Genomic DNA, 56519 nt, shown 5'->3' with positions numbered 1-56519 from the left:
CATCAAATCCTGGACGTCCGGCTGCGTGACGAAGTCGTCCGTCAGCTCCATCAGGCTGACGCGACCGCGGATCGCGGCGCTTGCCATCGCGAACTCCATGCTGAATTTCGCTTCCAGGCCCGTCTGCGGCTGGTGGTTGCGCAGGATCGTCGCGAACCTATCACTGATTGACACGGTGATGCGGTCGACCTTTTCCGGCTCGATCCCCTTCTCCGCACGAAGGTCGATCAGGGCGTCGATGGCACGGTGAGTGCAGTAGCAGGCCGGGAACTTCTTGATGTTCAGGCCCCGCTCCACGATCTGCCAGACCTGCCCGATCGTGCTGTCTCGCTCCTTGTCCGCCTCGCCGCGCGGCGACACCGCCGAGAGGAGACCTTGGGGATGCTCGATCGCGTCGGGCGACGAGCTGAATCCGGCCTCGGCAAGGCGTGCCGCCATGACGCCCGCATGAGCGGCACGGCCGGCATGGTACGGCTTCGTCATCGTACCGAAGTTCGCCATGATCCCTGCGGACATGGAGGCGCCGAGAGCGACCGCCATCGTTGCCCGCCGTTCGTCGAGGCCGCGCAGTCGGGCGCAGGCGGCGGAGGCGGCGATGGCGCCCCAGATCCCGGTGGGATGCCAGCCCTTGCCGTGCAGCGAGCCCGGCTCGCGCAGGGAGAGCTCCGCCCAGGCCTCGTAGCCCACGACGTACGCGCGCAGCATCTCGGACCCCGAAAGGTCAAGATGCTCGGCTTCGGCCAGGATCGCCGGAACGATCACTGTGCTGGGATGGCCGCCGACCCCCACGTCGTCGAAGTCGAGCGCATGCGCCGCGACCCCGTTGATCCAAGCGGCTTCGGGCGCGGCTGCCGTGCGCCCGTGTCCAAGCACCAGCGATGCGCTCCCCGGGTTCGGCGCCAGCACGCCGGCCAGGAGGTTCGGGGCCTCCTCGTTCCGGCCCGCGTACATCACGCCGATGCAGTCGGAGAATCCGAGGCGTGCGGTCTCGAGCGCTCGGTCGGGCATCTCGTTTTCGGCGGCGGTGGCGACGAAGCGTCCGAGCGCTTGCGTGATCTGAAAGACCATTGGAATCAGGCCGCCGTCTTAGTGGTCTGGCGAAGCGTCTGGAGGCTTCCGCCGGTCTTCACGTGCCCGGGCAAAGGATGCCCTACGATGTTCTCGGCCAGCCGCGCCACGTCTAGCAGCTTCTCGAGGTCGATGCCGGTCTCGATGCCCATCTCGTGCAGCATGAACACCAGATCCTCGGTGCAGATGTTGCCGGCCGCGCCACCGTGCGCCGCGAACGGGCAACCGCCAAGGCCACCCACCGCCGCGTCGTAGATCCCGACGCCCATCTGCAGGCCCGCGAAGGCATTGGCGATCGCCATGCCGCGGGTGTCATGCAGGTGCAGCGCCAGCGCGAGGTCGGGATACTTCTCCCGCACGGCGCCTACGACGCGGTAGATGTCCTGCGGCGTCGCCCATGCCATCGTATCGGCGAGGCTCAGCGTCTTGATGGTCAGGTCGTGCTCGTCCGCAAGGTCCATGATCTGCTTGACCATGGTCAGAACGCGGTCGGTCGAGATGTCGCCCTCGAAGTTGCAGCCGAACGCCGCCATGATTGCGCCGCGCTCGATCGCGATGCCGTTCTGCTTGAAGAGACGGATCATGCCCCGCTGCGCCTCGACATTGTCGGCGAAGGTGCGGCGCTGGTTGCGGAGCAGGAACTTCTCGGACGCGGTGAGCGAGATCGATCCGCGAATGAAGAGCTTGCCGGTGGCGATGGCACGCTCAAGCCCTTTGTCATTCAGCCAGAGGCCGGTGTACTTCACCCCGGGCCGCGGGGTGAAGCCGGCAACCACCTCGTCTGCGTCTGCCCACCCCGGTACGCGCTTCGGGTTGACGAACGACGCCGTCTGAATGTGGTTTAAGCCGGTCTCGGAAAGCGCATCGATCAGCTCAATCTTTCGTCGGGTCGAGATCGGACCCTTCTCGATCTGAAAGCCTTCTCGCGGCCCTTCTTCGTTGATCTGCACGAACTTCGGCAAATCGGCCATCCTTCACCTCCCCGAACGGCGCCATTCCTGCGCGGCTGACTGCGACCAGCCTTCGCCGCCCGCTTCTCCCAAAGAGCGTTTGGCGCTCTTTACTCGCCCAGCGAATACATATTTCATTTTAGGCTAAGCTCCGAGGGTTCCCGCCGTCAAGAAGAATCTCGGCTCGCGGCAAGGGCTTCACCAGGCGGGTGGTGCCCACATGGCTCCTTCGTCAAGTGGGTAAACTGGACGCGGCAAGTGCCTGAACGGAAATCGTGAAAGCACCGGCGAGCTGAGCCCCGGCGCATCGATCTCGTCGATACGGTCAGGCGGGAAGAACTCGTCGAAACCCGCACGGAAGTGGCCCCGGGACTTCACCACCACTGTGCGCGCCTCGGCGACATCGACGCCGAACATCTCGAACTGCGCCGGGTCATAGGTCTGGAGGCGGTTGCTCGACACTGCAACGCAGATTCCGCCGAGCTCCAGCAGGCAGGACGGGCCGTGCGGCATGATCCTACCGCGGCGGTTGCCGCGGCGCCCGACGACGGTGCCGTCGTGAAGCTTCAGTACCCGTGCCGGCGCGCTGAAGCGCTTGACGAACTCATCCTCCCTGTCGCGATTGAAAACCGCCTCGAATGTGGCTCCCTCGCCGAGCGAATGGGCTTCTGCCGCGAGGGCTGGATCGTGGAACACACCGCAGACGACGCCAGTGGCGCCGGCCGCGTGCAGCGCCTCGAGAAGCGACACGTTACGGCCCGAGCCGCCGCTTCCCGGATTGTCTGCGACGTCGGCATAGATGCGGGGCGGGATCGTGGCGTCGTCGCTTCGCGCCCTGGCGCCAGCCACGGCATCATCGATGCTGGTCAAGTCGCGCTGGTAGCGATGCCGCTCCGCCCACCCCTTCTCGGCGATGCGGAGGCAGAGGGCCTGCGCCGCCGCGCGATCGCCGCGGGCCGTAACGAGGACGGTGATGCCGTTCTTCGGCAGGTCGGAAAAGGTGAAGTTGCCGAAGATCGAGACGTTGAGGATGCGCTCGTCCCTGGCCTCCTGCCCGAACCGGATCAGGTCGGCGTACGGCCCTTCGCTGGTGAGGAGCGTGATTGATGGCGGGCAGATCGGCAGCCGGATGAAGGCTGTCTCGGGACGCACCCCCGCCCATAGCTCGACCATTGCCCGCGCCGCCTCTTCTGCCCTCTCGCGCTGGTCGACATGTGGGTTGGTCCGGTAGGTGATCATGACGTCTGCCATGTCCACCATCCTCTCCGAGACGTTGGCGTGGAGATCGAGCGTCGCGACGATCGGCACGCCCGGACCGACCACGTCGCGCACGAGGGCGTAGAGCGTGCCGTCCGAGTCGAGATCTTGGGTCGCCGCCCCGGCCCCGTGATTGGCGACGTAGATCCCGTCGAGCGGACCTGCAGCCTCGAGCCGCCGTCGCACGTCGGCGAGCCACGTGTCGTAGAAGGCTTGCTCGACCGGCCCACCCGGAGTCGCTGCAAGAACCGAGATCGGTACAGGTTCCCAGCTCTCGAGCTCATCGAGGGCTCGGGCGAAAGCCGTCACCTCAAGCGGGAGCACCGACGCCTCCTTGCGCAACTCTTCGGCCACCTCGTCGCCCGTGAGATGGCAGAGGGCGCGGAATCCCGCTTCGGTCGTGACCGGGGAGAAGGAGTTCACCTCAAGAAAATAGCCGACGATTGCCACACGCTTCATTCTGTTCCTCCCATGGAGCTCTAGGTGCGCGCCGGCCAAGCGGCGCGCTCGCCCTCCGCGCCCCTGGCGAATTCACCAGCGCCTTGTGGAAATTGATGCCGCTCTTCAGGAGCGGTCTGTCCTGCGGCTCGAGGTCGTCGACCTCGAGGTACGGAACACGCGCCATGAGTTATCCTCCCCCGACCTTGGCCCTTTATCTCAGACCGAAGCCCATCCCCCGCAGGAAACCCTTCAGCTTGTCCCGGTTCTTGAGCGACGCCGCGCCCTCGACGCGCTTGCTGGTCTTGGTGGACCAGCCAATGACCGGCATTCGTTGCCGTTCCTGGAGCTGTCGCATCGCCGCATCGTAGTTTGCGACATCCTTCTCAAGGCCTGTGCCGCCATAGCGCTCCGGAAAGCGCACCGCATGCTGAGGCAGACGAGGCTTGAGGTCAGTCTCCCGCTCAGGGTCCTCGCGGCCCACCGTCATGCCGAAGACCGCAAACACCCTCGGGGGCAGCGCCAGTTCCGCCGCAACGGCCTCCGGATGACTCCGCATCGATCCGATGTAGCATGTGCCGTAGCCCATCGCCTCGAACGCGACTGTGGCGTTCTGCGCGGCGAGCGCGGCATCGATGGCGCCGGTCACGAACATCTCGAGATAGTCCAGGGCTTCGGACGCATGCTCCGTCAGCTCGGCGACCCTGCGAAGCCGCTCGAGATCGGCGAGCCAGACGAGGAGGAGCGGCGCCTCGCGTATGTGCTTCTGGTCGTTCGCGAGATGGGCGAGGCGCGCCTTGCGCTCGGCGTCGCGCACCTCGATCACGTTCCACGCCTGCAGGTTGGACGAGGTCGCGGCGGACTGCGCGGCCGCAATGGCACCGGCGACATCGTCGTCCGGCACCGGCTCGGGCAGGTACGCCCGGACCGAACGATGAGACAGCAATGTCTCCAGCACGGGAAGTTCCCTGTGCGGCGGGACCTGCGAGGCGCCGGCATAGCGCGCTTCGAAGAGCGCAGACAGCGCGTCATCGCCTCCGGAGGAGCGGAGCGTGGCGTCAATCTTCACGGGCAATTCCTTCCTGTTGTCGGTCGGTATAAGCGCCGGGTCAAACCGCCGCGCCACCGCTCAGGGCCTTGGCGCATTGCAGCAGCGCCGGGGCGACCTCGTTGCGCATGGTGTCGATGTCGAGCTTGTTGGAGGGTGTGCCGCAGGTCAGCGAATAGACCCGCCCGTCGCTCGAGCGGAACGCCGTCGCGACCGTGTTCAGCTGCGAATGGAAGCCAGCCTCGTTCGCGATGTATCCGTACTTCCGGTACTCCCTGAGCGTCGTGTCGATGAATTCCTTGCGGACCGGCCATCGCAGCTCGTCCGAGCTGCGGATATGGTCGAGCAGCTCACTCTGCTCGGCCTCATCGAGGGCGGCGATGTAGGCAGTTCCCATCGCGCTTTCGGCCAGTGGCAGCCGCGAGCCTACATGCAGGTTCAGGATCAGCGTCGCGTTCTCTCCCTGGCAGCGCTGCACCAGGAGCATGCTGTTGCCGTCGCGGATCCCGAGCGAGCAGCCCGCCAGGAAACGGTCGGCGACGATCTGCATGCTGGGCTTCGCGATTTCGGCGATCGGGATCGTCGCCAGTGCGCTGAAGCCGAGCGACAGGACCGCCGGGCTCAGCTGAAACTTCTCGCCGCTCTGCGTCGGCAACAGGTAGCCCTCGTCGAGCAGCGTCTTGCAGAGCCGCCAGACGGTTGGCTGCGGCAAGTTCGTGAGGCGGGCGATCTGCGACGATCCGAGCTCCCGCCGCTCGTTCGAGAACGCACGCAGGACTGCCAGGCCGCGCGCCAGTGCCGTGACGAACTGCCGGTCCTTCTTAGGTGACGCGGCCGCCCTCCGGCGCGAAGCCTCGCCACCGGAATCTCCCGCTTCGTCTTCTGTCTCCTCTCGGCGCCGCTCCAATCGCGTGACTCCGTCTTGCTGCAAATCGCTGGCGAGTCTGGCTTTACTCTATCCGCTGTGCAAGTAGATAACTCTTGCTCACTCCCGCCAGTAGGGAAGAAGCGCGGCTGTCACCGTACCGAGGCGCAACCACATCCAGCCCACGCCCGACAGCACCAGAACTGCACCGATTGCCAGCGGGATGCGCAGACCGAGAAATTCCGACGCCGCCCCCATGGCAAGGGCGCCGAGGGCGGGCCCGCCGCGAAAGATGACGCCGTGAATGCTGAGCACGCGACCGCGCATCGCCGGCTCCACCGCAAGATGGATCATCGTCTGCGAACCAATGCCGGTGCCGGCCATGGCGAAACCGGAGAGGATCATGGCCGGTATGGCGACCCAAAGCAGGTCCGTCGCAACGAATAGCAGGATTGCGCAACTGAGGAGCCCAGCGCTGTAGACCACGACGAGAGGCATGCGCTCCGGGTTCGGGCGTCCGCCGAGCCACAGCCCGGCGATGATGGATCCGATCCCGATCGACGAGGTAAGGATGGCGAGGCCCGTCGCGCCAGCGCCGAACACGGCGTCCGCAAAGCCGGGCAGCAGTTCGACCACCGGCCGCGCACCGATCGAGGTCATGATCAGCAGCACGAACACCGCGCCGAGTCCGGCGTGCGTCGCGGCATAGCGGTAGCCCGCCACGAGCTCGCGTACGAGCGTCGCGGAGCGCTCCGGCCGCGGCTCCTCGGGATCCAGCCGCACGCGGCTCAGCGCGAAGAGGAAGACCGCAAAAGATAGTGCGTTGAACGCGAAGGCCGCCGCGACCCCGGAAGTGACGATCAGCACCCCGGCGACCGCCGGCCCCACGAACCGCGCGACGTTGAAGACGATGGAGTTCACCGCGACTGCCGCCGGCAGGTGCGAGCGCGGCACCAGGGATGAGATCAGCGCCATCCGCGCCGGCTGGTTCAGCGCCATGACGATGCCCGTGGCAAGCGTCAGCACGAGCAGGCTGTAGATCTCGATCAGGCCGGTCGCGGAAAGGACGAAGAGCAGCACCGCCAGGCCGCAGGCCGCGGACTGGCTCGCGTAGGTAAGCCTGAGCCGATCGGTTCGGTCGGCTATAGCCCCGGCCACGGGACCGACGAGCACCGTGGGGAACAGGTCGGCGAAGGCCATGATCCCGAGCCATACGCCGGAGCCGGTGAGCTCCCAGGTCAGCCAGCCCGTGGCAATGCGCTGCACCCACGTCCCGATGAGCGAGACCGAGTTGCCGGCCGTGTAGACACCGTAGTTCGCAAGCCGGAGGACCGCGAAGAAGCCGGGCAATCGCGCCGCGCCGCCCGCCTCGCCCTCCCTCATCCGGGCCTGCGCGTCGCTTCGGGTTCGGAGCGATCGGTCCTCTCACCCCGCATCATTCAAAGCTGCGCCATCAGATCCCGCAGCAGATTCGTGCGGGGCAAGATCGACGTGATCAGGGCATGCTCCTCGAGCGTGTGGCCGCCGAAGCCTTCGATGCCGAGGCCGTCCATCGTCGGAATACCCCTAGCCGCCGTGAAGTTGGCGTCGGAGCCGCCGAGTGCCAGCGGCAATTCCTCCAGCGGCAGGCCATAGGCGCGACTCGTCTCCTGGATGCGCGCATGCAGTTCGGCGATCGCCTCGCTCTTGCGGTAAGGTGGTCGCGTGATCCGGCCTTCGACGCGGATCTTCACGTCAGGGCAGCGCGGCTCGAGGTTGCGGACGAACGCGTCCAGCCGCGCGGCGTCCTCGGCCTCGCGCATGCGGAAGTCGACCTTGAACCAGGCGTGTTCGGGAATGGTGTTGGCCGCAGTCCCTCCCTTGACCAGGCCGACGGTCGCGCTCACCCCCCGCGCCTCGTCGTTCAGCGCTTCGATCGCGAGGATCTGGTGCGCGGCCTCGCGAATGGCGCTGCGCCCCACATCCTGCCCCGATCCGCTGTGCGCTGGGATTCCGCGCAGATGAACGTCGAATCGACCGGAGCCGCGCCGCGCCGTGACCACGCGGCCGCCGGGGCGCGCAGGCTCCGTGACGAGGACGTAGGCAGCACCCTCGGCCCGCGCCTCGATCAGGCCGCGCGTGCCGACGCTGCCCACCTCCTCGTCTGGCGTGAACATGTAGACGACGCGCCGTCCCAGCTTCGCCTCGCGGGCGAGCGATCGGAAAGCGCTCATACCCATGTAGGCGCCGCCCTTCATGTCCATGACGCCTGGGCCGAAGAGCTTGTCCCCCTCGATCCGCACCGGGTTGTCGTTGGCAAGCGTGCCGATCGGATGCACCGTGTCGATGTGCGACAGGACGAGCCCGTGCGGCTCGCCGTTTTCGGGGCCTGCGCTGACGATCAGGCAATCGCCAAGTCCATCGCCGCCCGGCAGCCGCTCGACGTGGACGGGAACGTCAGCGAATTCCTGCGCGACGAGGTCGATCATGCGGTTCACTGCGGCCGGGTCGGCCGTTGGGCTCTCGCAGTGCACCCACCGGCTGATCCCCTCGATCATCTCCTTCGTCTCGAATTCCGACATGTCGTCTCCTTCCCCGCGTCGCATTGGTTCCCGCGCCGATCAGGCCGGGGCGTACTTGCCGGTGAGTTGCGTCGCCGGAATGCCAGTCGGTGCCGGCTCCTCGCCGCGCGCGACGCGCTTCTCGTTCTCCTGCAGGCGCGTGTCGCGGGTCCAGGTGCGCTTGAGGTCGTCCCGCACCGGCGTGCGGAGGCGGCCCAGCCCCTCTGTCTCGAGCTCGACCAGATCGCCGTCATGCAGCGCGCTCAGGCCGCGGTGGTTGGTCCCAGTGGCAACGACGTCGCCCGGCTCCAGCGTGTGGATCGTGCTCAGCCACGAGATGCATCGCGCGATGCTGTAGGCCATGTCGCTGGTGCTGAAATCCTGCCGCAGCTCGCCATTGATCCAAAGTTTCACGGGCAGATTCTGCGGATCGCGGATCTCGTCCGCCGTCACGATGTAGGGTCCCATCGGAGCGAAGGTGTCGCGCGACTTGGCCTGGAAGAACACGTTCCGGCTGGGCGGGAGACCGCGCGCCGAGCCGTCGATGAAGTTCATATAGCCGAAGACGTGATCCATCGCCTCGGCCTCGCTGACGTCCTTCGCCTGCCGCCCGACGACGATGGCCAGTTCGGCCTCGGCTTCGAACACTGTGGCGGGGATGTCCTGCAGGACTATGGCCTCGTCCGGTCCGATCACGGCGCTCGGCGACTTGTGGAACGCGTTGATGGGAAAGGCCTTCTCGAGCGTTCCGTTCTCCAAGTAGTTTGTTGCCATGCAATCAATCTGGCGCACCCGCGGCAGCGGCGCGCGCAGACTCACGGTCGAGAGCGGCACCCCCTCCTCGGCCTCCACATGCTCCCGCAGCCGATCGACGTAACGGTCGAAGGCGCCGATCAGCGCCGGCATCAGGTCCTGCCTATCGCGGTGAGGCAGATCCTCCAACAGCGGCGTCAGGTCTACCACGCGGTCACCCTTCACCGCCCCCACCCGGTTGTCCTGGAAATATGCGAGCTTCATTCCGTCTCCTCCGATGCTCCCATGTGGCCGCTGGTCCGACGGAAGGAGATCATGACTTGTTGCCCGCCGGCGTGCCCTTGATCGCCCATCCCTGATCGAGGCCGACTGCCCCGGCCTCGGCCAGCGCAACGATCTCCGACTGGGCGATTTCGAGCGACTCGAGAACCTCCCGCGTGTGCTGTCCGAGGCGCGGGGGGTGCATGCGCACCGCGCCCGGCGTCTCGCTGAACTTCAGGGGCAGACCGCCCATCCGCATCGGCCCGAGCCCCTCGAGCTCGATGTCGACCATCATGTCTCGCGCCTCGACCTGCTCCTGCTCGACCATCTCGGCGATCGTGTGGATGGGCGAGCACGGCACGTTGCGCGCCTCGAGCGCGTTGATCCAGTGCGCCTTCGGCTCCCGCGCGATTATCTCCTCCAGCATCTCCATAAGCACGTACCGGTTCTCGGACCTGAGGGTCGAGGTCAGGAAGCGCGGGTCGGCGATCCATTCCTCCTTGCCGAGCGCGGCGCAGAGGTCGCGCCACATCCGGTCGTTGAAGCACGAGATCACGAACCAGCCGTCGGTCGCGCGAAAGGCACGGTAGGTGGGATTGGCGAGCCCGCCGCTGCCCCCACCCTTCGGCACGACTCCGCTCGCGAAAAAGCGGGTGATGTGGTAGGAGAGCATCGAGACCTGCCCCTCGAGCAGCGATGTGTCCACGCGCTGGCCGCGCCCGGTTTGCTGGCGGACTTGCAGCGCGATCAGGATGCCGATCGTTGCAAGCATCCCCGCCCCCACGTCGCAGACCGAAATGCCCATCTTGACCGGATCCCCATCAGGATAGCCGGTGATGCTCATGCCGCCGGAATAGGCCTGCATCCTGAGGTCGTTGCAGGGCACGTCCTTGAGCGGCCCCGAGGCGCCGAAACCGCTGATCGAGGCGTAGATCAGACGGGGGTTCTCCCTGCTCAGCGTCTCGTAGTCGAGGCCGGCGCGGGCAAGGGCGCCAAGCCGGTAGTTGTCGATCACGACGTCGGACCCGAGGATCAGCTTGCGCACAACCTCTACGCCCTTTGGCGACTTCAAATCCGCGGCAAAGCTCTTCTTGTTGCGATTTGCCGAGGCAAAGTAGGCCGCCACCGCTCCGTGGAAGTGCGGCGTCCACATGCGGCTGTCGTCGCCAACCTCCAGCCGCTCGATCTTGACAACCTCGGCACCATAATCGGCCAGCGTCATGCCGCAGTACGGACCCGCCATAGCGTTACCGAACTCGACAACCTTCAGGCCTGCCAACGGTCCCGTCATGTTTCCTCTCCTCCCGGCGCGCTCGTGGCGAGCGTCGTTGGTCGAATCGCGCCGCTCGTGGCGGCGCGCCCCGCGGACCCTCAGGCTGTCTTGCGCAGTTCCTCGGCAGCGACCGGCTCCGAGTCCGGCAGCGGCCGGCCCAGAACGACTTCGCCCGGATGATCGAGCAGCGCCTCGGCGATGCGCGCACGATGCTCATAAGTGGTGCCGAGGCGCATCGTCCACGAGGCGATCCGGCGGTACCAGAGGTGCAGGTCCAGCTCCATCATGAAACCGATGCCGCCGTGGATGATCTGCGCGTTGCGCGCCGAGGCCAGCGCCTTCTCGTTGCAGAACGACTTTGCCTGCGAGACCTCGACGCGGCAGGGCAAGCCTTGGTCCATTTTCCACAACGCCTCGAACGTCAGCAGATCGCCGCCGTCGATCCAGATGATCATGTCGGCGCACATGTGCTGGATCGATTGGAACGCGCCGATCGGCTGGCCGAACGCTTCGCGCATCTTGGCGTATTCGATCGCCAGCTCGGCATCCTTCCGGGCGGCGCCCATCATCTGCGCGCAAAGGAGCGCGGTCGCCCGGTCCAGCATCCGCTCCGCCACAGGCCAGCCTTCGTTGAGGCGACCGACCAGGTTGTCCTTGGACACCCTCACGCCATCGAAGCTGACGCGGCTCTGACGATCCTTTGCCGTCGGGATGAGCGGCGTCTCCGAGATGCCCGAAGCATCGGTGTCGACGAGAAACAGCGAGAGACCGTGCCTGCCGTCGCCTGCGCGGGCGGTGCGACATAGCACCAAGCACTTGTCGGCCGCGGCGAAGTTGTCGACGAAAGTCTTGTTGCCGTTCAGCACGAATTCGCTGCCATCCGCCTCGGCCGTCATGCCGATCGTTCCCGGCCGGCAACGCACGTCGGCTTCCGAGACAGCCCATGTCAGTATCAGGCTGCCATCTGCGACAGACGGCAGGATGACCTTGCGCTGGCCCTCGCTTCCGGCTTCGGCCAGCGTCAGGGCCGCCGCCGCCGAGCTGAGGAGCGGGATCGGCGCCAGCGCGCGGCCGACTTCCTGCAGGATGATCCCGAGGTAGGTGAGCGGCAGACCCGAGCCACCGTATTGCTCGGGTAGCGATATGCCCTGCCAGCCCAGCTCCGCCGCCTGCGACCAGATCTCCTTGTCGTAGCCGAGCGGATCCGCCTCCATCTTGCGCACAAGGGCGGGCGAGCACTCGCCTTCGAGGAAGGTGCGCGCGGAGTCGCGAACCATTTCCTGCTCGTCCGTCATCAGTATGTCCATGTGAGCCTTCCGTGGAACGTGATCATCAGGGTCTCCGCGCCATCTGCTCCGGCGCCGCAATTTCAAGCCATGCAGCTGTCAGGCCCGAGCCGACCTCGCCCGCCGCGCCGACGGCAGGCCGAGGCCGCGCCGAGCGATCTGGTCACGCATGATCTGCACACCGCCGTGGTTGATGCCGGACTGGAAGGCGCCAAGGACGTTGTGTGCGTAGACACCGTCCTCGACCGCGTCGGGCGAGCCCTTGAGCAGCTGCGCGTAGGGGCCCAGGATCTGCGCGATGGCTTCGGTCGTGCGGACGCCGTGCTCGGGCGCCCAGACCTTCTCCGCCGCTCCTTCGTAGGTGAAGTTGCCGCCGCGCTGGACGATCGACATGCTGCGCATCGTCATCAGGCGGCAGACCTGCGCCTCGGTCCAGAGCTCGGCGACCTTGTCGCGCACCACCGCGTCGTCGGCCAGGCCGGCCATTTCGGGGCGGCGCTGCTTGAGGAGGTTGACGATGTCTTCGTCGCGGCGAACCGACATGAGATAGCGGAAGGCGCCCACCCGGTCGAGGTTCAGTCCAGCGGAGCCGACGCGCCAGCCCTTGTTTTCCTCTCCCAGCAGCATCGACCGAGGCACCCGCACGTTGTCGAAGAACGTCTCGTTCGTGCGGGCGTCGGCGTACGTCGTGCCGTGCGGTGCGCGCGGGTCGTTCTGGATCGTCCAGATCGGCCGGATGCTGATCCCCGCCGTGTCCATCGGTATGAGGAAGATCGAGATCCCCTCGCGCTTCGGCGCGTCGGGATCGGTGCGGGCCATGAGGTAGATGTGCGTCGAGAGATGTGCCGTCGTCGTGTACATCTTCTGGCCGTTGATGACGAAGTCATCGCCTTCAGGCGTGGCGCGGCAGCGGAGGCTGGCCAGGTCGGCGCCGGCGTGCGGCTCGGTAAAGCCGAGGCAGAAAGAGATCTCGCGGCTGATGAGCCGCGGGATGAAGTATCTCTTCTGCTCCTCGGTGCCGGCCGCCATGATCGCAGGGGCGCCGCTGCCATTCAGGCCGATGTTGATCCCGGCCCGCATGAATTCTTCTTCGACGATGTATTGCGTCAGGCGGTCACCGCCCTGCCCCCCGTACTCCTCGGGATAGGCGATGCCGAGCCAGCCGCGCTCGCCTATCCTGGCGAAGAGCTCCATCATTTTCGGCCCATAGCGACCGTGTGAGCCGGGCGTCGGCTGGAAATCGTCCAGTGCGTCGCGCTCCGCCAGCACCTCGTCAGTCACATGCTCTTCGATGAAGGCAACGACGTCTCTGCGCAGCTCTTCCTGCTCAGGGGTATAGCCGAAATCCATTCGTTCACTTTCTCCGGAGCTGGCGCAGTCTGTCTATTCACTTAGCGGATAGCCAATTCGTGTATTAGCATAGCAAGCGGGCGAAGATCGCGTCAAGGCTTCGCCCTCTCGTCCTGCGAGCGAAGTCGACCCGAACAGAGAGGTTCTGGCCAGCGGGCGTCATAGCCTGCCGGTGAGCTCAGGCACGATCTTGAAGAGATCTCCGACGAGGCCGTAGTCGGCGACCTGGAAGATCGGCGCCTCCTCGTCCTTGTTGATCGCAACGATGACCTTCGAGTCCTTCATCCCGGCCAGGTGCTGGATCGCGCCGGATATGCCAACCGCGACGTAGAGCTCGGGCGCCACCACCTTGCCGGTCTGACCTACCTGCCAGTCGTTCGGCGCATAGCCCGAGTCGACCGCCGCGCGCGACGCGCCGACCGCGGCGCCGAGCTTGTCGGCCAGCTTCTCGATCATCGCGAAGTCGTCGGCGGAGCCGATGCCGCGACCGCCGGACACGATCCGCTCGGCGCCAGACCTGCGGCCGCCGGGCTGCGCGCGCAGGGCGGCCGCGGCAGGTTTCAGGCGCCTTCCGCCCGCGCCTCGCCCGCCGCCAGCTCGTCCGCCGAGGGTGGCACGAACGGATAGGGCACCGGTCCGCCCTCGCGATAGGGCAGCGCCACCGTGGCCTTGCCCGGAGTGGACTGCCTGTCCTCCTGATTGCGGATGCCGAGTTCGAGCTCGACCAGCCCGAAGTCCCTCAGCGGGATCTTCCGCTTGACCGCGCCCCAGACGAAGAGGGTGCTGCCGACGACGTCCATGGCTCGGAACTGGAAGCTGACCTTCCAGGGCCAACCGTGGGGGGTGGCCCAGTCCTTGACGATCTGCAGCAGGAAATTCTGCTTCAGCGACCCGTTGACCAGGAGGTCCGGCAGCTTGTCGTGCTGCTGCGTGAAGTCGCGGTCGTAGTGGATCTTGTGCCAGTTCTCGATCGCCGCCGACCACCGCATCAGGTGTGGCGTCGTGAACGGGCCCTTCTGCAGGTCGCCGAGCCGCTCGCCAAGGGAAACGTCCTCGAAATGACGGGGGTCTGCCGGAGCATCGGCGCGTGCCGCATCATTGTCCCTCATCGCCTCTACCTCCGGATCGTCGTGCGCTTGACCCGGGCGACGAGACCGCCGTCGTCGTCCAGGTAGTCGGTTTCGGTGATGACGAAGACCATCAGGCCCTTCGAGGTCTCCCGCTCATAGATGTCCGCGTAGCGGTGGCGGAACGAAAGTCCCTCGCCGTGATGCAGGTAGCGGAAGAGTTCGACTTCGGAGCCGCCGTTGAGCAGAGCGAGGTTGCCCAGCGGCAGCGGCGGGAGGTTGCTAGAGGGACCCGCGCCGCCCGTTCCGTCATAGTCCGGGTCGTCGGCGCGCTCGGAGATGACGTCGGTTCCATCGTATGGCAGGCGGTTCTGCATAAGCGGAAAGAGCGGCGGCGCCACAGGCTTGCCGTAAGGCGTCTGCGCCGCGTACTCCTCGCTCATGAAGGCGGGATCAAGGTCCATGATCGCCTGAGCGAAGCGCCGCACGGCGCCGCGCTCGACCACGTCCCAGCACCTGCCAACATCGGTTTCGACCCCGATGTAGCCTTTAACCTCATCGGTCACGTGACTCATGTTCCCTCTCCTGCACTGGACAATGCGCAACGCGCCTTCGCCACCGTTGGCAGACCGGCCCGCGGAGGGGCCGGCCCGCAGCGTTACAGCTCGATTGGCCGAAGGACCTCGGGCTCGATCACGTCGACCCCCGGCAGTCCCTGCTTCAGCGCCTCGGCCGACTGCTCGAGAAGTGGGAATGTCTTGTAGTGGCAGGGGATCACGGTCTTGAAGTTGAAGAACTTCCTGGCGGCGAAGGCGGCCCGCTTCATGTCCATGGTGAAGTGGCCGCCGGCACAGAGGATGCCGATCTCCGGCTCGTGGAGCTCCTGGAAGAGCGCCATGTCGGCCATCACGTCGGTATCGCCGGAGAAGTAGATCGTGCGCCCGTCGTGCTCGATCATGAAGCCGGCCTCGGCTCCGGCATAGACAGGACCATTCTCGCCCGGCGCTGACGAGGAATGGCTCGCCGCAACCATGGTGACGTTGACATTGCCGAGCTTCACGGTGCCGCCGTTGTTGAAGCCGACGGTTTCCAGACCGTGTGCCGACTTCCACCAGCTCGCGAGATCCGCCTTGCAGACCACCGGTATGCCCAGTTCCCTGGCGATGTCGGGCGCGCTGCCGGTGTGGTCGCCGTGACCGTGGCTGATCAGAATGCGTGTCGCGCCGTTGATCGCCTCCGCACGCCGGTCTTCGGGAAAGACCGGGCTTCCCTTGATCCATGGGTCCACGAGGAGGATCTGGTCGCCGATCTCGATGCGAAACCCGGAATGTCCGAGGAATGTGAGCTTCATCTTTGTCTCCTGTCGATACTTGCTGCGGCCCGACCTACCGCTCCTCCGGGCAGGCGCAACCGGCGACTGTCAACTCGTCCAGCTTCGCCGCCGGCGTGGCGGCCAGATAGCGCATCGGCCCGCCGTCGCCCGGCGCCTCGCCGATCAGAGCCCCTCGTGCCAGCAGCAGGTTGACGAGCGACAAAGTCTGCCCGAACGCGATCGTCATGTTCCCGCGGGCCACCGAATTGCGGAACACCGTCCGGCAGATCTCGTAGGCCGTAGCGGGTTGCCGGGCCGCCTCCAGCGTCTGCGCCAGCCGTTTGGCGAAATGGCCCCGGATCTGCTCGATCCGCCGTCGTAGCCCGCGATATGGTGAGCCGTGCGACGGCAGCACCAGTACCTCTTCTTTCACCGCTTCGAGCCGCGCCAGCCGGTCGAAATATTCCGCCAGCGGATTCGCTTCGGGCTCGTACATCTGGACGCCGATTGGCGGCGAGGCGACCGGCATGAGTTCGTCACCAGCAATGAGGAGCGACTCGTCCGATGCGAGCAACATCGCGTGCTCGAGCGAATGACCCTCGGAGGTCGTGACTGACCAGCGAAGCCCCCCCAACACCAGCGTCTGCCCGTCCGCGATCCGGCGAAAGCTTGCGGGCAGCGGCCCATACCTGCCGAACGATTTCGCGCGCCGCTCGAGCGCCTTTCGGCACTCGTCCTCGGGCCAGCCATTGTGCACGTAGAAGTTCAACGCTGCCGAGAGCAACGACTCCGCCGTTTCCGCCTTCCGCGCGACGGCCAGGAACCACTCCGCCCTCGGCAGGGCGAAGGCTGCGCCCGTCATTTCGCAAAACGGACCGGCAAATCCGACATGGTCGCTGTGCCCATGGGTCCCTATCAGCAGGCGCACCGAGCGCCCGCCCATCGGTCCGTCGAGGAGCGACTGCCAGTGCGCGCGCGTGTCGTTCCCGCCAAGGCCGCAATCGACGACGGTCCAGGTCTCCCCTTCGTCAATCAGCCAGACGTTCACATGGCCGCCCGCGTAGGGCAGCGGCAGCCGCGCCCAGAAAAGTTCCGGTGCGACCTCGGTCATCTGTCCGGGTTCAGGAGCCGCGCACGGATAGTCCAGCGGGATCGCCGGCGCAGGGCGGAGGGAGAAATCCTCTCTTGCATCCGCCATCATCTGTGCCCTGCTCGCGCCGGCCCGCTGGCGGCCATTTCGGGCGCGGACCAGGTGCTCACCGGCTGCGGGTCACGGTTGAAGGCCATCTCCCGCTGATCCTTCCGACCTCTCAGCCGAAAGGCAAAGTCCTCGGGCAGCCATTCGAGCGGATCTGCCATCTGCAGTACCTCGGCCGCATGCACCGGCCAGTCCGCATGCATCATCAGCTGCCGCGCCATGCCGACGAGGTCGATCGCCCCGTCCTGCAGTGCGCGCTCGGCCTGCAGAGGCTCGGTGATCATGCCCGGCGCCATCGTCGGCAGGCCTGTTTCCTCCTTGATGCGGCGCCCGAACGGCAGGTGGTAGCCCGGTACCCGTGCCACGAGCGGCATGTCCGACGTTCCCGTGATCCCGCCGGAGGAGCAGTCGAAGAGATCCACACCGAGGCGCGCGACCTCACGCGCCAGCGCGACGGTGTCGTCGAGGTTCCAGATCCCACCCTTACCGTCGACGCAGGAGGCGCGATAGAAAAGCGGCTTGTCGTCAGGCCACTCCGCCCGGACCGCCTCCGTAACCTCCAGTGCGAACCGCATCCGGTTGCTGAGACTTCCGCCGTAGGCGTCGGTCCTGCGGTTGACCACCGGCGAGAGGAATTGATGGATCAGATAGCCGTGCGCGCCGTGGATCTCCATGATCTCGAAGCCGGCCTCACGGCTGCGGCGCGTGGCACTGGCGAACGCGTCGACGACGTCTCGGATCTCCGACCGCGTCATTGCCCGAGGCGCCGGTGCGCCCGCTCGCACCGGGATGTCGCTCGCCGAGATCGCCTGCCAGGCCTCGCCGCCGTCCTGCTCGAGCGATGCGCGGCCCTGCATCGGACCCATCTCCGAGCCGCGGCTGCCGGAGTGACCCAGCTGCATCGCCGGGACGGAGCCGAGCGACTTCAAGAAACCCGCGATCCGGCGATAGAGCGGCACCTGGGCGTCGTCGAAGAGCCCGGCGCAGTGCGGGGTCTTGCGCCCGCGCGCCTCGACCGCCGTCTCCTCGTAGAAGACGACACCGGCGCCGCCGATGGCGTACCTACCGAGGTTCACTAAGTGCCAATCGGTCGGCGAGCCATCGACCGACTTGTACTGGCACATTGGTGAAACAACGATCCGGTTGCGTGCTGCGACCCCCTTCAGAGCCCAGGTCTGGAACAAGAGCGGGTTGGTCATCTCGGGGTCAGCGTCCGTAGGTGTGCAGGGAAGGGACGCGGCTCGGGAACGGCCGCGCCCCGTCGTCTCGGTCAATCGGTCGAGCGCACATCATGCGGGTAGACGCGAGCGTCGATGCGACCCTCGACCTCGAGGTCGGAGCGCATCGCCCAGACGTTCTGCAGCACCAGGATCGGGATCACCGCGACCTGTTCGAACGCGAGCCGAATCGCGTCTTCCATGTGCTGGAGCCGCTCCTCCTCGCCCATGGTCGTGCTGACCAGCTCGATCTTCGCATCGAGCTCGGGGTTGGAGTATCGATGCCGGTTGGCGGCGCCGACACCGGCCTCCTCGTCATAGGTCTGGACGAGCGACCTGAGTGTGTTACCGGCCTCTCCGGTCGACGAACCCCACGAGGCGAGCCAGGACGAGAATTCCTGGTTGGCAGCGCGGCCGAGGAAGCCCGCGAAGGGCTGAACCACGACCTCGGTCTCGACGCCGATGCGGTTCCAGTACTGCGCCACCGCCTGGATGATCCCGACGTCGCCCGGATAGTGCGAGTTCGGTCCGTGGATCGTCAGCTTAAACCCTTCGGGATACCCTGCCTCGGCCAGAAGCTCCTTGGCGCGCTCAGGATCATAGGCCGGCGGCTCGATGTCGGCGACGTATCCCGGCGCCCCTTCGGGCATGAACTGCCCGGAGGCGAAGGCGGCGCCTTCAAGCACGCGATCGACGATCGCGGAGCGGTCGATGGCGATCGACAGCGCCTCGCGGACGCGACGGTCCTGGAACACGTCGTCAGGCAACTCGTTGCCCTCGTTGTCGAACGCGAACGGCCCGTCACCGGTCTGGTCGAGCGCCAGGAAGATCGACCTGAGCGCCGGGAAGCGCGCCACCTTCAGCTCTTCCTGCTGCTCGATGCGGGGGATGTTGCTCGGTGGAACCTGGTCGATCAGATCGACCTCGCCGGCGAGCAGCGCCGCGACGCGCGCCGCGTCGTTGGTCAGCATCCGTACGTTGATCCTCTCCCATTCGCCGGGCTCTCCCCAGTAGTCCTCGTACCGCGACACGGTCAGCGCCTCGCGCGGCAGGTGAGACTCGAACTTGTAGGGGCCGGTGCCGACCATCGCTTCACCCGAAGCGAAGTCCGCCTGCGTCGCACCCTCGGTCGCGTCCTGATTGACGATGAAGATCGCGGAAAGGTCGAGCGGCAGCACCGGGTTCGGCGCGTGGGTTGTGAAGCGCACGGTCTGCGGGTCCACCGCCTCGACGTCCGCAATGGACGAGATGTAGGTGGTGTAGGGTCCCGGGCTTCCTTCGATCGTCGGAATCCGTTCGATGGTGAAGACCACGTCCTCGGACGTCAGCTCTTCGCCGTTGTGGAAGGTGACACCTGGCCGCAACTTGAATTCCCAGGTGGTATCGTCGACGAGTTCCCAGCTCTCGGCGAGCAGCGGAAAGGTCTGCGCCTGGTGATCACGGCCGACCAGGGGCTCGAACATCATCATGTGCAGCTGACTGTTCGTGCTGACGTTCTGGAACAGCGGGTCGAGCGCCGTCATCTCCCCTGCGACACCGACCGTCAGCTCCTGCGCGTCGGCAGCTGCCGGCTGCATCAGCGCGGAAGCTCCGGCAATGACCGAAGCAAGCCATACTTGTTTCATTGATCCTCCCACTTCGCATACGCCCGGCCGGATTGCCTTGATGACGTCACCGCGGGTCAGGCTAGAGAAGCCTATTATTCGCGGTGCGAATTGCTTATTTGGCGGGCTATCAATCCGTCGCACCCCTTCCCGGTCCCTGTCAAGGGAACTGTTGGATCTTCCTTCTGTTGTTCTTGCTGTAGCGGGTTGCGGTGGACAACGCAGCAGAAGCCGGCTGCGAAGGCGCAACTGTCTTGGCGTGGACGTCGAGGGCGGCCTGCTGAAAGAGCACCGCGAGGCGGAGCACTAGCGACGGCCAGACCCCGGTTTGCGGCTCGGCATAGACCTAGTCCACGCGACGCCCACGCGACGGGAGCCCTCCGCCGGCGACAAGGCGAGGGCTTCCGGACTCGCGTCTGGGCGTCGGCGCGAGGTACGCGCTTGTATCGACCTCGCCCGAGCCAAGGTCCGGCCGCCGAAAGCAGCGCCGCGGCGAGAGCTCCTTATGGTTCAGCCGGCACCGCTCAGCAGCTTCTCCATCGCCTTCTGAACCCAGCTCCGGTCGTTGGAGCCGGCCAGGATCGCCTCCATCTGCGCCGTTTCTGCCTCGTGCTTCTTCTTCGCTGCCGCATAAACGGCAGGCGCCTCGCCCAGCGGCACGCAGACCACGCCGTCATCGTCCCCCACGATGATGTCACCGGGCGCGACTGACATTCCGTCGAGCGCGATCGGGACGTTGATCTCGCCCGGACCGTGCTTGTAGGGGCCGCGGTGGGTGACGCCGGCGGCGAAGACGGGGAAGGCGTGGCTTCTGACATACCCGTGGTCACGGATCGCGCCGTTGAGGACCACGCCGCCCAGGCCGCGCTTCTCGGCATATGCCAGCATCATCTCTCCCATCAGCGAATTGGTGAGATCGCCACCGCCGTCCACGACGATGACATCGCCGGGCGACGCCACGTCGAGCGCGTGATGGATCAACAGGTTGTCGCCTGGACGGGTCTTTACTGTGAAGGCGGGGCCGCAGAGGACACCGCCCGAATGCATCGGCCGGATCCGGGGGCCGCCTGCCTCCAGCCGCGCCATGACGTCGCTGATGTTGGCGACGGGCAGGTCCGCAAACTGCGCGACCATTTCGGGCGACGGCCGCGTCGGGACGCCGAGGATCCTCATTCCGATCATGTTCTTACCTCTCAAGATGCTTTGGTTTACTCGTGCCGGATCGCGACGCTGTCGAACCCGTCTGCCTCAAGTCGGAAGGTCTGGCCGCGCAGGATCGGCATGGGGCCGACCCGGGCGCCGGTAATCACAACCTGTCCCTGCCTGAGTGACCGGCCACGCTCGCCCGCGTGATGCGCCAGCCAGAGCACGGCCTCCAGGACTGCCGTCATCGAGGCCATTGGCTTCGCCGGCTCGAACGTCTCGCCCGCCGACGTCACGAAGCGCGGTCGCACGACCGCGAGATCGAGCGTCTGCCACTCCTCCCGGAGTTGGCCAATGACCAGACCGGCGTTGCTCTGGCAATCCGCCAGTGCACTCAGCGGATCGATGCGCTTGCGGTCGGTGAAGCAGGAGTCGAGCACCTCAATGGCGAGGCACGCCCCGGAAATCGCGTCCAGCAGCTCGTCGCGTCCGGCTCCGGCCGCCAAGTTCCTGCCGATGACGACGGCCACCTCGCCCTCGACCTCCGGCGCGGCGGCATCTTGCGACAGCGCGCCTCCGGGAGCGATGAGAGCTCGCGACGAGATGGGCGCGCATCGGTGACCCTTGGCGGCATTGGCCGGCGCGACCTTCCAGCCCGCGATCTCCGCCTCCGGCAGCAGGGCATCCTGGATCGCGTAGGCGTTTGCCTCGTCCTGCGGAACGAGTTCAACGGGAAGATCCGGAATCCGCCCTACCAGACGCGCGTTGCGGATCGTCGCAGCCGCACTCTCTATCCGTCTCATGTCCATCATGCGATCTCGTGCCTGTCGAGTCTTTCCGGGTCGGGATGCGGGCTCGCGTTGATCAATTCGACCGTGTAAGGGTCCTTCGGCCGAGCGAAAATCTCCTCGGTCGTGCCCTCTTCGACGAGCTTGCCTTTGCACATTACCAGCACACGGTCGGCGAAGTCGCGGACCAGCGGCAGGTCGTGCGCGATGAAGATGTATGCGAGCCCGTGCTTCTTCTGCAGCTCTTTCAGCAGCGCAATCACCTGCGCCTGGACCGACACGTCGAGCGCCGATACCGCCTCGTCGCAGAGGATGATCTCCGGCTGCAGCGCCAGAGCGCGCGCGATGGCGATACGCTGCCGCTGCCCGCCCGAGAACTGGTGTGGGTACCTGTCGGCGTGTTCCGGCTTGAGACCGACCTGCACCAGCAGGTCTTCCACCCCGGCACGCCACTCTGCCCGCGGCAGCACACCGGCGTGAATTGCCCACGGTTCTGAGACGATCTCATGAATGCTCATGCGCGGGTTGAGCGATGCCGTCGGGTCCTGAAACACCACCTGCAGCTTGCGCCGGAACTCGCGAAGCGCCCGCCCCCGGAGCGAGAAGACATTCGTTCCCTTGTAGGCAATCTCTCCTGCGGTCGGCTGCGTCAGGCGCAGGAGGGTCCGCGCCAGCGTCGTCTTGCCCGAACCGGATTCGCCCACGATCCCAAGCGTCTCGCCCGCGTGCAGCTTGAAGCTGACATCATCGAGCGCGCGGGTGGTGGGCGTCGCGCCCACCTTGAAGGGGTTCGAGGCCAGCAGGTACTCCTTGACCAGCCCCTTCGCCTCCACCAGCACCTCAGGCTTCTGCTCGACGTGCCGGAACGGCTCCTGTCCCGGTACCGCGGACAACAGCTTTCGCGTGTAGGGATGCGCAGGCCTTCGGAAGACGTCGCCCACCGCGCCGCCTTCGACGACCTGCCCGTCCTTCATCACGACCACGCGGTCGGCGACCTGCGCGACGACGCCGAGGTCATGGGTGATCAGCACCATGCCCATGCCGCTCTCGCGCTGCAGCTCCTTCAGCAGGTCCAGGATGCGCGCCTGTACCGTCACGTCTAGCGCGGTCGTCGGCTCGTCGGCGATCAGCAGGTCTGGGCGCAGCGCCACTGCCATCGCGATCATGATGCGCTGTCGCTGCCCGCCCGAGAACTGGTGCGGATAGTCGCCAAGTCGCTGCCGCGCGTTGGGCAGCTTGACCTGCTCGAGCAGTTCGAGGGCCCGCTTCCGCGCCTCGCCCGAGCTGACACCGTGGATCCGCAGCGTCTCCTCGATTTGCCACCCGACCGGGTAGACCGGGTTGAGATGCGCCAGCGGGTCTTGGAAGATCATCGAGATGGACTTGCCGTTGATGCCGCGTCGCTGAGCGCCCGACAGCTGCAGGAGGTCCCGCCCGCCATACATCGCCGTGCCCGAGGTGATGTGGCCCGGCGGGCTGTCGATCAGGCCCATGACCGCGTTGGCGCTCACCGACTTGCCCGAGCCACTTTCGCCGAGGATCGCCAGCGTCTCGCCCGGTGCCACCGACCAGCTCACGTTCTGCACGGCTCTCGTGATGCCGCGGCTCGACCTGAACTCGACGCTCAGGTCGCGCACTTCGAGAAGCGTCTCACTCATCGGAAGCAACCTCCCTCTCAAGGCGCCAGCGCTGGACCGGATCGGTTGCTATGCGGAGCCAGTTCGACAGAAGGTTCAGGGACATGGTCACGAGGGCGATGAAGACGCCCGGCCAGAAGGAGAGCCACCACGCGGTCGCCAGGTAGCTGCGCCCTTCGGCGACCATGACGCCCCAGGTGAAGTCCGGCGCCTGCACGCCCAGCCCGAGGAAGCTGAGGCTCGCCTCGGCAAGCATCACGAAGGCGAACTCGATGGTCATCAGCGTCGCGATGGTCGGCACGACCATGGGCAGGATGTGCCGGGAGACCGTGCGGAACACCGAAGCGCCGGTGACCTCGGCCGCAACGACGAACATGCGGCTGCGGATCTCGAGGACCTCCGCGCGGGTGGTGCGCAGGTAGACGGGCACGCGCGTGATGGCGAGAACGATGATCACGTTCGTAATCGCGGGGCCGAAGATGTAGAGAACCACCAGCGCCAGGAGCAGCGACGGGAAGCTCATGACGATATCGGTCAGGCGCATGATCACGTCGCCGACGATGCCGCCCTTGTAGCCAGCGATCAGGCCCAGAAGCACACCCACAACCATCGACAGCAACACCGCGGCGGCCGCGATGAGGAGCGTCGGGCGGGCGGCGATGATGATCCGCGCCAGGATCGGCCGCCCCAGCGCGTCGGAGCCCAGGATGTGCCAGAAGCCGCGGTCGGGCTCGAACGGCGGCGCGTTGCGCGCCATCAGGTCCATGTCGATGCCGATGCCGCCAAGGAGCGGGGGGCCGACGAGAGCCGCTAGCACTACCACGACGAGAAACACGGCAGCAGCGAGCGCGAACTTGTCGCGGCGCAGAAGGGCCAGCATCGCCCACTTAGTGGGCCTAGGGCGCCTGCGCGCGGCTTCTCCGGGGAGTACGGCGCTGTTCATGCTAGTGTCCCCTCGTCCGGGGATCGAGCACCGCATAGACGATGTCGATCGTGAAATTGAGGATGAAGATCGCCACCGCGGTCACCATGACGCCGGCCTGAACCACGGCGAAGTCGCGGAACATGATCGAGTCGATCAGCAATTTCCCGACGCCGGGAAAACCGAAGATGGTCTCGACGATCACCGCGCCGTTGATGATCCCTGCTGCCTGGTCGCCCGCGACGGTGATGACCGGCAGCATTGCGTTGCGCAGGGCATGAATGAAGATGATGCGGGCCGGGGCGGCGCCCTTGGCCTGCGCCGTCTTGACGTAGGCCGAGGAGAGGGCGCTGATCATCGAGCTCCGCGCCACCTGCACCAGAAGTCCGGCCGGGCGGATCGCCAGCACGAAGACGGGCAGGATCCACTGCGCGACCGAGCCGGTTCCCGACGTGGGCACCCAGCGAAGTGTCACCGCAAAGATCAGCACTCCGACGATGGCGACCCAGAAGTTCGGTAGGCTCGCGCCGAGGAGCGACAGGAGCGTGGCGATCCGATCGAAGATCGAGTTCGGCCGCCACGCGGCCAACGCACCAGTGACGATGGCCACGATCAGCGCAAGCCCGATCGAGTAGAGCGCCAGCAGCAGCGTCGTCGGCATCGCTCGCAGCACCAGTTCAAGCGCCGGCACGCCCTGACGCAGCGACTGTCCGAAGTCGAAGGTGAGCAGGCCGCCCAGGAAGTCCACGAACTGCTGCCACAGCGGCAGATCGAACCCGTGGATGCGTTCGAAGTCCTCGCGGAGCGACTCCGGCGCGTCGATGGGCAGATAGAGGTCGACCGGCGACCCGGTCAGCCGCGCCATGAAGAAGACGAAGACGACCAGCCCGAACAGCGACACCGCACTCCAGAGGGTGCGTTTGGTCAGATAGTAAGTCATGTGAACTTGCCCCCCCCGGCCCGCGTGGACGAGCCCGGCCGCCCTACTTGACGGCCGGGTCTTGTGGACGGTCAATCGAAGGTGACGTCCGCCAGTTCGAGCTGGATCAGGCTGAGGCTGTTCGGCTCGTAGCTGATCTCCGGGCTGACCCGCATGTAGCTGATCATGTGGTACATGTAGACCGACGGGACGATCTCTTCCGAGATGACGCGGTTGGCCTCCTGGAACAGTCGGGTGCGCTCCTCGCCCGTCGCGGCCTCGGCATCCTCGATCAGCTTGTCGACCTCGGGGATGCTGAACTCCGACTGCCGCCCGTCGCTGTGGAAGCGGAAGCGCATCGTGAAGGAGGCGTCGCCGTTGTTGTTGTCATGCTGTTCCTGGATCAGCATGGCCTCTCGGTCTTCGGGATAGGGCTTGTTGACGAGCTTCAACCATTCGGCCGACTCCATCATCTCGAGCCTCACGTTCAGCCCGACCTGCGACCACATCTGCTGCATCACCTGCAGCATCTCTTCCTGATTTGGGAAGAAGCCGATGCGCCCCACCAGACGCAACTCCTTGTCGACGGGAACGCCGTCGGCCCTCGCCTCTTCGAGCAGGGCCTTCGCCTGCTCCGGATCGTAGGGCCACGGCTCCAGGTCCGGGTTGTGGCCATCAATCTTCGGCAGGATGAACTGTGTCGCAAGCTCCGCCCGGTCGCTCAGGATCGACCCGATCAGCGCGTTGCGGTCGAACGCCAGGTTGAACGCCTTGCGGACCCGCAGGTCGTCGAGCGGCGGCTCCATGACCATTCGCAGGCGCGTGGTCTCACCGTTCAGGAACGCGTGGTCCATTTCTGTTGTGGCGTCCTGCGGGGCGATATCATGGGCAATGTCGGCCTCGCCGAGCTCTACCATCGCCGCGCGCAGCGCCGACTCCGGCCGGAAGACATAAAGCGCATCCGTCGCGGCAGGCTCTTCGCCCCAGTAGTCCGCGTTCCGGGTCACCGCAATGCCTTCGGAATCCCAGCTCTCGAACCTGAACGGGCCGGTCCCGACGGGAGCGCGGCTGATCTCGTCGGCCGGAGTGTTCGGAGAAACGGCGCCGATGAAGCTCAGCAGCGTAGGCATCAGGATCTGCGCCGGCTCGGCATGAATGTCGATGGTGTGCTCGTCCACGACGGTGGTGGTCAGCTCCACGTTTGCGATCTTGGTCCGGTCGCGGCACGCGATCGCGTCGCTCGTCAGCCGGTCGATGGCGAAGGCCACCGCCTCGGCGTTGAACGGCGCGCCGTCGTGGAACGTGACGTTTTCCCGCAGTGAGACCCGCCAGGTCCCATCGCCCAGATCTTCCCAGGCGGTCGCCAGGCGCGGCTGGACGGTGCTGTCGTCGGGGTCGAGCGTGGTCAGCGTCTCGACGATGTTCTCCTTCACGATGACGCCGATGCCCGTCACCGTCGTGTTGCAGCCGTCGATGTCCGCGGGCTCCGCCGGCAGCGCGATCGTCAGCGATGTGTCCCCTTGTGACCAGGCGGGCGCCGCGAACGACAATACGGCGGCGGCCACGGCGAAGGCCGTGGAGTTCATTATTCGATCCAAGATTACCTCCTCAGTCGTGAAATCCTTGCCTGGTTCGGCGAAGGTTCCTCCTCACGGTGCCAACATACGGAGCTGCGGGTGCGGACCTACTACATAAGCTTGATGCAGCCATAAAGCCGCTTTATAATGTGGAGTGGTCAGGGACTTCCTCGATATCCGCCGGCTCAGATACCTCGTCGCCATCGCCGAGACGGGCACGCTGACGGCCGCCGGCCGCAGCCTGAACATCGCGCAGCCGGCGCTGAGCTACCATCTCAAGGAGCTGGAGCGGATGATCGGCGGCACTCTCTTCGAGCGGAAGGTCAGCGGCATGGAGCCGACGCCGCTGGGCCTGATCTTGATCGGACATGCCGTTCAGATCATTGACCGCATCCGCGAGGCCGAAGGCGACATTCTTCGCTGTGTTCGCGAGGATCTGGGCGGCGATTCGATCCGACTGACGATCATCCCCTCTCTTGCCGCGGTCCTGTCACCGGTCCTGTTCCGCGATTTCCGCACCGCGTTCCCGAATCATTCGCTGCACCTCATCGATGCGCGCAGCAGCTTCGCCCGGGAACTCATCGAGAAGGAACAGGCGGATATCGCCGTTCAGCTGGACGACACCGGAACTCCCCAGGATGACATCCTCGCTTGGGAGGGTCTCTATTGCATCACGCTTGCAGATCAGGGCGACGCACCCATGACTTTCGCCGAGGTCGCTTCGTCCAACCTCATCCTGCCGGCCACAGGCAATCCGCTGCGGGTCTTCCTCGAGAACGCGGCCCGAGAGAAGAGCCTGCCACTTCGCGTCAGCATGGAGGTTGACGGTTTCGAGCCGCGCAAGCGGATGGTTCGCGCCGGGCTGGGAACCACCGTGTTCGGGGAATACACGATCTCGCCGGACGTAATGGAGCCGGGGCTCGTCGCTCGGCGGATCGTGCAACCCGAACTGCGCCGCCCGCTCGTCCTCCTCAGTCGGCGCGGACTTCCGGAGGAGCTGAGGAGCAGGTCGAAGACCGTTCTGCGGAAGGTATTCGAAGTCGGGAGTTCGGGACAGACGTCACCACCTGCCCTGCATGCCCCGTAGAGCTCGAAGTGCCCCGGACACTAAATCGCACCCGATCCGGCGGAGCGGCTGACCACGCCACCGTTCAGCGTCCCATCGTGGGCGCCCTAGAACATGCTCCTTCCACGCCACGATGCCGGCGAGGTCCGCACAGTCGAGAAGGAGCGCTTCACGCGGCAGCTCCAACCAAACTGTCGCCTTTGACCTCGACACCTGTGGATGCGGCGAATTAGCTCTGCCGATACTGGCCCGATTGGACCTTGGCGGGCACTTTCCGGCGCTTCGGGCGTTAGGCTGCGGAAACGACGGAGGTTCTTCATGCGATCTATAATGACCGGTCTTGTCGCCGCAGGTGTCCTGGCGCTGGGAGGCTGTGCAGAGCTGACGCCGGATGAGCGCCTGGCAGTAGGCGCCTTGGGAGGTGCCGCCACGGGACTGATCGCCGCCGATCAGCTCGAGGCCGACGACGACTGGCGCATCATTGCCGCGCTCGGCGGTGCCGCTGCCGGGACAGTCGTCGCGCGCAACACCGCCACGAACCAGTGCGCCTATTCGCGCGGGGACGGGACGTACTACCGCGCTCCTTGCCGTCGCTGACGGACATGTGGCTTCGCCCGCGGGCGGAGCCACTTTCAGACCGGCGCGACCAGACTGAGGCCTCTCAGGCGTGCTTTCCCGCCGTCCACCCAGAGAGTTGTAACCGCTCCTCGCCTTTGCTCCGGGGCAGGTCCTCCAGAGCGCTGCCCATGCTGTCGTTCCAGCGGTTGAGGTAGCCGAAGAGCGATACGACCGCCATGATCTCGACGATGGCGACATCCGGCCAGTGCGCCCTCAGACGGGCCGACACGGCATCGTCCACGGTGTTGGGCACCGCCGTGGCCGCCCGCGCGAAGGCGAGTGCCGCCTTCTCGCGCTCCGTGTAGGCCGGCGACGTCTCAAAGTCCCATACCGCCGCTAGCCTCTCGTCGGAAGCGCCGAATCTCTCGGAGGCGAGGATCATGTGCGCCTGGCAATAGAGGCAGCCTGACGCATGTGACGAGACGTAGCCGATCAGGCGCTTTAGCTCCGGCGTGACCTCGCCGTAGTCGGCCATTACCGCCTTGTTCAGGTCGGTGAAGGCACGCGCAATCTCCGGCCGGTGCGCCATGGTCCGCACGCTGTTCGGAATGACGCCCAGCGGGCCCTTGAAGAACTGCACCGCCTCCCGCAGCTCGGGCGCGAGTTCCTCTTCGGTCAGTGGCGCGACGACAGCCACGCGATCAGTCGAATATGGCCTTGGCGATCGCCAGCACGATCGCCGCACCGATCGCCGCCACGATCAGCAGGACCAGAAGCCCGCCTGCCGCGATCAGGCCGATCCCGAGTGCCGCCAGGATGAATGGCAGGGCCAGCGCACCCACGACGCCCAAGATCATGTATCGCGCGCGGTGTCGGCCGGCGATGCTCGCCGCAATCCAGCCCGCGAGCAGTCCGACCAGCACCAGAACGATCAGGCTGATCGCGCCGAGCGTATCGAGGAACGCCTCCATCAGCTTTCTCCAGGTTCGATCACGGTCAGGCCGAGCAGACGCCACGCCTGCATCCCGCCTCGATAGTAGAGTATGCGCTCCGCCGGGTAGCCCGCCGCGATCATGCTGCGGATCGCCGTGGGCGACTGCCCGCACCAGAGACCGTTGCAGAAGAGCGCGACGCGTCTGGCCTCGCTGCAGTCCCAACCTTCGAAGTCGGGCACGCAGCCCAACTCGTCGAGACGGTCGACGACCTGGCCATAGGGCAGATGGACCGCGCCCGGAATGGTGCCGGTGCGGTACCAGTCGTAGGTCCGGCTGTCGGTCACGATGACGTCCGGGTCCTGCAGGGCGTCGAGCAGCTCCAGTTCGCCGATGGTCGTCACGCCCTCGGCCGGGCTGATGGGCTGGATGCAGAACGGAGGACAGGGGCGCGAGGTCTGCGCCCACTCCATGTCCACCACCGCATCGTTGTCCTCGTTGCGCCGGATCTCGACCGGACCGCCCGGCGTCTCCACCGTCACCGATGGCAGGTCCGGTCGGATCATCACGGGCTCGGCGGACAGGGGCGCTCCGACAAGCATCATCGTCATCAAGATCGCGAAGCGCATGGCTCGTTCCTCCTCGTGGCGGAGCGTAGCGGGCAGCCGCCGGTTCGGCAACGCGCCGTGCGTCAGGCGGACTGCATCTCGAGCGGAGCCGGCGGCGCCTGCAGGTCCTCGATGCCGAGCGGCTGCTGCGGCAGGGCGAGGCGGTTGCGGACGACCCAGCGCAGGCGGTGCTGCGCCCGTGTGATGGCGACATACGCCAGCCGCTTCCAGAGCGGCACGCCGGCCTCGGCACGCCCCGCGCGAGCGGCAGCCCAGAGATCGGGCGCGAACACCTGCACCTCGTCCCACTGCGACCCCTGCGCCTTGTGGATCGTTACCGCCGCCCCATGCAGGAATGCGGCGCCCATGGTCGCGGCGAAGGGGATGAAGGGCTCCTCCTCGCCCGGCAGCTCGATCTTGACGATGCTGGCGGCACTCACTTGCGGCTGCTCCGCGCCGACGACGTGCAGGCGGCTGAAACCGGCGCGCGAGCCGGGGCCGAGATAGATGACCTGCGCGCCCTTGATCAGACCCCGTGCCTCAAGGTCGATGCGCTTCTTGCGGTGCTTGAGCGGCAGCTCGATCCCGTCGCAGACCAGTGGCTCGCCGGGGAGGAGCGCGTCGGGCGGCGCGCCGTGCGCAGTGCGGAAGGCCTGGATCAGACGGATGCGCGTCGCGTTGCGCCAGACGAGCACTGGCGAGCGCGCCATCAAGCCCGCGTCCACCCGCCCCTCGACCGCCACGCGCTCGTCCCGGCCCGCCGCCTCGCGGACCAGATCCTCGAACACCTCGAATGTCAGCGCCTCGTCCGAGAGCGCATGCGCGAGGTCGAGGATCGGGTTGTCCTCCGCCTGGCGGTGGATGCGCCGCAGCTCCAGCTTCTCCTCCGCGGCAAGTGTGTCGAAGACCATGCGTCCCGATTGATTGACCGGCGCCAGCTGCGCCGGATCGCCAAAGAGCACCAGCGTGGGGAAGATTTCGCGCAGATCCTCAAGCTGCCGCGCATCGAGCATCGACGCCTCGTCGACGAAGCCGATGTCGAGCGGATCCTCGCGGCGTTTCCAGCCCTTGATGAAGTCCGACCCCCTCAGCCCGGCGGCGGCGAGCGCCCCCGGAATCGACTTCTGCTGCTGGAAGAACGCGTGGGCCCGGTCGAGCGCCGCATCCGACAGGCCCTCGACAGCCGGGCGAGAGCCGTTCCCCGCCAGCCACTCGGCGATCTTCTCGTACTCCGGGTCGTAGACCGGCGTGTAGAGGATGCGGTGAATCGTCGTGGCTGCCACGCCGCGCATCCTGAGCACGCTGGCGGCCTTATTGGTGGGCGCCAGGATGGCGAGCGTCCGACGGTCCTTCCGCCGTCTGCTCTCGTAGTCACCCGAAACCGTCTCGACGCCCGCGCTGGTCAACGCCTCGGCCAGCCGCGCGAGCAGCAGGGTCTTGCCCGACCCCGCCTTGCCGATAACGGCGCGGACGCTGTCGCGCCCGTCGACCCGCGACGTTACGTGCTCCCGATCGAGGTCCACCCCTGCGCCGCGCAGAACCTCCGCGAGGGCGTCGTAGGCCTCAGCCTGATCGTCGGAGAACTGCAGGTCCGGGGCCATTGGCGGAGACTACAGATCGCCGTCCCCGCGCGCCAGACCTGCCCCGCGCTCTCAGGCAACGAGGCTCAGTCGCTCCTCGTGCGGAGCAACGACATCGAAGGAGCGGGCGAACCACTGCTGGGACTGCTCGAGCGAGATGCCGGCACGCGCCAAGATGGCGCGGCGGACATTTTCGTCGTACTGCCAGAGGCCGACGCTGATCTTCTCGCTTCCCTCGCCGGCCGAGCCCAGCACCTCGGGAGAGGAGCCGATCATGCGATAGATTCGGATCATGCGCCGGTCGAAGACACCGACGAAGTGCGTCAGGTGAAAGGCGCGCATCAGCTCCCCACCCGCCGCCATCAACGCGGCGGACACCTTGGCCGGGGCGTCGGGCGAAAGACAGAAGCGCGTGCACTCCCAGATCAGCGGGCTCTCGATCCGCACGCCGTCGGTCAGGTGGAGGAAGTGGTCGCTGACCATCGTGTCTCCGGTCGTCGGGAGGAAGCGCATCGAGCCGCCGTGGGTGCCGTCGGCCATCTCCCAGATGACGTAGAGTGGGTTCATGTCGTCATAGCCGTCGCGCTCGAAGCCCTCGGCGTCGACGCTGACTTCCCAACCCAAGCGCTTGTGGAACTGCTCCGCGCGGTGACGGAACATTGTGTCGCGCAGCCGGGGAAAGGCGTCGAGCTGCTCTGCATAGAGGTAGCGGATCATCTGGTTTCTCCCGTCCCGTGTCTGACTGGTTCGACCCCAGTAGGACGCGGGACGGGTTCACGACGGTCGAATGGACCGCGCGCCCCGTGGTAAAGGAAGTGTTAGCTCAGAGCAGGATCAGGCCGAGCGTCAGCGCCTTGGCCACCGCGTGCGTGGTGTTGGCGGCACCGAGCTTGCTGCGCGCGCTCTCGATATAGACGCGCAGCGTGTGCTCAGAGATGCTGAGCCGTTCTGCCGCCTGCGCACGGCTGTAGCCGATGGCAAGCATGGTCAGCGCATCGATCTCGCGCGGCGAGAGGCGCATGACCTCCGCGTAGTCCGTGCCCCTACGGATCTCGAGCGCCTTCTGATTGAAGAAGTGCGCGATCAGGATGAGGTCGCGCGTACGCTCGTCGGCATAGGCCCGCCACGCAGAGTCCGCGCACTCGTCCGTGACGGTAAAGAGCGCAAATTGCCCATTCGGGCCGCGCAGAGGCACCGAAAGGCCCTGTCGCCCGACGCCCGCCTCTACCGCCTCGCCCAGGAAGGCTCGCGCCGCCTTGCCGCTCCAGTCGAGCTGCTTCCATTCCACTGGGTGAAAGCGGTTGAAGCAGCCCGACACAACCGGATCAACGCGGATATAGTTCTGGTTGATGTAGTGGACGGCCCATTCCGGCGCATAGGTGCCGGCGCCGAACTGCTCACCCTTCAGGTTCGTCCAGTGGTAGACGACGTTCGCAATCCCGCTCTCGTCGCGGAGCCGGAGCGTCTCCGACTGCAGCTCTTCAAGCGTGGTAGCCTGCGCAAGTCGATCGAGCGTGATTTCTAAATCGGGTCGCATCGTCGCTCAGCGATCCGTCGCCGTCGCTCTCCCGCGACGCGATCTCGACCGTCGCCAGGAGCGCGGTTTCCTGCAGTTGCTCAGCGAGAGCGGAGAGGTCGTTCCGGTTCGCGTACTTGCGCAGATCGGCCAAGACATCGAGGATCCAGTCGTGTTCCATGCCGAGTTCTCCCCATGATAGTGAACGAAGGGTTCGATGCAACTTTGCATTGGGGAGAATAGGTAATCGACGGTTCGGCCGCTATTCCCCGGATATGGGGAGCCGTCGGACCGCGGCTGGACTCACGCCCGCTCCGCTGGCTTGGATCTCAGCGTGTCAGCGCGTCGGTCCTGCGTCGAGCACGTCGGCCAGCGTCCTCAGGCCTGGCCGCGGCGCCTGCACCAGCACGGCCATGTTGCCCGGCTTGTGCTCGTTGCAGCGCATCTTGACGTGCGCCTGCGGGATCTCCTCCCACGGGAACACCTCCGACATGCACGGGTCGAGCCGCCGCTCCACCATCAGCTGGTTCGCCGCGCTGGCCTGCTTGAGGTTGGCGAAGTGGCTGCCCTGCACCCGCTTCTGGTGCATCCACAGGTAGCGCGCGTCCAGCGTCAGGTTGTAGCCGGTGGTCCCGGCGCAGATCACGACCATCCCGCCCTTCTTGCAGACGAAGACGCTGACCGGGAACGTCGCTTCGCCGGGATGCTCGAAGACCAGGTCGACGTTGACGCCCTTCCCGGTGATGTCCCAAATCGCCTTCCCGAACTTGCGGACGTCGCCGAACCAGTCCTTGTACTCAGGCGTGTTTACCGTCGGCATCTGGCCCCAGCAGTTGAACTCCTTGCGGTTGATGACGCCCTTCGCGCCGAGACCCATGACGAAGTCCCGCTTGTCCTCGCCCGAAATCACCCCGATCGCATTCCCCCCCGCGGCGTTGATAAGCTGGATGGCATAGCTGCCGAGCCCGCCCGACGCGCCCCAGACGAGCACGTTCTGCCCCGGCTTCAGCTCGTGCGGCTTGTGCCCGAAGAGCATCCGGTAGGCCGTGGCAAGCGTCAGCGTGTAGCAAGCGCTCTCCTCCCATGTCAGGTGCCTTGGCCGCCGCATGAGCTGCTGCGCCTGCACGCAGGTGAATTGGGCGAAGGAGCCGCCCGGCGTCTCGTAGCCCCAGATCCGCTGGCTGGGGCTGAACATGGGGTCGCCGCCGTTGCACTCCTCGTCGTCGCCGTCGTCCTGATTGCAGTGGATGACGACCTCGTCGCCGACCTTCCAGCGCCGCACCTTTTCACCCACCGCCCAGACGATGCCCGACGCGTCCGATCCGGCAATGTGATAGGGTGCCTTGTGCACGTCGAACATGCTGATCGGGACGCCGAGCCCGGCCCAGATCCCGTTGTAGTTCACGCCCGCTGCCATCACGAGCACCAGGACCTCGTGGCTGTCGGGCTTTGGCACGTCCACAATTTCGAGCTGGAACGCCTGGTCAGGCTCGCCCTGCCGCTCGCGCCGGATCGCCCAAGCGTGCATCCGCTCTGGCACGTGGCCCATCGGCGGCATCTCTCCCAGCGCGTAGAGATCCCTCTGCGGAGCGTCGTAAGCCAGTGGTGCGGGTTCGCTGTCGAGCGCCATCGGAGCCTCCTCGTCATGCCGCGCTGCGGCGTTGTCTTCGCCTGATTAGGGGCGCTAGAGACATTATGCAACTTCTGAAGCGCACCTACAGACATTTTGTTTCGTGCAGGCCTTCTGCAGGTTGTGAATGCGCCTCTGGGCGATGCTGACGCAGCAACTGGACGCGCAATAATAATCATACTATCACGAATCCAGCGCAGTATTCTTGCGAGGCCGGTGAATGACTGATCGTGACCACCCCTGGCTCTTCCGCACCTATGCGGGTCATTCGACGGCCGCAGCATCGAACTCGCTCTACCGCAGCAACCTCGAGAAGGGGCAGACGGGCCTCTCCGTCGCCTTCGACCTGCCCACGCAGACCGGCTACGACAGCGACCATGAGCTTGCGCGCGGCGAGGTCGGCAAGGTCGGCGTCCCGATCTCGCACCTGGGCGACATGCGGACCCTCTTCCGCGACATCCCCCTCGAGCGGATGAACACCTCCATGACGATCAATGCCACCGCGCCGTGGCTCCTCGCGCTCTACGTCGCCGTGGCCGAGGAACAGGGCGCCGACGTCTCACGGCTGCAGGGCACCGTCCAGAACGACATCGTCAAGGAGTACCTCTCCCGCGGCACCTACATCTGCCCGCCGGAACCATCACTCCGCATGATCACCGACGTCGCCGCCTGGACGCGGGAGCACATGCCGAAGTGGAACCCGATGAATGTCTGCTCCTACCACCTGCAGGAGGCCGGCGCGACGCCCGAGCAGGAGCTGGCCTACGCCCTGGCCACCGCCACCGCGGTGCTCGACGACCTGCGCACCAAGGTCGCCCCCGCGGACTTCCCGCAGATGGTCGGCCGCATCTCGTTCTTCGTGAACGCGGGCATCCGCTTCGTCACCGAGATGTGCAAGATGCGCGCCTTCACCGAGCTCTGGGACGAGATCTGCCGCGACCGCTACGGAGTCGAGGACCCGAAGCTCCGCCGCTTCCGCTACGGCGTGCAGGTAAACTCGCTGGGCCTGACCGAGCAGCAGCCCGAGAACAACGTCCCCCGCATCCTCATCGAGATGCTGGCGGTAACGCTGTCAAAGACCGCTCGCGCCCGCGCCATTCAGCTTCCCGCCTGGAACGAGGCGCTGGGCCTGCCGCGCCCGTGGGACCAGCAATGGTCGCTCCGCATGCAGCAGATCCTCGCCTACGAGTCCGACCTGCTGGAGTATGGCGATCTTTTCGACGGCAACCCCGCCGTCGCCGCGAAGGTCGAGGCGCTGAAGGAGGGCGCGCGGGCGGAGCTCTCGAGCATCGATGCGATGGGCGGCGCCATGTGGGCGATCGAGCACATGAAGAGCCGCCTCGTGGACTCCAACGCAGAGCGTATTGCCCGGATAGAGTCCGGCGAGACCGTCGTGGTCGGCGTCAACCGCTGGTCTCAAGGCGAACCCAGTCCGCTCACCACCGGGCCGGACGCGATAATGAGGGTGGACCCGGCGACGGAGGCCGACCAGATCGCGCGGCTCTCCTCGTGGCGCATTGAGCGGAACGAGTGCGCGGTGCAGGCAACCCTCCGCGACCTGCGCTGCGCGGCGGTCAACGGCGCCAACATCATGCCACCTTCGATCGCGGCGGCGCGCGCCGGCGCCACGACCGGCGAATGGGGCGCCGCCGTACGCGAGGCGTTCGGAGAGTACCGCGCTCCGACAGGCATTTCCGCCAGCCCCTCGAACCGCACCGAGGGCCTCGACGAGATCCGCCGCGCCGTCGACGCGGCCAGTACCCGGCTCGGCCGCCGCCTGCGTCTGCTGGTCGGCAAGCCCGGCCTCGACGGCCACTCCAACGGCGCCGAGCAGATCGCAGCCCGCGCCCGCGACTGCGGCATGGAGATCGACTATGCCGGCATCCGCATGACGCCCGCGGACATCGTCGAGGCCGCCGGACGCGGCGCGCATGTCCTCGGCCTCTCCATCCTTTCGGGCAGCCACCTGCCGCTCGTCGAGGAGACGATGGAGCGCCTTCGCGAGGCAGGCCTCGGTCACGTCCCCGTGGTCGTCGGCGGCATCATCCCCCAGACCGACGCCGAGAAGCTGCGCGCCTTCGGCGTGGCACGGGTCTACACGCCCAAGGATTTCGAACTCAACCGGATCATGGCCGACATCGTCAACCTCACCGAAGACCGCGTCGCCGCAGCCGAGTAGCGCCCTCGTTCCGTCGGCGAATCCGGCTCATCGCAGAGCGCGTCATCTGCTATGATCTGCCGATCCGAGCGGAGGATCAGACCATGGCCTATGTCGACGGTTTCCTTCTTGCGGTCCCGAATGCCCGGCGGGACGACTACATCAGGATGGCGCAGGATGCGGTGCAGCATTTCCGGAAGCACGGCGCGATCGCGATGCAGGAGAACTGGGGCGACGACGTCCCCGACGGCGAGGTGACGTCCTTTCCGATGGCGACGAAGAAGAAGGAGGACGAGACGGTCGTCTTCGCTTGGATCATCTGGCCCGACAAGGAGACGCGGGACGCGGCCTGGAAGGCGATGATGGCCGACCCGGAGATGCAGGCGGGCCCCGAGATGCCGTTCGACGGGAAACGCATGATGTGGGGCGGGTTCACCGAGATCGTCAGCTTCCGCGCCGATTGACCTCCGGCGCCTCAGGCGCTCTGAGTCCGGCACCAGCGGATCGCCGGGGTCCGCGCAAGGGAGGTGCGCGCAGATGACCATCCATATCGGGGCCGAGCCGGGGCAGATCGCCGAGACCGTGCTGATGCCGGGGGACCCCTACCGCGCTCGCTGGGCCGCCGAGACCTTCCTGGAAGGGGCGGAGCTTGTGAACGAGGTGCGGGGAATGCTCGGCTTCACCGGGACCTGGCGCGGCCACCGCGTGACAATCCAGGGCAGCGGCATGGGCATGCCCTCGCTCTCGATCTACGTCAACGAGCTGATCCGGGACTACGGCGCGCGGACTCTGATCCGGATCGGCTCGTGCGGCGCCATGCAGGAGGGCGTGGCGCTTCGCGACGTTATCCTCGCGATGACCGCCTCGACCATCTCGACCCCGTCGCGCGGCATCTTCCGCGACCTGAACTTCGCACCGCCCGCCGACTGGAGCCTGCTCCACGCTGCGTGGGAGGCGGCGCGGCAGAAGGGTGTGACCACCCATGTCGGCGGCATCTATTCGTCCGACGTCTTCTACGACGAGCGGCCGGACCACAATGAGCAGCTCGTCCGGCACGGTGTCCTTGGGGTGGAGATGGAGGCTGCCGAGCTCTACACTGTCGCGCTCCGGCACAAGGTCCGGGCGCTGGCCGTCCTGACGGTCAGCGATCATTTGCTTGAGGGTGAGGCACTACCGTCACACGACCGCGAAAAGAGCTTCGGTGACATGGTCGAGATCGCACTTGCCGCAGCTTTTTCTTGAAATGGAACGGAATCGCTGCAGGTGATTTGATCTGTGGCAATATAAAGGAGCCGTTATGCCTCGCTGGATATTCCTCGTCCTCGCTTCTGTCCCCTTTCTCGCCGCGTGCGAGAATATGACCGGTGGTCCTGTCAGGGACACTGCTGCCGGCGCCGACATTGGCGAAGCGATCGGTGAACCGACTGACGGCGCAGAAAACGAGATCACCACCACCCAATGAGGCTGTTGCCGCGAGGATTGCGTGGACCTTCAGGCGCGCGTTAGCCAGCGCGCCTGACTTCCGGACATGACGACACGCAGGCTGCCGCATCAGGGCGCCTAGCCCAAGACCTCTCGAGGGGTCGCGGGTACGTCGGTAGGGCCTCACCACCAAACGTTCCCAACGGCGCGCCTGATCGCGCAGCGACAGCCCCAGCCGCGCATTATCGCCAAGGGACAAGGCGCCGCTTACCTCAGCCGCGTCAACCGGCCGCGGCGCGCACCTCGGCCACGATGCCGTCGATGACTTGCGCCAACAGTGCCTCGTCTTCGGCCTCGGCCATCACCCGGATGAGCGGCTCGGTGCCTGATCGGCGGATCACCAGCCGCCCGGTACCGTCGAGCCGCGCCTCGGCATCGGCGATGACCTTCTTCACCGCCTCGCCCGCCAGAGGGTCGCGGCTCCCGGCGTAGCGCACGTTCTTCAGGAGCTGCGGCACCCGCTCGAACTGATGGGTGAGTTCGCTGGCGCGGCGGCCAGTCCTTACCATCTCTGCCAGGAACTGCAGGCCGGCGATCAGCCCGTCTCCGGTGGTGGCGTAATCGGTCATCACGATATGCCCCGACTGCTCGCCGCCCAGATTCCAGCCGCCTTCCCGCATCGCCTCGACCACGTAGCGGTCGCCGACCTTGGTCCGGTGGAGGTTGAGCCCGCGGCCGCCGAGAAATCGCTCTAGACCGAGGTTCGACATCACCGTCGCCACGAGAGTGCCGCCGGCGAGGCGCCCCTCCTCCGCCCAGCGCGCCGCGAGCAAGGCCATGATCTGGTCGCCGTCGGCCACCCGCCCCGCCTCGTCCAGGATCATCACCCGGTCCGCGTCGCCGTCGAGACAGATGCCGAGGTCCGCCCGCGTCTCGCGGATCGTGCGCGCCGCGAGCGCCACGTCGGTCGAGCCGCATTTGTCATTGATGTTGTAGCCGTCTGGAGTCACCCCAACCGGCACGACCTCGGCACCCAACTCCCACAGGACCTGCGGCGCCGCCTTGTAGGCCGCGCCATTGGCGCAATCCACGACCACACGCAGGCCGCTCAGCTTGCCGCGTGCCGGGAACGTCGTCTTGGCGTACTCCACGTAGCGGCCGAGCCCGTCGTCGATCCGCTTTGCGCGGCCGATCCGGTCCGGCGCCACCGGCTCCACCGGACCGTCCATGAGCCGCTCGATCGCGGCCTCCTTGTCATCGCTCAGCTTGTAACCGTCCGGCCCAAAAAGCTTGATGCCATTGTCGTGGTGCGGATTATGACTGGCGGAGATCATGATCCCGAGGTCTGCCCGCATCGAGTGCGTCAGCAATCCGACCCCCGGCGTCGGCACCGGGCCGAGCAGCAGCACGTTCATGCCCGTGGAGGTCAGGCCGGCCGTCAGCGCGTTCTCCAGCATGTAGCCCGACAGGCGCGTGTCCTTGCCGATCACGACACTGTGCCGCCGCTCGCCGCCCTGGTGAAAGAATCGCCCGGCCGCGGCCCCGAGTCGGAGAACCACCTCTGCCGTCATTGGATGGGTGTTCGCCCTGCCCCGGATCCCGTCCGTCCCGAACAGCTTGCGCGTCATTCGCCCTCGCCTCTCACCGCCAGCCACAGGCGCAGCGCCTGCCGCATGGCTCCCGTATCATGCACCCGAACGATCTGCACGCCCTGCGCCAGCCCGGCCAGCGACACGGCCAGCGTCCCCGGCATCCGCCGGTCCGCCTGCGGCTCCTGCCCGATGCGGCCGACGAACCCCTTGCGCGATGCTCCCAGCAGGATCGGGCACCCCAGGCCGTGCAGCATCGAGATGCCCCGCACCAGCGCGAGGTTGTGATCCACCGTCTTGCCGAAGCCGATGCCGGGGTCGACCACAATGCGCGCGCGAGGAATGCCCGCCGCCTCGGCCTCCGCGACGCGAGCGCCCAGCCAGTCGAAGACGTCGAGCAGCACGTCGTCGTACCGCGGCGCCTCCTGCATCGTCGCGGGGTCGCCCTGATGGTGCATCAGGCAGACCGGCGCGCCACGCCGCGCCGCCGTCTCCGCCATCTCCGGATCGAAGAGCAGTGCCGAGACGTCGTTCACGATCGTCGCGCCCGCCTCGAGCGCCGCCTTCGCCACCTCCGCCTTGCGGGTGTCTATGGAGACGACCGCGCCGGCGGCGGTGGCGCTTCTGACGACCGGCATCACACGTCGAAGCTCCTCGGCCGCGGGCACCGCCACCGAGCCTGGTCGCGTGCTCTCGCCGCCGATGTCGAGAATGTCGGCCTCGCCCGCCATCCGCCGGACCCGCTCCGCATCGTGCGGGTCGAGGCGGCCTCCGTCGGAAAAGCTGTCCGGCGTGGCGTTGAGGATGCCCATGATCCTCGGGCGCGACATGTCGAGCGCGGCGAGAGCGGCACGCTCCGCAGCGATCCGCTCCCGCACCTCGTCGGGAACTGCGTGCGCCGCGACGATCTTGCGTGTACCGCCACGCTCGATGCGCTCGGCGAGCGCGAACCAGAGCGGCCCGCCCGCGACCGGGACCGACTCCTCGGGAGCGGGACCGCTCTGCACCAGCGGCCGCCAATAAAGACCCTCGCTCGCCACGACAGGCTCCTCGCAATTCGCCATCGCCCTACCCGGTGCGGCCGCGCCCCTCAACCGCGGGCGATTCCGATCATCAAGCGAGTAACGATGGCGCCGTCACGGCTCGAACTTCCGCCCGCACGCCCTGCGGCGGATCCTCCCCGACGTAAAGCAGACGTTCCGCGTCCATTTCGCGCGCGAACCACGCCGTCAGTTCGGTCGGCAGTACCCGGATAGGAGCGCTCGGCGTGTCGAGGACCATCTTCGCGGGCGCCCAGACCGTCAGTCGCTCATGGCGTAGTGCCCAGCCGAGTTCGGTGCGCGACGATGTCACCGTGCAGCGCCCGATGCGTGCGGCGACGGCCCGCGCGTTGATCTCGATCGCCAGCAAGTCGATCCGCCGCTGCGACGCCTCGTCCTCGACCCTCGGCGCGGACAGCGGGCCGAAACCGACGCAGAAGATTGGCGGTCGCTCGTGCAACTCGGCGATCCAGTCCGGAAGCCGTGGCGACGAGGCGGCCTCGTCCGAAAGATGCACGACGACCGGCCGCGGCGCCTCCGGCCGCGCCGGAGACGCGACCGCAGGCGCGCTGCGCTCGATCTCGACGCCGAGGGCGCCCGGCCCACGATCAAGTTTCTCGATCCGGACCCGGCACTGCGCCGCCCGCGGCTCGCGAAGGACGCGCGCGGCGATGCGCTCGGCCAGCGTTTCGAGCAGGTTCAGCCGCTCCGCTCCCAGTTCCTGTGCGATCGCGTCCGTCAGCGTGTCGTAGGAGACAATTCGATCCACATCGTCGCCAGCAGGGTCCTGCGACCGAAGGTCGACCCAAACTCCGAACCGCAGGCGCTGAAGCCGCCCACGCTCCGGCTCGAACGCGCCGATTTCCGCTTCCACCACGTGATCGGCCAGGAATATCCGGTCAGAAGTCCCGCCGCCGGCTCCCGCACCGCCGTGTTCGCTCATCGAGGCGGACCCTCTGCCGGTTGCACGAGGCGATGGCTATGCCAGTCCGCCTATCCGCACAAGCCGCGGCCTCAGCCGGGCATCCGGTAGAAGTGATGGTCGCCGATTGTCGAGGTCCGGGCGAAGGCGCTCGCCCAGCGCGGATTGACCCAGTCGGTGTGGTAGTGCGTCGCGCCACCGGTCAGCCGCCGGGCGGCGCCATCCAGCATCAGCCGCGCCACCTTGCCGACCTTGCGCCAGGCACGCTTCTCGTCGATCCGCTCGGCCTGTCCGTCGCAATTGTAAGAGAACTGGCAGCGATAGCGTTCGCCGGTGCCCTGCTGGACGACGCCGCAAACGCTGTCGGGAAAGCGGACGCTGTCGACGCGGTTCAGGATCACCTCGGCGACCGCGAAGATGCCAGCGACGTCCTCGCCGCGCGCCTCGAAGTAGAGCGCCTCGGTCAGGCAGCGCCACTCTTTCCCGCCAGTGGCAGCCGGGAGTTGAGCGAGGTACGCGCGATCATAGTCGGGAACCAGCCGATGCGGCCGCGGCGCCGGGCGCCGGCTGGATTTGGGATCCAGCGCCGCGCGCGCCCTCGGTCCCGTCTCGAGCGCCTCGGCCACCGGGTCCTTCGCATTCGACGTGCTAAGGACCACGTCGGCCACGGCAGCACTCCACAACCCAATCGACAGGGCCAGCGCGCACGCCGCCCGGTTCACCCAAACCATCACTGTTCCCCCAGTCCAGTTCTTTCCGGCGGTGCAGCTCCGCCAGACGGGGGTCGATTAATGAAGGGTTATCGCGGACGTCTACCCGACGCGTGGTCAACCCTGTGGCTGAGCTGTCTGCGCCTACCAGATGATGTGCCGCTACACCGAAGGGTGTATGAATTCGGCGGAAACCTGCCGATCCTCCAACCGCTAATCGGCGGATTTTCCGTTGTCGGCCAGTGCAAGGTGCGCCGCCGCGAGTCGCGCGACCGGCACGCGGAAGGGCGAACAGCTCACGTAATCGAATCCGGCAGCGCGGCAGAAGGCGATGCTCTCCGGGTCTCCGCCGTGCTCGCCGCAGACCGAAAGGACGACGTCCGGATTTCCCCTGCGGCCACGCTCGGCCCCGATCATCAGGATCTCGCCCACACCTTCCACGTCCAGGCGGTGGAACGGGTCCTCGGGGAAGACGCCCTGCGCCACGTACACGCCCATGAAGCGGCCGGCATCGTCGCGGCTGAGGCCGTAGGTCATCTGCGTGAGGTCGTTGGTACCGAAGCTGAGAAACGCGAGGTGGGTCGCGATGTCTTCCGCCCTCAGCGCCGCACGCGGCGTCTCGACCATCGCCCCGAATCGATAGTCGAAGCTCTCGCCGGTTTCGGTACGGACGGCGGCGGCCACCGCGTCCACTCGCGCCTTGACGAGCTCGACCTCGCGCCGCGCGCTCACCAGCGGCACCATGATTTCGGGCACGACCGCGTCGCCGCGTCGCGCCGATTCCACCGTCGCCTCGAAGATCGCCCGCGCCTGCATGTCGTAGATCTGCGGGACCGTGATGCCGAGGCGGACGCCGCGCATCCCCAGCATCGGGTTGAATTCGCTCAAGGAGTCTATGCGGCGCATGACCTTCGGGATGGGCAGGCCCAGCGCCTCGGCGAGGTCGCGGATCCCCTCGCGCGTCGTCGGCAGGAACTCGTGCAGCGGCGGGTCGAAGAGGCGGATGCAGACCGGAAGGCCCGCCATGATCTCGAAGAGTTCGGTGAAGTCCGCGCGCTGCATCGGCAACAGGCGCTCCAGCGCGGCGGCGCGATCCTCGTCGCGGTCGGCGAAGATCATCTCGCGCATCACCGTAAGGCGGTCCTCCTCGAAGAACATGTGCTCTGTACGGCAGAGGCCGATCCCCTCGGCGGCGAAGGTCTGCGCCATGCGGGCCTCGGCCGGCGTGTCGGCGTTGGCGCGCACGCCGATGTCGCGCGCCTCGTCGGCCCAGGCCATCAGGGTGCGGAAGGCGTCGTCGAACGCCGGCTCCAGCAGCGCCGCCTCGCCGGCCAGCGCCTCGCCCCGGCTTCCGTCCAGCGTGATGACGTCGCCTTCCGAGAGGACGCGCCCGTCGTCGGCCTGAAGGCGCCGCTCGCGCGGCAGCAGGCGAATGCCGCCCGCGCCCACGACGCATGGCAGGCCCAGTCCGCGGGCGATGACCGCGGCGTGGCTGGTCATGCCGCCCCGCTCGGTCAGGATGCCCACGGCGGAGTGCATGCCGCGAATGTCCTCGGGTGAGGTTTCGCGGCGGACAAGTATGCACGCCTCACCCCGTGCGGCACTGGCCTGCGCCGCGGCCGAGCCGAAGACGATGCGGCCCGTCGCGGCGCCGGGGCTGGCGCCGATCCCGCGGGCGACCACGTCGCGGGTGCTCTCCGGGTCGACCTGGCGGTGCAGCAGCTCGGAAAGCTCGCGGGGCGCGATCCTGAGGACCGCCTCCTCGCGCGAGATCACGTCAGACTCGGCAAGCGACACGGCCATCCTCACGGCGCCGCGGCTCGACCGCGGGACCCGGACCGCGTCGACGATACTGATCCGGCCATCCTCGAGCGCGAACTTGATCTGCATCTCTTCCCGCAGCGCATGGCGACACGTCGCGCCGTGGCCTTCGAGCGCGGCGAAAACGTCTGGCGCGTCCGCTTCCAGCGACGGCGCGCCCGCGTCTCGCGTCAGTACCATGGGCGCGACGCCACGCTGCACATCGCGGTCGAGGCTCCGGTCGGTGAAGCGACCGCCGACGTGCGGCAGGCCGCTCCGGCCATCGACGAACTGGATCATGCCCGAGCCGCTCACGCCGCGGCCAACGCCGAGCGCCATCCGCTGCACGACCAGGCCCAGCCCGGCATCCGCCGGCGCGCCGCGGCCCTGCCGCAGCAGCCGGGCGGACGTGCCCTCCCATGCCCGCGCCATCGAGCGGAGCACGGCTGCAAGCTGCCGCGCGGGGTCCTGCGGGAATGGCTCTTCGGTCTCGGCAAGGTAGGCCTCGAGCGCCGCCTCGACCGTCGGCGCCGCCTCCGCCTCGGCGGGATCGAGACGCGCGACATGCTCCGAATAGCCCTGGATGCACCGCAGATATACCCGGTCCGCCGCCTCGCGACCGATCTGCCGGGCGATCGCGTCGCGTCTCGCATCGCACATGCCGATGTCGAGCAGCGCGCTCGGCCCGCCCCAGTCGGGGTTCTCGGACGACGGGCGGACGGAAACGACGGGATCGGGACCGATCAGGTCCAGCAAGGCTCGGAGGTCAGGCATCCGGCCCGCGGCGACGGCGCGAACCGTGCTGAACGGCAGCGCGACCGTCGCCGGTACCGGGAGGTCGAGCCGGATGAGACGCTGCAGGCACTTGGCCCGCTCGCCGTGCGTCTCTACCCGGATCGGCGCGTCCGGCGTGATCAGGTCGAACGGTGCGACGCGGTCGGGTTTCTGCACTGCGGCATCCTCTCGGCGCGAAGCATAGAGGCGCAGCGGCTTCTGACAAGGCTGACCGTCTCGAGGGCCGGCGCGCCTCGGAGGGAGCGTTGCCCCCGCCTCGGCGCGCCGCGGGCCAGACGGCCCGGGCCCTAGCCCTCCAGCCGGGTGAGGTCGGCGACCGAGAGGCAGGTGGCGCGGATGCGGTTCAGCATGTTGAGCCGGTTGCGGCGGACGATCTGGTTGTCGGTATTGACCTGCACGGCCTCGAAGAAGTCGTCGATCGGGGCGCGGAGGCGGGCCATCGCGGCCATGGCAGTGGCGAAGTCCTCGGCCTGCATGGCCGGCGCGATCTCGGCCTCGGCGGCGTCGAGGGCGTCAAAGAGGCGGCGCTCCTCGTCGGTCTCGGCGAATTTGCGGTCGGCGCCGAACTCGTAGGAGACGCCGTCCTGCGCCTCGGCCTGGGTCAGGATATTGTTGGCGCGGCGGAAGCCCTGCACCAGATTTTCCCCATCGTCGGTCTTCAGCACCGCTGCCAGCGCCTCGGCTCGCCTGACGAGCAGCGTCAGGTCGTCGTTGCCGGGCATCGCGAGGCAGGCGTCGATCACGTCGTGGCGTATGCCTTGGTCGCGGAGGTGGACCTTGAGGCGGTCGTGGAGGAAGGAGAGCACGTCTGGGGCAAGCTTGCGGAGTTTCGATACCCGTTCATTAACAAGGCGAAAAACAGCTCGATCCACCAAGTCCTCGAATAGTCTTTCGACCGACTTTAGATCTTCAAGGTCCTCATCAAGGAGGCTGTCCGATATCAGTCCGAAGTGACTATCTGTTTCCTTGAAGTGTTCCAGCGTCTCCTGAAGATTCCGAAAGCCGGTGAAGACGTCATATGCTTCCTGCCGATAAGTGCGATCAAGCTCGCGCCGATATTGTTCGCCGAAAGCGCTTGTGGAGGCATCAAAGGCCGCACAGACGCTCAATCTCAACTGATTCAAGGTTACTAGCCGGATCAACCCCAACCCCGCGCGCCTCAGGGCAAAGGGGTCTTTGCTCCCCGTAGGCTTCTCGTCGATGGCCCAAAACCCCGTCAAGGTATCCAGCCTGTCGGCAAGCGCGACCGCCACCGACACCGGCGCAGAGGACACTGCGTCGGAGGGGCCGACGAGGGGGGCGTAGTGGGCGGGGGCGGCGGCGGCGATTTCGGGGGGGAGGCCGGCGGCCTCGGCGTAGTAGCGGCCCATAACCCCCTGAAGTTCCGGGAATTCGTAGACCATTTCGGAGGCGAGGTCGAGTTTCGCGACGCGCGCGGCCTGCTCGGCCTGGTCGGGGTCGGCGCCGACGGCGGGGGCGATCTCGCGGGCGAGGGCGGCGATGCGGTCGATGCGATCGGCCTGGCTGCCGAGCTTGGCGTGGAAGGTGACGTTTTTCAAAGCGTTACGCCATTCTTCCATGCCCTCGCGCGCCACCGCGAGGTCGTTTTCCCAGAAGAACAGCGCGTCCGAAAGGCGGGCGTCGAGGACCTTGCGGTTGCCGGCGAGGATGGTCGCGCCGTGGTCGGCGGTCTCGCGGTTGGCGACGGTCACGAAGTGGGTGATGGGCGCGTTTTTTGAAGAACTTGCATGACTTTCGACCCCTTCTTGCAAGTTCTTGCAAGACTTCCGGACCGAGAAGAACTTCTGGTGCTCGCGCATGGAGGTCTGCAGCACCTCCGGCGGCAGGTCGAGGAACCGCTCGCCGATCTCGCCCAAGAGGACCACCGGCCACTCGACGAGGCCCGCCACCTCGGCCATCAGCGCGCGGTCCTCGACGAGTTCCAGCCCTTGGGCGAAGACAGCCTGCTCGGCGTCGTGGCGGATTATCTCGGCCCGCTCCTCGGCAGAGAGGACGACCTTCGCGCGCTTCAGCTTGGCCGCGTAGTCGTCGAACGAGGTGACGGTGATCTCGCCGGGGGCCATGAAGCGGTGGCCTTCGGTCACGTCGGCGGCGCGGATGCCGTCGATCTCGACCGGGACCACCTGGGCCCCCACCTCATCTGTCAGGATACAGAGGATGCGGTGCAGCGGGCGGACCCAGCGGAGCGACCCCTGCCCCCAGCGCATGGACTTGGGCCACGGGAAGTTGCGGACGGTCGCCTCGAGCACCTCGGCCACGATCTCGGCGGCGGGGCGGCCGGGGCGGTTGTAGACGGCGAAGTAGGCGCGGCCCTTGCCGGTGTCGCGGACCTCGAGCTGGTCGGGCGTCAGACCGACGGAGCGGGCGAAGCCCTCGACCGCCTTACCGGGCGCGTCCTCGCGCGGGCCCTTGCGCTCCTCGCGGAGCGTCGGGCTCTCGGGCGTCAGGCCCTCGACCGCGAGGGCGAGGCGGCGCGGGGTGTGGTGCGCGGTGGCGTGGCGGTAGGTGAGCCCCGCCTCGACGAGGCCGTCGGTCATCAGGCGGCGCAGGTCGTCCGCCGCGCGGGCCTGCATGCGCGCGGGAATCTCTTCGGAGAAGAGCTCGATCAGGAGGTCGGGCATTACTGGTCCTCGGGGGCGGGCGGGCAGCCCTCGGGGGCGGGCTGGCCGTCGAAGACGGCGTCGCCGCATTCGTTGATCTGACGCCATGCGAAGGCGCGGCCGTCGGGGAGGACGGCGATGACGCGATCGATGCCGTAGGGGTCGTTGCGGCGCGACAGGATCGCGGTCGCCTCGCCCGCCTCGAGCGCGGCGCCGATCGCCTCGGCGTCGTAGCAGTCGAACCAGCCGGGCGCGGTGAGCGGCGTCGGGTCCGCAATCGGCTCGGCATCGTTCACGACGACCGGGTCGAGCCGGAAGCAGGCGCGGAAGCGGATCGGCGAGCTCTCGCTGTCGATCCCCTCGAAGTCCGTCACCGGGACCGGCCGCGCGGCCTCGGCACCCCGCGGGACGACAGTCAAGGCGGCGCGCTCGGCGTCGAGGTCGAAGTAGTAGGCGCGGGTCTGCAGCCACCACATCGCCACGCCGGCGACGAGACCCACGAGGACGATGCCGGCGGCGAGGACGCGCCCCCAGCTCACGCCGCGGCGCCCAGCGGGGTCTCGAGGAAGGCGTCGGCGCAGGCCTTTGCCAGCGCGCGGACGCGGGCGATGTAGGCCTGACGCTCGGTGGGCGAGATGACGCCGCGGGCGTCGAGAAGGTTGAAGATGTGCGACGCCTTGATGGTCTGGTCGTAGGCCGGGAGCGCCATCACGATCTCGCGGCCCGCCTTGTCCTCGCGCGGGGCCTCGAGGATGCGGCGGCATTCGGCCTCGGCCTCCTCGAAATGGCGGAAGAGGAGGTCGGTGTCGGCCTGGTCAAAGTTCCAGCGGCTGTATTGCCGCTCCGCCTCGCGGAAGACGTCGCCGTAGGTCAGCGGCCGGGGGCTCTCGGGGTCGTTGAACGGCATGTCCATGACGTGGTCGATGCCGAGGACGTACATCGCGAGGCGCTCGAGACCGTAGGTGAGCTCGCCCGAGACGGGACGGCAGTCGTGGCCGCCGACCTGCTGGAAGTAGGTGAACTGGCTGACCTCCATCCCGTCGCACCAGACCTCCCAGCCGAGGCCCCAGGCGCCGAGCGTCGGGCTCTCCCAGTCGTCCTCCACGAAGCGGATGTCGTGGAGGTCCATGTCGATGCCGATGGCGCGGAGCGAGCCAAGATAGAGCTCCTGCAGGTCGGGCGGCGAGGGTTTGATGATGACCTGGAACTGGTAGTAGTGCTGCAGACGGTTCGGGTTCTCGCCGTAGCGTCCGTCGGTCGGCCGGCGCGAGGGCTGGACGTAGGCGGCGGCCCAGGGGCGCGGGCCGAGCGCGCGGAGCGTGGTGGCCGGGTGGAAGGTGCCGGCGCCGACCTCCATGTCGTAGGGCTGCAGCACGGCGCAGCCCTGCCGGCCCCAGTAGGCCTGGAGCGCCATGAGGATGTCCTGGAACGAGCGCGGCGCGGCCATGTCGGCTCCTGTCCGGAAGGCGCGTTCTCTCTAGGCAACACCCCCGGCAGGGTCAATCGGATCACCGGCACTTGAGTCGTGTGGCCCGGCGTCGCTCTGCTAGGCTCGCGCCGACGGTCAGCCAAGGGACGGCGGTATGAGACGAGTGTTCGGGGCGGCGTGCCTCTGGTTGGTGGCCGCCGCGGCGACGGCGCAGGAAGCATGGGTGCAGATCGAGGCGCAGCCGACGCGCGCCGAGGCCGCGGCGGCAGCGGAGAACTATGCCGCGCGACTGGACGACGTGGCGGGGTTCCGGCTGGGACAGCGCTGGTGGGCGGTGGCGCTGGGCCCCTATGACCGCGCAACGGCGGAGGCGGAGCTGAGCCGGCTGAGGTCGGGCGGCGCGATTCCCGGAGACAGTTACGTCTCGGACGGGGCGAGCTACGGCGAGCGGTTCTGGCCGGCGGACGGGGTCTCGGTCGCGCGGCTGGACGAACCGCCGACGCGCGCGGCGGACCAGACCGTTGCGGAGGCGCGGCAGGCGGAGCGGCTGCTGAGTGCTCGGGAGCGTGAGGAGGTGCAGCGCGCGTTGGCCTTTGCCGGTGTCTACGATGGCGCTGTGGACGCAGCCTTCGGGCCGGGCACGCGCGCGGCGATGCGGAGCTGGCAGGCGGCGGAGGGGTATCCGGCGACTGGCGTGCTGACGGCGGCGCAGCGGGAGGTGCTGCTCGGCGGCTGGCGCGCGGTGCTGGCGGAACTCGGGATGGAGACGGTCCGCGACGAGCGGGCGGGCGTGGAGATCGCGGTGCCGGCGGGGGTGGTCGGGTTCGACCGCTACGCGCCGCCGTTCGCGCGGTACGAGCCGACGGGCGACCTGCCGGTGCGGGTGCTGCTGATCAGCCAGCCGGGCGGGCTGGCGACGCTGCGCGGGCTCTACGACATCATGCAGACGCTGCCGGTCGTGCCGCCGCAGGGGCCGCGGGAGCTGGGCAGCCGGTCCTTCACCATCGAGGGGCGCGGCGCGGAGCTGATCTCGTGGACCTTCGCCGAGCTGGCGGGCGACGCGGTGAAGGGCTTCACGCTGGTCTGGCCGGCGGCCGACGAGGCGCGGGGGCGGCGGGTGCTGGAGGAGATGCGGGCGAGCTTCCGGCCGCTGCCGGGCGTGCTGGGCGGCGTGGAGGACGGGGCGGCGCCGGTGCCGGACCTGCTGGCGGGGCTGGAGGTACGGCGGCCGGCGCGGGGGTTGAGCGGGTTCTACGTCGACGCGAGCGGCGCGACGCTGACGGCGGCGGAGGCGGTGGCGCGGTGCGGGCGCATCACCCTCGACGACGGCACGGAGGCCGAGGTGGCGGCGCGGGACGAGCGGCTGGGCCTCGCGCTCCTCCGGCCGCGCGAGACAATGTCGGCGCCGGCGACGGCGCGGTTTCGCTCGGCGCTGCCGCGGATCGAGTCGGAGGTCGCGGTGGCGGGCTTTCCGTTCGGTGGCGTCCTGCCGGCGCCCGCGCTGACCTGGGGCCGGGTCGCGGCGCACGTGGAGGCGGAGGGGCGCAAGCGCCTGGCGCTCGCGGCCGAGGAGGGTGACGCAGGCGGGCCGGTGCTGGACGAGAGCGGCGCGGTGGTGGGCGTCCTGCTGCCGCACGGCGCGCCCGGCCACGCGGTGGCGGCAAATGCGGCGGCGGTCGCGACGTTCCTGGCGCAGGCGGGGCTGACGGTGGCGGCCACTGACGGTGACGCGCCGGTGGCGCCTGAGGACCTCGAGCGGCTGGCGGTGGACCTGACGGTGCGGGTAGGTTGCTGGGACTGAGCGTCAGCCGCGCCAGAAGGTGCGGGTGAAGAGTACCAGCACGACCATGAGCTCGAGCCGGCCGACCAGCATCGCGGCGGTCTGGAGCCACTTCGCCGAGTCGTTGAGACCGGCGAAGTTGCCGGCGGGACCAATCCGGTCGCCGAGGCCGGGGCCGATGTTGAGGATCGCCGTCGCCGCGCCCGAGAGCGAGGTGACGAGGTCGAGACCGGTCACGGTCAGCAGGACGGAGAGTCCTCCGATCGACACGATGAACACGACGAAGAGCGCCATCACGGAACTCAGCACGTCCTCGGTCACCGGCTTGCCCCCGTAGCGCGGCACGAAGAGGCCGTGCGGCTGGTGAATGCGCCGGATCTGCGCGCGGATGGCGGAGAACAGGATCTGGTAGCGGAAGATCTTGATCGAGCAGGTGGTCGAGCCGGCGCAGCCGCCGACGAGGCCGATGGCGAAGAACACCACCATCGCGAACGGGCCCCAAAGCTGGTAGTCGACGCTGGCGTAGCCGGTGCCGGTGGCGATCGAGGTGACGTTGAAGAGCGCCTCGCGCAGCGACGCCTCGCCCTGAAAGAGGCCCATGAACAGCAGGTAGAGGGCAAGGAGGCTCGTCGCGACGGCGAGCATACCGAAAAACGCCCTGACCTGAGAGTCCATCAGGAGCGGGCGAGTGGTGCCCGAGACGACCTGTACGTAGAGCACGAAAGGCAGCGCCGCGAGGAACATGAAGAGCGTCGCGACATACTCCGCGCTCGCGCTGAACGCGCCGAAGGAAGCGTCGCGGGTCGAGAAGCCCCCGGTCGCGAGGGTGGTGAGCGCGTGGTTGATCGCGTCGAAGCTCGACATGCCGCTGGCGAGGTAGGCAAGGTAGCAGGCGAAGGTCATCCAGACGTAGATCCAGCTGATCCGCGCGGCGATCTCGGCCGCGCGGGGCAGGATCTTGCCCATCGTCTCGAACGCCTCGGAGCGGAACATCTGCATCCCGCCGACGCGGAGCTCGGGCAGGAACACCATCGCGACAACGATGATGCCGATGCCGCCGAACCATTGCAGCATCGAGCGCCAGAGCAGGATCCCCCACGGCAGGTGGTCGAGCCCGACGAAGACGGTCGAGCCGGTGGTGGTGATGCCCGACATCGCCTCGAAGAGCGCGTCGACCACGCGCGCCTCGGTCGCGCCCAGCACGAAGGGGATCGCCCCGAAGACCGGCAGGATGAACCAGATCGCGGGCGCGAGCAGGAAGGTCTGCTGCCGCGTCAGGCCCTGCGAGACGCCGTTCGAGCAGGCGAGCGCGGTGAGGCCGCCGGCGAGCGAGGTGACGATCGCGCTTTCGAGGAACACCGGCCATTCGCCGTTGCCGGCGGCCATGTCGGCCATCATCGGCACCAGCATCGTCGCCCCGAGGAACGCCACGAGCAGGCCGGTCACGTATCCCACCGGGCGGACGTCGATCATGGCCGGAGGCTTGTCCCGGCGCCGGACCTCTGTCAACGGCGCAGGCGCGCCCTCAGCCTGCGTGGCGCAGCGTCGCGAAGAGGCGCGGATCGAGGCTGGCCGCGTCGAAGAGCGGACCCTGCACCAGGATCGAGACCGCGTCGTGGCTGTGCAGGCTCTCCTGGTGGCTGGCGACGATGCGGAAGTCGCCGATCCGGTCGTCGGCCTGCAGCGACTCGCAGAAGAGCCGCGCGGCGTCCTCGACGAAGACCGGGTTCGCGGCGTTGAGCTCGGCGAAGGCCTGCTCGTCCTCGCGCTTGACCATCACCTGGGTTTCGGTCGGCAGCGCGCGGCGGCAGAGGTCGACGAGATCCTCGAACCAGAGGCAGCGGGCGGACTGGTCGATCTCGACGGAGATCCGCGCGACCGAGCGCTGCGAGTGCGGCGTGGCAAGCTGCCCGCGCTCGCGCCGAGCGTGTTCCGCCAGCTCGAGCGAGCAGGGGCAGGTCGAGGAATAGACGTAGTCGAGATGCACGATCCGGTGGCGCACGCCCTCCCGCTCCACCAGCTCGAGCGCGATGTCGTAATACTGCCAGCCCTCGAGGCCCGAGCGCAAGCTGGGGCGGCGCATCGGGAACGAGAAGCGCATCTGGATGCGGGCGTCGATGCTGCCGAGGTCGGCCTTGTAGTCGTCGAGCGCGGCCTCGATCACGTCAAAGGAGAAGTCACTCTCGGCGTGGGCGTAGAACGAGCGCATGATGCGGCTCATGTTGATGCCCTTCTTGCCGGCCTCGAGGCTGACGGTTCCGGTGACGGACGTCTCGAGCGTGATGTCGCCGCCGCTGCGCAGGCGGTAGCGGATCGGCAGGCGGAAGTGCGAGATGCCGACGTGCTGGATCGGCTCCACCGCGCCGCGGATCGACGAGGCGGGGGCGTTCTGCAGGTCGGGCAGCGTGGCACGGTAGGCGGCGTCGGGCGCGAAGCCTTCGTCGTAGGTCCGTCGCAGGTCCGGGTACGAGACCGGACGCGGCGCGGGAAGCAGCCGGGCGAGGGCGGGATCGAGCGCGGCGATCTCGTCGGCGGAGGCGGAGGCGGCCCAGTCGCGGAGCAGGTCGAGGGCGCGGCGGGCGTCGGCGCGCCCGAGGCTGCGCCCGATCTCGCTGGAGTGGATGTTCATCGCCGTTCTCCCGGTTCGTCCCGACGCAGCCTTGCAGATAGGCGCTTCGACGCCGCTTTTCCACGCAGAAGTTCCGCGGCGCGAGGGATCAGATCGCGTCGAGCGCCCGGCGGAGGTCAGCCACCAAGTCGTCGGGGTCCTCGAGCCCCGCCGAGAGCCGCACGAGGCCCGGCGTGATGCCGAGCGCGGCCTTGGCCTCGTCCGGCAGGCGCTGGTGCGTGGTCGTGGCGGGGTGGGTGACGATCGATTTGGCGTCGCCGAGGTTGTTCGAGATCGTCACAACCTCGAGCGCGTTCAGAAAGCGGAACGCCGCCGGCTGCCCACCCGCGATGTCGAGCGAGAGGACCGTGCCCCCCTGCCCCATCTGGCGCATGGCGAGGTCGTGCTGCGGATGGCGGGGGAGGCCCGGGTAGATCACGGAGACGCGGGCGTCGCCGTCCAGCGCCTCGGCCAGCCGCTGCGCGGTTGCGGATTGCGCCCGGACGCGCAGGTCGAGCGTTTCCATGCCCTTGAGCATGATCCAGGCGGTGAAGGGGCTCATCGCCGCGCCGGTGTGCTTGACGTAAGGCTCCAGCGTCTTGCGGATGAACTCGCGGGTGCCGAGCACGACCCCGCCCAGCGCGCGGCCCTGCCCGTCGATGTGCTTGGTGGCGGAGTAGACGACGACATCGACGCCCTGCTCGACGGCGCGGCTGAAGATCGGCGTGGCGAAGACGTTGTCGGCGATCACCGTGGCGCCGACGCCGTGGGCGATCTCGGCCACCGCGGCCACATCGATGACCTCGAGCACGGGGTTCGAGACGGTCTCGAAGAAGACGGCCTTCGTGCCGCGGCGGACCGCGCGGCGCCACTGGTCGACGTCGGTGCCGTCCACGAAGGTCACCTCGACGCCGAACCGGGGCAGGATCTCCTCGAGGATGTAAAGGCACGAGCCGAAGAGCGCGCGGGACGAGACGACGTGGTCGCCGGCGCGGAGCATCGAGGTTAGCGCGGCGTTGACCGCGGCCATGCCGCTGGCGAGGGCGAAGCCGTCCTCTGTGCCCTCCAGCCCGGCAATGCGCTCCTCGAACATCCGGACGGTCGGGTTGCCGTAGCGGGCGTAGATATACTCGTCCTCGCCCGCCGCCTGGAACCGCGCCTCGGCCTGCTCCGCCGTATCGTAAACGAAGCCCTGGGTGAGGAAGATCGCCTCGCTGACCTCGCCGTAGCCCGACCGCCGCACACCCTCGTGCACCAGCCGCGTCCGCGTCTTCCAGTCGCTCATTTCCTAGCCTCCGGCCCGGCCGGCACGAAAAAGCCCCCACCGCCAAGAGCGCCGGGGGCAAGCCCTGCCCTCTTTAGCGGCATGTTTAACGTGGCCCGCAATCAGGTGAACAAATCGCCACGCCGCGCGCTTAGTCCTCCGGGTGCCCCGGGTCAAGCGCGTTCGCCGGTCCGCGCACATGGCCTGTGCGGCCGCCGCAGCCGTCAGAAGGTTGCCTCGACCGTCCCGAACCCCAATGTCACACATCGAACGATGAACGCGAAGGAGACTGCATGACCCGCCCGATCGACCTCCATTACTGGCCCACGCCGAACGGCTGGAAAGTCACCATCGCCCTCGAGGAAATGGGCCTGCCCTACGAGGTCCACACCGTGAACATCGGCAAGGGCGAGCAGTTCGAGCCGGACTTCCTGAAGATCGCGCCGAACAACCGGATGCCCGCCATCGTCGACCATGACGGGCCGGACGGCCAGCCGATCTCGATCTTCGAGTCTGGCGCAATCCTGCAGTATCTCGCGCGCAAGACCGGGAGCTTCTACGGCTCGACCGAGCGCGAGCGGGTGGCGGTCGAGGAGTGGCTGATGTGGCAGATGGGCGGCGTCGGCCCGATGGCGGGCCAGGCGCACCACTTCCTGAAGTACGCCCCCGCGATGGACCCGCCGAACGACCTGCCCTACGCCAAGGAGCGCTACCGGGGCGAGACCGGACGGCTTTACGGCGTGCTCGACCGGCGGCTGGCGCAGAACGAGTATGTCGCTGGCGACTTCTTCTCCATCGCGGACATGGCGATCTGGCCGTGGGCCTCGCTCTGGGAGGGGCAGCAGCAGACGCTGGACGACAAGCCGAACATGGCGAGATGGCTCGACCTCGTGGAATCGCGCGAGGGCGTTCGCCGCGGGCGCGCGGTCAAGGAGGAACTGCGGAGCAACCTGCAGAAGGACCGTGACGCGCAGAGCGTGCTCTTTGCGCGCCGGGCTTGAGCGCAAGACCCACTAGACCTGGTCTGCTCGAGACGGGGTCCGTCACCGCAAGGTGGGGGACCTCTCATTAATTCGGAGCCGCGCCGCGCCACCTCGCCTTGGGCGATAGCTGACGCAGCGCCAACTCCACGACACGGGTCGGCGCCGGCGTGGCCCGGCGGGACGGGCGCGGCGGCGCAACTGTTGCTGATCGGATCGGTCAGGCTCAGTCCTCGACGCCGTGGTCGCGGAAGAGGCGGTTCTGCGTGACGAAGAACAGGAAGATCGCGGCGGTCAGGCCGAAGGTCTTGAAGTTGACCCAGGCGTCGGTAGACATCGTCCGCCAGACCACCTCATTGAGGATGGCGAGGCCGAAGAAGAGCGCAGTCAGCCGCCGGGTGAGCATCATCCAGCCCTCGGCGTCGAGCGGAACGACTTCGTTCATGACGAGGCGCAGGTAGCTCTCGCCCCGGAGCAGGCCGAAACCGAGGATGCCGCCGAAGATCAGGTAGATGAGCGTGGGCTTCATCTTGAAGAAGCGCTCGTCGTTCAGCCACACAGTCAGGCCGCCGAAGATCACCACCAGCACAAGCGTCACGACCTGCATCCGGCTGAGGCGCCCGGTCAGGCGCCAGAGCGCGAACGTGCTGGCGGCCATCAGCGGCACGAAGAGCGCGGTGATGACGATGAAGCCGGTGTACTCGGTGCCGGCGAGGTTGAAGGTCCTCTCGCGCAGGAGCAGGTAGCCCGCGAAGAACAGCGCGATCGGCCCGAGCTCGAGCACCGTCTTCCACTTGCCTGCGCTCATTTCGCCCCCGGTTCAGCCGCCGCTCTCTACTAGCACGGCCCCCGCCGCGATCAACACCATGAGGGCGGTGCGCTTCGGCCCCACCGTCTCGCCGAGGAAGAGCCAGCCGATCAGCGCAGCGAAGACGACGCTCGTCTCGCGCAGCACCGCGGCCTCGCCCACCTTGTCGAGCCGCGTCGCGAGCATGACCGATCCGAAGGAGAGAAATCCGATGACCGCGCCGGTCGCCC

The 56519-nt window shown here is 67.4% G+C and carries 52 protein-coding genes, 1 pseudogene and 1 riboswitch (2 of these 54 cut by a window edge); of the genes and pseudogenes, 8 read left to right on the top strand and 45 right to left on the bottom strand.

What is annotated here, in order from left to right; translation table 11 throughout:
* The 24 genes and pseudogenes from JM664_RS09425 to JM664_RS09310 all read right to left on the bottom strand — a co-directional run.
* A protein-coding gene (locus tag JM664_RS09425; protein ID WP_227419654.1) for an MmgE/PrpD family protein crosses the window boundary here: on the bottom strand, window positions 1-1068 show its 5' portion. Its footprint begins 306 nt before the window's first position; the window shows 1068 of its 1374 coding nt (coding positions 1-1068); the start codon lies at window positions 1066-1068; its stop codon lies off the left edge, out of view.
* Between the two features lie 5 nt (window positions 1069-1073).
* Window positions 1074-2039, bottom strand: coding sequence for a hydroxymethylglutaryl-CoA lyase (locus tag JM664_RS09420; RefSeq protein WP_227419653.1), 966 nt, complete (start codon window positions 2037-2039; stop codon window positions 1074-1076).
* Between the two features lie 177 nt (window positions 2040-2216).
* Entirely contained in the window at window positions 2217-3734 is a 1518-nt protein-coding gene (locus JM664_RS09415) for a M81 family metallopeptidase (RefSeq protein WP_227419652.1), read from the bottom strand.
* A 193-nt stretch (window positions 3735-3927) separates the two neighbouring features.
* Window positions 3928-4782, bottom strand: a complete 855-nt coding sequence (locus tag JM664_RS09410; RefSeq protein ID WP_227419651.1) for an NADPH-dependent oxidoreductase — start codon at window positions 4780-4782, stop codon at window positions 3928-3930.
* 40 nt (window positions 4783-4822) lie between these two features.
* A complete protein-coding gene (locus JM664_RS09405) occupies window positions 4823-5668 on the bottom strand; it encodes an IclR family transcriptional regulator (protein WP_227419650.1) in 846 nt (281 codons plus the stop codon).
* Window positions 5669-5746: 78 nt separating this feature from the next.
* Window positions 5747-7009: an MFS transporter gene (locus JM664_RS09400; RefSeq protein WP_227419649.1), complete on the bottom strand. Its 1263-nt coding sequence runs from the start codon at window positions 7007-7009 to the stop codon at window positions 5747-5749.
* Between the two features lie 56 nt (window positions 7010-7065).
* Entirely contained in the window at window positions 7066-8187 is a 1122-nt protein-coding gene (locus JM664_RS09395; RefSeq protein WP_227419648.1) for a M20 family metallopeptidase, read from the bottom strand.
* A 39-nt stretch (window positions 8188-8226) separates the two neighbouring features.
* A complete protein-coding gene (locus tag JM664_RS09390) occupies window positions 8227-9183 on the bottom strand; it encodes a fumarylacetoacetate hydrolase family protein (protein WP_227419647.1) in 957 nt (318 codons plus the stop codon).
* A 49-nt stretch (window positions 9184-9232) separates the two neighbouring features.
* Window positions 9233-10471 carry a CaiB/BaiF CoA transferase family protein gene (locus tag JM664_RS09385; protein ID WP_227419646.1) on the bottom strand — a complete coding sequence of 413 codons (1239 nt, stop codon included), beginning with the start codon at window positions 10469-10471 and terminating at the stop codon, window positions 9233-9235.
* Between the two features lie 80 nt (window positions 10472-10551).
* Window positions 10552-11760: an acyl-CoA dehydrogenase family protein gene (locus JM664_RS09380; protein ID WP_227419645.1), complete on the bottom strand. Its 1209-nt coding sequence runs from the start codon at window positions 11758-11760 to the stop codon at window positions 10552-10554.
* Between the two features lie 78 nt (window positions 11761-11838).
* On the bottom strand, window positions 11839-13089 hold the full coding sequence (locus JM664_RS09375) for an acyl-CoA dehydrogenase family protein (RefSeq protein WP_227419644.1): 1251 nt from the start codon (window positions 13087-13089) through the stop codon (window positions 11839-11841).
* 159 nt (window positions 13090-13248) lie between these two features.
* Window positions 13249-13590 (bottom strand): annotated as a pseudogene (locus tag JM664_RS09370) (electron transfer flavoprotein subunit alpha/FixB family protein); the annotation flags it as partial.
* A 59-nt stretch (window positions 13591-13649) separates the two neighbouring features.
* The gene (locus JM664_RS09365; protein WP_227419643.1) at window positions 13650-14198 is read right to left on the bottom strand and encodes a hotdog family protein; all 549 of its coding nucleotides are present in this window, start codon (window positions 14196-14198) and stop codon (window positions 13650-13652) included.
* Between the two features lie 5 nt (window positions 14199-14203).
* The gene (locus JM664_RS09360) at window positions 14204-14731 is read right to left on the bottom strand and encodes an FAS1-like dehydratase domain-containing protein (RefSeq protein ID WP_227419642.1); all 528 of its coding nucleotides are present in this window, start codon (window positions 14729-14731) and stop codon (window positions 14204-14206) included.
* Window positions 14732-14814: 83 nt separating this feature from the next.
* A complete protein-coding gene (locus JM664_RS09355; RefSeq protein ID WP_227419641.1) occupies window positions 14815-15507 on the bottom strand; it encodes a metal-dependent hydrolase in 693 nt (230 codons plus the stop codon).
* A gap of 34 nt (window positions 15508-15541) precedes the next feature.
* Entirely contained in the window at window positions 15542-16579 is a 1038-nt protein-coding gene (locus tag JM664_RS09350) for an MBL fold metallo-hydrolase (protein WP_227419640.1), read from the bottom strand.
* A gap of 86 nt (window positions 16580-16665) precedes the next feature.
* Window positions 16666-17865 carry an NADH:flavin oxidoreductase/NADH oxidase gene (locus JM664_RS09345; protein ID WP_227419639.1) on the bottom strand — a complete coding sequence of 400 codons (1200 nt, stop codon included), beginning with the start codon at window positions 17863-17865 and terminating at the stop codon, window positions 16666-16668.
* Between the two features lie 71 nt (window positions 17866-17936).
* Entirely contained in the window at window positions 17937-19508 is a 1572-nt protein-coding gene (locus JM664_RS09340; protein WP_227419638.1) for an ABC transporter substrate-binding protein, read from the bottom strand.
* A 489-nt stretch (window positions 19509-19997) separates the two neighbouring features.
* On the bottom strand, window positions 19998-20669 hold the full coding sequence (locus JM664_RS09335) for an RraA family protein (RefSeq protein ID WP_227419637.1): 672 nt from the start codon (window positions 20667-20669) through the stop codon (window positions 19998-20000).
* A gap of 26 nt (window positions 20670-20695) precedes the next feature.
* Window positions 20696-21442: a 2-keto-4-pentenoate hydratase gene (locus JM664_RS09330; protein ID WP_227419636.1), complete on the bottom strand. Its 747-nt coding sequence runs from the start codon at window positions 21440-21442 to the stop codon at window positions 20696-20698.
* Complete coding sequence (locus JM664_RS09325; RefSeq protein WP_227419635.1) at window positions 21439-23076, bottom strand: ABC transporter ATP-binding protein; 1638 nt, start codon at window positions 23074-23076, stop codon at window positions 21439-21441. Before JM664_RS09325 ends, JM664_RS09330 begins: the two co-directional genes overlap by 4 nt.
* Complete coding sequence (locus JM664_RS09320) at window positions 23069-23935, bottom strand: ABC transporter permease (RefSeq protein ID WP_227419634.1); 867 nt, start codon at window positions 23933-23935, stop codon at window positions 23069-23071. Before JM664_RS09320 ends, JM664_RS09325 begins: the two co-directional genes overlap by 8 nt.
* A gap of 64 nt (window positions 23936-23999) precedes the next feature.
* Complete coding sequence (locus tag JM664_RS09315; protein ID WP_227419633.1) at window positions 24000-24917, bottom strand: ABC transporter permease; 918 nt, start codon at window positions 24915-24917, stop codon at window positions 24000-24002.
* A 71-nt stretch (window positions 24918-24988) separates the two neighbouring features.
* The gene (locus tag JM664_RS09310; RefSeq protein WP_227419632.1) at window positions 24989-26494 is read right to left on the bottom strand and encodes an ABC transporter substrate-binding protein; all 1506 of its coding nucleotides are present in this window, start codon (window positions 26492-26494) and stop codon (window positions 24989-24991) included.
* Window positions 26495-26627: 133 nt separating this feature from the next.
* On the opposite strand from JM664_RS09310, the gene JM664_RS09305 reads away from it, so the two are divergent.
* Both JM664_RS09305 and JM664_RS09300 read left to right on the top strand, forming a co-directional pair.
* Complete coding sequence (locus tag JM664_RS09305) at window positions 26628-27560, top strand: LysR family transcriptional regulator (protein WP_227419631.1); 933 nt, start codon at window positions 26628-26630, stop codon at window positions 27558-27560.
* Between the two features lie 297 nt (window positions 27561-27857).
* The gene (locus JM664_RS09300) at window positions 27858-28136 is read left to right on the top strand and encodes a glycine zipper 2TM domain-containing protein (RefSeq protein ID WP_227419630.1); all 279 of its coding nucleotides are present in this window, start codon (window positions 27858-27860) and stop codon (window positions 28134-28136) included.
* A 64-nt stretch (window positions 28137-28200) separates the two neighbouring features.
* Here the strand turns inward: JM664_RS09300 and JM664_RS09295 are convergent, their stop codons facing one another.
* The 8 genes from JM664_RS09295 to ccrA form a co-directional block, all read right to left on the bottom strand.
* Window positions 28201-28794: a carboxymuconolactone decarboxylase family protein gene (locus tag JM664_RS09295; RefSeq protein WP_227419629.1), complete on the bottom strand. Its 594-nt coding sequence runs from the start codon at window positions 28792-28794 to the stop codon at window positions 28201-28203.
* A 4-nt stretch (window positions 28795-28798) separates the two neighbouring features.
* A complete protein-coding gene (locus JM664_RS09290; RefSeq protein WP_227419628.1) occupies window positions 28799-29068 on the bottom strand; it encodes a GlsB/YeaQ/YmgE family stress response membrane protein in 270 nt (89 codons plus the stop codon).
* Window positions 29068-29658, bottom strand: coding sequence for a rhodanese-like domain-containing protein (locus JM664_RS09285; RefSeq protein WP_227419627.1), 591 nt, complete (start codon window positions 29656-29658; stop codon window positions 29068-29070). The genes JM664_RS09290 and JM664_RS09285 overlap by 1 nt, the downstream gene beginning before the upstream one ends.
* Before the next feature lie 62 nt (window positions 29659-29720).
* Window positions 29721-31238 carry an ATP-dependent DNA helicase gene (locus JM664_RS09280; protein WP_227419626.1) on the bottom strand — a complete coding sequence of 506 codons (1518 nt, stop codon included), beginning with the start codon at window positions 31236-31238 and terminating at the stop codon, window positions 29721-29723.
* Between the two features lie 51 nt (window positions 31239-31289).
* Complete coding sequence (locus JM664_RS09275) at window positions 31290-31934, bottom strand: acyl-homoserine-lactone synthase (RefSeq protein WP_227419625.1); 645 nt, start codon at window positions 31932-31934, stop codon at window positions 31290-31292.
* A 106-nt stretch (window positions 31935-32040) separates the two neighbouring features.
* A complete protein-coding gene (locus JM664_RS09270) occupies window positions 32041-32754 on the bottom strand; it encodes a helix-turn-helix transcriptional regulator (RefSeq protein ID WP_227419624.1) in 714 nt (237 codons plus the stop codon).
* Window positions 32699-32914, bottom strand: a complete 216-nt coding sequence (locus JM664_RS09265; protein ID WP_227419623.1) for a hypothetical protein — start codon at window positions 32912-32914, stop codon at window positions 32699-32701. Before JM664_RS09265 ends, JM664_RS09270 begins: the two co-directional genes overlap by 56 nt.
* Window positions 32915-33070: 156 nt before the next feature.
* Window positions 33071-34363 (bottom strand): crotonyl-CoA carboxylase/reductase, encoded by a 1293-nt coding sequence (ccrA, locus tag JM664_RS09260; RefSeq protein WP_227419622.1) that lies wholly within the window; start codon window positions 34361-34363, stop codon window positions 33071-33073.
* Window positions 34364-34583: 220 nt separating this feature from the next.
* On the opposite strand from ccrA, the gene JM664_RS09255 reads away from it, so the two are divergent.
* From JM664_RS09255 to JM664_RS09240, 4 genes are all read left to right on the top strand, one after another.
* Entirely contained in the window at window positions 34584-36542 is a 1959-nt protein-coding gene (locus JM664_RS09255) for a protein meaA (protein WP_227419621.1), read from the top strand.
* A gap of 83 nt (window positions 36543-36625) precedes the next feature.
* Window positions 36626-36985 carry a DUF1428 domain-containing protein gene (locus JM664_RS09250; RefSeq protein WP_227419620.1) on the top strand — a complete coding sequence of 120 codons (360 nt, stop codon included), beginning with the start codon at window positions 36626-36628 and terminating at the stop codon, window positions 36983-36985.
* A gap of 73 nt (window positions 36986-37058) precedes the next feature.
* Entirely contained in the window at window positions 37059-37763 is a 705-nt protein-coding gene (gene deoD, locus JM664_RS09245) for a purine-nucleoside phosphorylase (protein ID WP_227419619.1), read from the top strand.
* A 55-nt stretch (window positions 37764-37818) separates the two neighbouring features.
* Window positions 37819-37983 (top strand): hypothetical protein, encoded by a 165-nt coding sequence (locus JM664_RS09240; protein WP_227419618.1) that lies wholly within the window; start codon window positions 37819-37821, stop codon window positions 37981-37983.
* Window positions 37984-38224: 241 nt separating this feature from the next.
* Here JM664_RS09240 and glmM read toward each other — a convergent pair whose 3' ends face one another.
* The 8 genes from glmM to JM664_RS09200 form a co-directional block, all read right to left on the bottom strand.
* The gene (gene glmM, locus JM664_RS09235; RefSeq protein WP_227419617.1) at window positions 38225-39571 is read right to left on the bottom strand and encodes a phosphoglucosamine mutase; all 1347 of its coding nucleotides are present in this window, start codon (window positions 39569-39571) and stop codon (window positions 38225-38227) included.
* A complete protein-coding gene (gene folP, locus JM664_RS09230; RefSeq protein ID WP_227419616.1) occupies window positions 39568-40572 on the bottom strand; it encodes a dihydropteroate synthase in 1005 nt (334 codons plus the stop codon). The genes glmM and folP overlap by 4 nt, the downstream gene beginning before the upstream one ends.
* 73 nt (window positions 40573-40645) lie before the next feature.
* Window positions 40646-41515 carry a dihydroneopterin aldolase gene (locus JM664_RS09225; protein ID WP_227419615.1) on the bottom strand — a complete coding sequence of 290 codons (870 nt, stop codon included), beginning with the start codon at window positions 41513-41515 and terminating at the stop codon, window positions 40646-40648.
* Between the two features lie 71 nt (window positions 41516-41586).
* Window positions 41587-42162, bottom strand: coding sequence for a cell wall hydrolase (locus JM664_RS09220; RefSeq protein ID WP_227419614.1), 576 nt, complete (start codon window positions 42160-42162; stop codon window positions 41587-41589).
* A 255-nt stretch (window positions 42163-42417) separates the two neighbouring features.
* Window positions 42418-44955: a putative PEP-binding protein gene (locus JM664_RS09215; protein WP_227419613.1), complete on the bottom strand. Its 2538-nt coding sequence runs from the start codon at window positions 44953-44955 to the stop codon at window positions 42418-42420.
* 131 nt (window positions 44956-45086) lie between these two features.
* Window positions 45087-47441, bottom strand: coding sequence for a glycine--tRNA ligase subunit beta (gene glyS, locus JM664_RS09210; RefSeq protein ID WP_227419612.1), 2355 nt, complete (start codon window positions 47439-47441; stop codon window positions 45087-45089).
* Window positions 47441-47959 carry a DUF6446 family protein gene (locus JM664_RS09205; protein WP_227419611.1) on the bottom strand — a complete coding sequence of 173 codons (519 nt, stop codon included), beginning with the start codon at window positions 47957-47959 and terminating at the stop codon, window positions 47441-47443. Before JM664_RS09205 ends, glyS begins: the two co-directional genes overlap by 1 nt.
* Entirely contained in the window at window positions 47956-48867 is a 912-nt protein-coding gene (locus JM664_RS09200) for a glycine--tRNA ligase subunit alpha (protein WP_227419610.1), read from the bottom strand. Before JM664_RS09200 ends, JM664_RS09205 begins: the two co-directional genes overlap by 4 nt.
* Before the next feature lie 136 nt (window positions 48868-49003).
* Here JM664_RS09200 and JM664_RS09195 point away from each other — a divergent pair, with 136 nt between their 5' ends.
* Complete coding sequence (locus tag JM664_RS09195) at window positions 49004-50650, top strand: serine protease (protein WP_264465594.1); 1647 nt, start codon at window positions 49004-49006, stop codon at window positions 50648-50650.
* 3 nt (window positions 50651-50653) lie between these two features.
* Here JM664_RS09195 and JM664_RS09185 read toward each other — a convergent pair whose 3' ends face one another.
* The 3 genes from JM664_RS09185 to metZ form a co-directional block, all read right to left on the bottom strand.
* A complete protein-coding gene (locus tag JM664_RS09185) occupies window positions 50654-52102 on the bottom strand; it encodes a TrkH family potassium uptake protein (RefSeq protein WP_227419609.1) in 1449 nt (482 codons plus the stop codon).
* Window positions 52103-52154: 52 nt separating this feature from the next.
* A complete protein-coding gene (gene folE2 / locus JM664_RS09180; protein WP_227419608.1) occupies window positions 52155-53258 on the bottom strand; it encodes a GTP cyclohydrolase FolE2 in 1104 nt (367 codons plus the stop codon).
* Window positions 53259-53346: 88 nt separating this feature from the next.
* On the bottom strand, window positions 53347-54522 hold the full coding sequence (gene metZ / locus JM664_RS09175; protein ID WP_227419607.1) for an O-succinylhomoserine sulfhydrylase: 1176 nt from the start codon (window positions 54520-54522) through the stop codon (window positions 53347-53349).
* A gap of 52 nt (window positions 54523-54574) precedes the next feature.
* A riboswitch (SAM riboswitch) is annotated at window positions 54575-54653 on the bottom strand.
* Between the two features lie 141 nt (window positions 54654-54794).
* Between metZ and JM664_RS09170 the strand changes: the two genes are divergently transcribed.
* Window positions 54795-55502, top strand: coding sequence for a glutathione S-transferase N-terminal domain-containing protein (locus JM664_RS09170; protein ID WP_227419606.1), 708 nt, complete (start codon window positions 54795-54797; stop codon window positions 55500-55502).
* Window positions 55503-55707: 205 nt separating this feature from the next.
* On the opposite strand, the gene JM664_RS09165 is transcribed toward JM664_RS09170, so the two are convergent.
* Window positions 55708-56289, bottom strand: coding sequence for an inner membrane-spanning protein YciB (locus JM664_RS09165; protein ID WP_227419605.1), 582 nt, complete (start codon window positions 56287-56289; stop codon window positions 55708-55710).
* A 12-nt stretch (window positions 56290-56301) separates the two neighbouring features.
* Window positions 56302-56519, bottom strand: the 3' portion of a protein-coding gene (locus JM664_RS09160) for an EamA family transporter (protein ID WP_227419604.1). The gene runs 682 nt beyond the window's last position; only the last 218 of its 900 coding nucleotides appear in the window; its start codon lies off the right edge, out of view; its stop codon occupies window positions 56302-56304.

Source organism: Roseitranquillus sediminis, assembly GCF_016918935.1.
GTDB lineage: Bacteria > Pseudomonadota > Alphaproteobacteria > Rhodobacterales > Rhodobacteraceae > Roseitranquillus > Roseitranquillus sediminis.
The sequence above is the reverse complement of the archived record's forward strand: the minus strand, read 5'-3'. Positions and strand labels throughout refer to the sequence as shown.

What these genes read in the sequence shown, in the direction of transcription:
- JM664_RS09345 (WP_227419639.1), bottom strand. Translation starts at nt 17,865, where the DNA reads ATGACCAACCCGCTCTTGTTCCAGACCTGGGCTCTGAAGGGGGTCGCA.
- JM664_RS09275 (WP_227419625.1), bottom strand. Translation starts at nt 31,934, where the DNA reads ATGATCCGCTACCTCTATGCAGAGCAGCTCGACGCCTTTCCCCGGCTG.
- JM664_RS09200 (WP_227419610.1), bottom strand. Translation starts at nt 48,867, where the DNA reads ATGGCCGCGCCGCGCTCGTTCCAGGACATCCTCATGGCGCTCCAGGCC.
- JM664_RS09225 (WP_227419615.1), bottom strand. Translation starts at nt 41,515, where the DNA reads ATGAGCGAACACGGCGGTGCGGGAGCCGGCGGCGGGACTTCTGACCGG.
- JM664_RS09330 (WP_227419636.1), bottom strand. Translation starts at nt 21,442, where the DNA reads ATGATGGACATGAGACGGATAGAGAGTGCGGCTGCGACGATCCGCAAC.
- JM664_RS09355 (WP_227419641.1), bottom strand. Translation starts at nt 15,507, where the DNA reads ATGAAGCTCACATTCCTCGGACATTCCGGGTTTCGCATCGAGATCGGC.
- metZ (WP_227419607.1), bottom strand. Translation starts at nt 54,522, where the DNA reads ATGAGCGACTGGAAGACGCGGACGCGGCTGGTGCACGAGGGTGTGCGG.
- folE2 (WP_227419608.1), bottom strand. Translation starts at nt 53,258, where the DNA reads ATGAACATCCACTCCAGCGAGATCGGGCGCAGCCTCGGGCGCGCCGAC.
- JM664_RS09320 (WP_227419634.1), bottom strand. Translation starts at nt 23,935, where the DNA reads ATGCTGGCCCTTCTGCGCCGCGACAAGTTCGCGCTCGCTGCTGCCGTG.
- JM664_RS09255 (WP_227419621.1), top strand. Translation starts at nt 34,584, where the DNA reads ATGACTGATCGTGACCACCCCTGGCTCTTCCGCACCTATGCGGGTCAT.
- JM664_RS09265 (WP_227419623.1), bottom strand. Translation starts at nt 32,914, where the DNA reads ATGGAACACGACTGGATCCTCGATGTCTTGGCCGATCTGCGCAAGTAC.
- JM664_RS09195 (WP_264465594.1), top strand. Translation starts at nt 49,004, where the DNA reads ATGAGACGAGTGTTCGGGGCGGCGTGCCTCTGGTTGGTGGCCGCCGCG.
- JM664_RS09365 (WP_227419643.1), bottom strand. Translation starts at nt 14,198, where the DNA reads ATGAGGGACAATGATGCGGCACGCGCCGATGCTCCGGCAGACCCCCGT.
- deoD (WP_227419619.1), top strand. Translation starts at nt 37,059, where the DNA reads ATGACCATCCATATCGGGGCCGAGCCGGGGCAGATCGCCGAGACCGTG.
- glyS (WP_227419612.1), bottom strand. Translation starts at nt 47,441, where the DNA reads ATGCCCGACCTCCTGATCGAGCTCTTCTCCGAAGAGATTCCCGCGCGC.
- JM664_RS09350 (WP_227419640.1), bottom strand. Translation starts at nt 16,579, where the DNA reads ATGACCGAGGTCGCACCGGAACTTTTCTGGGCGCGGCTGCCGCTGCCC.
- JM664_RS09340 (WP_227419638.1), bottom strand. Translation starts at nt 19,508, where the DNA reads ATGAAACAAGTATGGCTTGCTTCGGTCATTGCCGGAGCTTCCGCGCTG.
- JM664_RS09250 (WP_227419620.1), top strand. Translation starts at nt 36,626, where the DNA reads ATGGCCTATGTCGACGGTTTCCTTCTTGCGGTCCCGAATGCCCGGCGG.
- glmM (WP_227419617.1), bottom strand. Translation starts at nt 39,571, where the DNA reads ATGACGCGCAAGCTGTTCGGGACGGACGGGATCCGGGGCAGGGCGAAC.
- JM664_RS09300 (WP_227419630.1), top strand. Translation starts at nt 27,858, where the DNA reads ATGCGATCTATAATGACCGGTCTTGTCGCCGCAGGTGTCCTGGCGCTG.
- JM664_RS09290 (WP_227419628.1), bottom strand. Translation starts at nt 29,068, where the DNA reads ATGGAGGCGTTCCTCGATACGCTCGGCGCGATCAGCCTGATCGTTCTG.
- JM664_RS09270 (WP_227419624.1), bottom strand. Translation starts at nt 32,754, where the DNA reads ATGCGACCCGATTTAGAAATCACGCTCGATCGACTTGCGCAGGCTACC.
- JM664_RS09335 (WP_227419637.1), bottom strand. Translation starts at nt 20,669, where the DNA reads ATGATCGGAATGAGGATCCTCGGCGTCCCGACGCGGCCGTCGCCCGAA.
- JM664_RS09325 (WP_227419635.1), bottom strand. Translation starts at nt 23,076, where the DNA reads ATGAGTGAGACGCTTCTCGAAGTGCGCGACCTGAGCGTCGAGTTCAGG.
- JM664_RS09280 (WP_227419626.1), bottom strand. Translation starts at nt 31,238, where the DNA reads ATGGCCCCGGACCTGCAGTTCTCCGACGATCAGGCTGAGGCCTACGAC.
- JM664_RS09170 (WP_227419606.1), top strand. Translation starts at nt 54,795, where the DNA reads ATGACCCGCCCGATCGACCTCCATTACTGGCCCACGCCGAACGGCTGG.
- JM664_RS09380 (WP_227419645.1), bottom strand. Translation starts at nt 11,760, where the DNA reads ATGGACATACTGATGACGGACGAGCAGGAAATGGTTCGCGACTCCGCG.
- JM664_RS09185 (WP_227419609.1), bottom strand. Translation starts at nt 52,102, where the DNA reads ATGATCGACGTCCGCCCGGTGGGATACGTGACCGGCCTGCTCGTGGCG.
- ccrA (WP_227419622.1), bottom strand. Translation starts at nt 34,363, where the DNA reads ATGGCGCTCGACAGCGAACCCGCACCACTGGCTTACGACGCTCCGCAG.
- JM664_RS09390 (WP_227419647.1), bottom strand. Translation starts at nt 9,183, where the DNA reads ATGAAGCTCGCATATTTCCAGGACAACCGGGTGGGGGCGGTGAAGGGT.
- JM664_RS09415 (WP_227419652.1), bottom strand. Translation starts at nt 3,734, where the DNA reads ATGAAGCGTGTGGCAATCGTCGGCTATTTTCTTGAGGTGAACTCCTTC.
- JM664_RS09375 (WP_227419644.1), bottom strand. Translation starts at nt 13,089, where the DNA reads ATGGATTTCGGCTATACCCCTGAGCAGGAAGAGCTGCGCAGAGACGTC.
- JM664_RS09315 (WP_227419633.1), bottom strand. Translation starts at nt 24,917, where the DNA reads ATGACTTACTATCTGACCAAACGCACCCTCTGGAGTGCGGTGTCGCTG.
- JM664_RS09385 (WP_227419646.1), bottom strand. Translation starts at nt 10,471, where the DNA reads ATGACGGGACCGTTGGCAGGCCTGAAGGTTGTCGAGTTCGGTAACGCT.
- JM664_RS09165 (WP_227419605.1), bottom strand. Translation starts at nt 56,289, where the DNA reads ATGAGCGCAGGCAAGTGGAAGACGGTGCTCGAGCTCGGGCCGATCGCG.
- JM664_RS09240 (WP_227419618.1), top strand. Translation starts at nt 37,819, where the DNA reads ATGCCTCGCTGGATATTCCTCGTCCTCGCTTCTGTCCCCTTTCTCGCC.
- JM664_RS09285 (WP_227419627.1), bottom strand. Translation starts at nt 29,658, where the DNA reads ATGCGCTTCGCGATCTTGATGACGATGATGCTTGTCGGAGCGCCCCTG.
- JM664_RS09400 (WP_227419649.1), bottom strand. Translation starts at nt 7,009, where the DNA reads ATGAGGGAGGGCGAGGCGGGCGGCGCGGCGCGATTGCCCGGCTTCTTC.
- JM664_RS09360 (WP_227419642.1), bottom strand. Translation starts at nt 14,731, where the DNA reads ATGAGTCACGTGACCGATGAGGTTAAAGGCTACATCGGGGTCGAAACC.
- JM664_RS09395 (WP_227419648.1), bottom strand. Translation starts at nt 8,187, where the DNA reads ATGTCGGAATTCGAGACGAAGGAGATGATCGAGGGGATCAGCCGGTGG.
- JM664_RS09420 (WP_227419653.1), bottom strand. Translation starts at nt 2,039, where the DNA reads ATGGCCGATTTGCCGAAGTTCGTGCAGATCAACGAAGAAGGGCCGCGA.